The 57,671-nt window shown below is 43.8% G+C and carries 59 protein-coding genes (2 of these 59 running past the window's edge); 45 read left to right on the plus strand and 14 right to left on the minus strand.

Going from position 1 to position 57,671, the window contains the following annotated elements; all coding sequences use genetic code 11:
- From ABLT31_RS17975 to yhbH, 4 genes are all read left to right on the plus strand, one after another.
- Positions 1 to 555, plus strand: the 3' portion of a protein-coding gene (locus ABLT31_RS17975) for an amidase domain-containing protein (protein ID WP_367754094.1). The gene continues 417 nt to the left of window position 1, outside the view; only the last 555 of its 972 coding nucleotides appear in the window; the start codon falls outside the window, past its left edge; its stop codon occupies positions 553 to 555.
- Positions 556 to 623: 68 nt separating this feature from the next.
- On the plus strand, positions 624 to 1,088 hold the full coding sequence (gene trmL, locus ABLT31_RS17980) for a tRNA (uridine(34)/cytosine(34)/5-carboxymethylaminomethyluridine(34)-2'-O)-methyltransferase TrmL (RefSeq protein ID WP_367754097.1): 465 nt from the start codon (positions 624 to 626) through the stop codon (positions 1,086 to 1,088).
- A 434-nt stretch (positions 1,089 to 1,522) separates the two neighbouring features.
- The gene (locus tag ABLT31_RS17985) at positions 1,523 to 3,421 is read left to right on the plus strand and encodes a PrkA family serine protein kinase (RefSeq protein ID WP_367754099.1); all 1,899 of its coding nucleotides are present in this window, start codon (positions 1,523 to 1,525) and stop codon (positions 3,419 to 3,421) included.
- 48 nt (positions 3,422 to 3,469) lie between these two features.
- A complete protein-coding gene (gene yhbH / locus ABLT31_RS17990; RefSeq protein ID WP_367754101.1) occupies positions 3,470 to 4,624 on the plus strand; it encodes a sporulation protein YhbH in 1,155 nt (384 codons plus the stop codon).
- Positions 4,625 to 4,705: 81 nt separating this feature from the next.
- Here yhbH and ABLT31_RS17995 read toward each other — a convergent pair whose 3' ends face one another.
- The gene (locus ABLT31_RS17995) at positions 4,706 to 5,164 is read right to left on the minus strand and encodes a hemerythrin domain-containing protein (protein WP_367754103.1); all 459 of its coding nucleotides are present in this window, start codon (positions 5,162 to 5,164) and stop codon (positions 4,706 to 4,708) included.
- Between the two features lie 188 nt (positions 5,165 to 5,352).
- On the opposite strand from ABLT31_RS17995, the gene ABLT31_RS18000 reads away from it, so the two are divergent.
- Positions 5,353 to 6,789: a SpoVR family protein gene (locus ABLT31_RS18000; RefSeq protein ID WP_367754105.1), complete on the plus strand. Its 1,437-nt coding sequence runs from the start codon at positions 5,353 to 5,355 to the stop codon at positions 6,787 to 6,789.
- A 203-nt stretch (positions 6,790 to 6,992) separates the two neighbouring features.
- On the plus strand, positions 6,993 to 7,577 hold the full coding sequence (locus ABLT31_RS18005; protein WP_367754107.1) for a hypothetical protein: 585 nt from the start codon (positions 6,993 to 6,995) through the stop codon (positions 7,575 to 7,577).
- Here the strand turns inward: ABLT31_RS18005 and ABLT31_RS18010 are convergent.
- From ABLT31_RS18010 to ABLT31_RS18035, 6 genes are read right to left on the minus strand one after another with little or no spacing between them, the layout of a single operon-like run.
- The gene (locus tag ABLT31_RS18010; RefSeq protein ID WP_367754109.1) at positions 7,574 to 8,656 is read right to left on the minus strand and encodes a YheC/YheD family endospore coat-associated protein; all 1,083 of its coding nucleotides are present in this window, start codon (positions 8,654 to 8,656) and stop codon (positions 7,574 to 7,576) included. The genes ABLT31_RS18005 and ABLT31_RS18010 overlap by 4 nt on opposite strands.
- Positions 8,657 to 9,115, minus strand: a complete 459-nt coding sequence (locus ABLT31_RS18015; protein WP_367754111.1) for a GNAT family N-acetyltransferase — start codon at positions 9,113 to 9,115, stop codon at positions 8,657 to 8,659.
- Positions 9,105 to 10,412 carry a YheC/YheD family endospore coat-associated protein gene (locus ABLT31_RS18020; protein ID WP_367754113.1) on the minus strand — a complete coding sequence of 436 codons (1,308 nt, stop codon included), beginning with the start codon at positions 10,410 to 10,412 and terminating at the stop codon, positions 9,105 to 9,107. The genes ABLT31_RS18015 and ABLT31_RS18020 overlap by 11 nt, the downstream gene beginning before the upstream one ends.
- A 16-nt stretch (positions 10,413 to 10,428) precedes the next feature.
- Positions 10,429 to 11,799: a YheC/YheD family endospore coat-associated protein gene (locus ABLT31_RS18025; RefSeq protein ID WP_367754115.1), complete on the minus strand. Its 1,371-nt coding sequence runs from the start codon at positions 11,797 to 11,799 to the stop codon at positions 10,429 to 10,431.
- 15 nt (positions 11,800 to 11,814) lie between these two features.
- Positions 11,815 to 12,903: a YheC/YheD family endospore coat-associated protein gene (locus ABLT31_RS18030; protein WP_367754117.1), complete on the minus strand. Its 1,089-nt coding sequence runs from the start codon at positions 12,901 to 12,903 to the stop codon at positions 11,815 to 11,817.
- Positions 12,904 to 12,912: 9 nt separating this feature from the next.
- A complete protein-coding gene (locus ABLT31_RS18035) occupies positions 12,913 to 14,358 on the minus strand; it encodes a YheC/YheD family endospore coat-associated protein (protein ID WP_367754119.1) in 1,446 nt (481 codons plus the stop codon).
- 125 nt (positions 14,359 to 14,483) lie between these two features.
- On the opposite strand from ABLT31_RS18035, the gene ABLT31_RS18040 reads away from it, so the two are divergent.
- The 7 genes from ABLT31_RS18040 (at position 14,484) to ABLT31_RS18070 (ending at position 21,440) form a co-directional block, all read left to right on the plus strand.
- Positions 14,484 to 15,617, plus strand: coding sequence for a DUF445 domain-containing protein (locus tag ABLT31_RS18040; protein WP_367754121.1), 1,134 nt, complete (start codon positions 14,484 to 14,486; stop codon positions 15,615 to 15,617).
- 99 nt (positions 15,618 to 15,716) lie between these two features.
- Positions 15,717 to 16,409 (plus strand): metal-dependent hydrolase, encoded by a 693-nt coding sequence (locus ABLT31_RS18045; protein WP_367754123.1) that lies wholly within the window; start codon positions 15,717 to 15,719, stop codon positions 16,407 to 16,409.
- A gap of 274 nt (positions 16,410 to 16,683) precedes the next feature.
- A complete protein-coding gene (locus ABLT31_RS18050) occupies positions 16,684 to 17,502 on the plus strand; it encodes a C40 family peptidase (RefSeq protein WP_367754125.1) in 819 nt (272 codons plus the stop codon).
- Between the two features lie 169 nt (positions 17,503 to 17,671).
- Positions 17,672 to 18,928: a M48 family metallopeptidase gene (locus ABLT31_RS18055; protein WP_367754127.1), complete on the plus strand. Its 1,257-nt coding sequence runs from the start codon at positions 17,672 to 17,674 to the stop codon at positions 18,926 to 18,928.
- Between the two features lie 60 nt (positions 18,929 to 18,988).
- Positions 18,989 to 19,633 (plus strand): tRNA (guanosine(46)-N7)-methyltransferase TrmB, encoded by a 645-nt coding sequence (trmB, locus tag ABLT31_RS18060; protein WP_367754129.1) that lies wholly within the window; start codon positions 18,989 to 18,991, stop codon positions 19,631 to 19,633.
- Positions 19,634 to 19,700: 67 nt separating this feature from the next.
- Positions 19,701 to 19,979, plus strand: a complete 279-nt coding sequence (locus ABLT31_RS18065; RefSeq protein WP_367754131.1) for a hypothetical protein — start codon at positions 19,701 to 19,703, stop codon at positions 19,977 to 19,979.
- A gap of 147 nt (positions 19,980 to 20,126) precedes the next feature.
- Positions 20,127 to 21,440 (plus strand): DRTGG domain-containing protein, encoded by a 1,314-nt coding sequence (locus ABLT31_RS18070; RefSeq protein ID WP_367754133.1) that lies wholly within the window; start codon positions 20,127 to 20,129, stop codon positions 21,438 to 21,440.
- 96 nt (positions 21,441 to 21,536) lie between these two features.
- Here ABLT31_RS18070 and ABLT31_RS18075 read toward each other — a convergent pair whose 3' ends face one another.
- From ABLT31_RS18075 to ABLT31_RS18090, 4 genes are all read right to left on the minus strand, one after another.
- Positions 21,537 to 21,818, minus strand: a complete 282-nt coding sequence (locus ABLT31_RS18075; protein ID WP_367754135.1) for a YtpI family protein — start codon at positions 21,816 to 21,818, stop codon at positions 21,537 to 21,539.
- A 178-nt stretch (positions 21,819 to 21,996) separates the two neighbouring features.
- On the minus strand, positions 21,997 to 22,179 hold the full coding sequence (locus ABLT31_RS18080) for a hypothetical protein (RefSeq protein ID WP_367754137.1): 183 nt from the start codon (positions 22,177 to 22,179) through the stop codon (positions 21,997 to 21,999).
- A 101-nt stretch (positions 22,180 to 22,280) separates the two neighbouring features.
- Positions 22,281 to 22,778 carry a hypothetical protein gene (locus ABLT31_RS18085; RefSeq protein WP_367754139.1) on the minus strand — a complete coding sequence of 166 codons (498 nt, stop codon included), beginning with the start codon at positions 22,776 to 22,778 and terminating at the stop codon, positions 22,281 to 22,283.
- Complete coding sequence (locus tag ABLT31_RS18090) at positions 22,775 to 23,098, minus strand: YtrH family sporulation protein (RefSeq protein ID WP_367754141.1); 324 nt, start codon at positions 23,096 to 23,098, stop codon at positions 22,775 to 22,777. The genes ABLT31_RS18085 and ABLT31_RS18090 overlap by 4 nt, the downstream gene beginning before the upstream one ends.
- Positions 23,099 to 23,244: 146 nt before the next feature.
- Between ABLT31_RS18090 and ABLT31_RS18095 the strand changes: the two genes are divergently transcribed.
- The 9 genes from ABLT31_RS18095 to ABLT31_RS18135 all read left to right on the plus strand — a co-directional run bounded on the left by ABLT31_RS18095 (position 23,245) and on the right by ABLT31_RS18135 (position 32,771).
- On the plus strand, positions 23,245 to 26,652 hold the full coding sequence (locus tag ABLT31_RS18095; protein ID WP_367754143.1) for a DNA polymerase III subunit alpha: 3,408 nt from the start codon (positions 23,245 to 23,247) through the stop codon (positions 26,650 to 26,652).
- A gap of 124 nt (positions 26,653 to 26,776) precedes the next feature.
- Positions 26,777 to 28,009, plus strand: coding sequence for an NADP-dependent malic enzyme (ystJ, locus tag ABLT31_RS18100; protein ID WP_367754145.1), 1,233 nt, complete (start codon positions 26,777 to 26,779; stop codon positions 28,007 to 28,009).
- Positions 28,010 to 28,115: 106 nt separating this feature from the next.
- Complete coding sequence (locus ABLT31_RS18105) at positions 28,116 to 28,784, plus strand: FadR/GntR family transcriptional regulator (protein WP_367754147.1); 669 nt, start codon at positions 28,116 to 28,118, stop codon at positions 28,782 to 28,784.
- 36 nt (positions 28,785 to 28,820) lie between these two features.
- Positions 28,821 to 29,006, plus strand: a complete 186-nt coding sequence (locus ABLT31_RS18110) for a glutamate decarboxylase (protein WP_367754149.1) — start codon at positions 28,821 to 28,823, stop codon at positions 29,004 to 29,006.
- Positions 29,007 to 29,061: 55 nt separating this feature from the next.
- A complete protein-coding gene (gene accD / locus ABLT31_RS18115) occupies positions 29,062 to 29,943 on the plus strand; it encodes an acetyl-CoA carboxylase, carboxyltransferase subunit beta (RefSeq protein WP_367754151.1) in 882 nt (293 codons plus the stop codon).
- Positions 29,943 to 30,908, plus strand: coding sequence for an acetyl-CoA carboxylase carboxyl transferase subunit alpha (gene accA, locus ABLT31_RS18120; RefSeq protein WP_367754153.1), 966 nt, complete (start codon positions 29,943 to 29,945; stop codon positions 30,906 to 30,908). The genes accD and accA overlap by 1 nt, the downstream gene beginning before the upstream one ends.
- Positions 30,909 to 30,999: 91 nt before the next feature.
- On the plus strand, positions 31,000 to 31,458 hold the full coding sequence (locus ABLT31_RS18125) for an acyl-CoA thioesterase (RefSeq protein ID WP_367754155.1): 459 nt from the start codon (positions 31,000 to 31,002) through the stop codon (positions 31,456 to 31,458).
- A 68-nt stretch (positions 31,459 to 31,526) separates the two neighbouring features.
- Positions 31,527 to 32,411 carry a DUF421 domain-containing protein gene (locus tag ABLT31_RS18130; RefSeq protein ID WP_367754157.1) on the plus strand — a complete coding sequence of 295 codons (885 nt, stop codon included), beginning with the start codon at positions 31,527 to 31,529 and terminating at the stop codon, positions 32,409 to 32,411.
- Entirely contained in the window at positions 32,412 to 32,771 is a 360-nt protein-coding gene (locus tag ABLT31_RS18135) for a DUF4363 family protein (protein ID WP_367754159.1), read from the plus strand.
- Between the two features lie 32 nt (positions 32,772 to 32,803).
- Here ABLT31_RS18135 and ABLT31_RS18140 read toward each other — a convergent pair whose 3' ends face one another.
- Entirely contained in the window at positions 32,804 to 33,010 is a 207-nt protein-coding gene (locus ABLT31_RS18140; RefSeq protein WP_367754161.1) for a DUF1657 domain-containing protein, read from the minus strand.
- Between the two features lie 126 nt (positions 33,011 to 33,136).
- Here ABLT31_RS18140 and ABLT31_RS18145 point away from each other — a divergent pair, with 126 nt between their 5' ends.
- Positions 33,137 to 33,424: a hypothetical protein gene (locus ABLT31_RS18145; RefSeq protein ID WP_367754163.1), complete on the plus strand. Its 288-nt coding sequence runs from the start codon at positions 33,137 to 33,139 to the stop codon at positions 33,422 to 33,424.
- Positions 33,425 to 33,456: 32 nt separating this feature from the next.
- Here ABLT31_RS18145 and ytvI read toward each other — a convergent pair whose 3' ends face one another.
- Positions 33,457 to 34,587 carry a sporulation integral membrane protein YtvI gene (gene ytvI / locus ABLT31_RS18150; RefSeq protein WP_367754165.1) on the minus strand — a complete coding sequence of 377 codons (1,131 nt, stop codon included), beginning with the start codon at positions 34,585 to 34,587 and terminating at the stop codon, positions 33,457 to 33,459.
- 139 nt (positions 34,588 to 34,726) lie between these two features.
- Between ytvI and ABLT31_RS18155 the strand changes: the two genes are divergently transcribed.
- The 7 genes from ABLT31_RS18155 (at position 34,727) to phoU (ending at position 41,621) form a co-directional block, all read left to right on the plus strand.
- Positions 34,727 to 35,209: a DUF441 domain-containing protein gene (locus tag ABLT31_RS18155; protein WP_367754168.1), complete on the plus strand. Its 483-nt coding sequence runs from the start codon at positions 34,727 to 34,729 to the stop codon at positions 35,207 to 35,209.
- A 179-nt stretch (positions 35,210 to 35,388) separates the two neighbouring features.
- Positions 35,389 to 36,684: an NADP-dependent isocitrate dehydrogenase gene (gene icd, locus ABLT31_RS18160; RefSeq protein ID WP_367754170.1), complete on the plus strand. Its 1,296-nt coding sequence runs from the start codon at positions 35,389 to 35,391 to the stop codon at positions 36,682 to 36,684.
- A 25-nt stretch (positions 36,685 to 36,709) separates the two neighbouring features.
- Positions 36,710 to 37,648: a malate dehydrogenase gene (gene mdh, locus ABLT31_RS18165; protein WP_367754172.1), complete on the plus strand. Its 939-nt coding sequence runs from the start codon at positions 36,710 to 36,712 to the stop codon at positions 37,646 to 37,648.
- A 245-nt stretch (positions 37,649 to 37,893) separates the two neighbouring features.
- The gene (locus ABLT31_RS18170; RefSeq protein ID WP_367754174.1) at positions 37,894 to 38,367 is read left to right on the plus strand and encodes a hypothetical protein; all 474 of its coding nucleotides are present in this window, start codon (positions 37,894 to 37,896) and stop codon (positions 38,365 to 38,367) included.
- Positions 38,368 to 38,383: 16 nt separating this feature from the next.
- Positions 38,384 to 39,082 carry a winged helix-turn-helix domain-containing protein gene (locus ABLT31_RS18175; RefSeq protein ID WP_367754176.1) on the plus strand — a complete coding sequence of 233 codons (699 nt, stop codon included), beginning with the start codon at positions 38,384 to 38,386 and terminating at the stop codon, positions 39,080 to 39,082.
- 1 nt (position 39,083) lies between these two features.
- A complete protein-coding gene (gene pnpS / locus ABLT31_RS18180) occupies positions 39,084 to 40,865 on the plus strand; it encodes a two-component system histidine kinase PnpS (protein WP_367754178.1) in 1,782 nt (593 codons plus the stop codon).
- 99 nt (positions 40,866 to 40,964) lie between these two features.
- Positions 40,965 to 41,621: a phosphate signaling complex protein PhoU gene (gene phoU / locus ABLT31_RS18185; RefSeq protein WP_367754180.1), complete on the plus strand. Its 657-nt coding sequence runs from the start codon at positions 40,965 to 40,967 to the stop codon at positions 41,619 to 41,621.
- Positions 41,622 to 41,814: 193 nt separating this feature from the next.
- Here phoU and ABLT31_RS18190 read toward each other — a convergent pair whose 3' ends face one another.
- Positions 41,815 to 42,642: a prohibitin family protein gene (locus ABLT31_RS18190; RefSeq protein ID WP_367754182.1), complete on the minus strand. Its 828-nt coding sequence runs from the start codon at positions 42,640 to 42,642 to the stop codon at positions 41,815 to 41,817.
- A gap of 191 nt (positions 42,643 to 42,833) precedes the next feature.
- Between ABLT31_RS18190 and polA the strand changes: the two genes are divergently transcribed.
- From polA to mqnC, 15 genes are all read left to right on the plus strand, one after another.
- Positions 42,834 to 45,473 carry a DNA polymerase I gene (gene polA / locus ABLT31_RS18195; RefSeq protein ID WP_367754184.1) on the plus strand — a complete coding sequence of 880 codons (2,640 nt, stop codon included), beginning with the start codon at positions 42,834 to 42,836 and terminating at the stop codon, positions 45,471 to 45,473.
- 11 nt (positions 45,474 to 45,484) lie between these two features.
- Positions 45,485 to 46,327 (plus strand): DNA-formamidopyrimidine glycosylase, encoded by an 843-nt coding sequence (gene mutM, locus ABLT31_RS18200; protein ID WP_367754187.1) that lies wholly within the window; start codon positions 45,485 to 45,487, stop codon positions 46,325 to 46,327.
- A 67-nt stretch (positions 46,328 to 46,394) separates the two neighbouring features.
- Positions 46,395 to 47,072, plus strand: a complete 678-nt coding sequence (gene ytaF, locus ABLT31_RS18205; RefSeq protein WP_367754467.1) for a sporulation membrane protein YtaF — start codon at positions 46,395 to 46,397, stop codon at positions 47,070 to 47,072.
- A 22-nt stretch (positions 47,073 to 47,094) separates the two neighbouring features.
- Positions 47,095 to 47,688 carry a dephospho-CoA kinase gene (coaE, locus tag ABLT31_RS18210; RefSeq protein ID WP_367754189.1) on the plus strand — a complete coding sequence of 198 codons (594 nt, stop codon included), beginning with the start codon at positions 47,095 to 47,097 and terminating at the stop codon, positions 47,686 to 47,688.
- A gap of 5 nt (positions 47,689 to 47,693) precedes the next feature.
- Positions 47,694 to 48,248 carry a lytic transglycosylase domain-containing protein gene (locus ABLT31_RS18215; protein ID WP_367754191.1) on the plus strand — a complete coding sequence of 185 codons (555 nt, stop codon included), beginning with the start codon at positions 47,694 to 47,696 and terminating at the stop codon, positions 48,246 to 48,248.
- 154 nt (positions 48,249 to 48,402) lie between these two features.
- Entirely contained in the window at positions 48,403 to 49,437 is a 1,035-nt protein-coding gene (locus ABLT31_RS18220) for a glyceraldehyde-3-phosphate dehydrogenase (RefSeq protein ID WP_367754193.1), read from the plus strand.
- Positions 49,438 to 49,585: 148 nt separating this feature from the next.
- A complete protein-coding gene (gene speD / locus ABLT31_RS18225) occupies positions 49,586 to 49,981 on the plus strand; it encodes an adenosylmethionine decarboxylase (RefSeq protein WP_367754469.1) in 396 nt (131 codons plus the stop codon).
- A 307-nt stretch (positions 49,982 to 50,288) separates the two neighbouring features.
- Complete coding sequence (gene pstC, locus ABLT31_RS18230; RefSeq protein ID WP_367754471.1) at positions 50,289 to 51,173, plus strand: phosphate ABC transporter permease subunit PstC; 885 nt, start codon at positions 50,289 to 50,291, stop codon at positions 51,171 to 51,173.
- Positions 51,174 to 51,176: 3 nt separating this feature from the next.
- On the plus strand, positions 51,177 to 52,052 hold the full coding sequence (gene pstA / locus ABLT31_RS18235; RefSeq protein WP_367754195.1) for a phosphate ABC transporter permease PstA: 876 nt from the start codon (positions 51,177 to 51,179) through the stop codon (positions 52,050 to 52,052).
- A 13-nt stretch (positions 52,053 to 52,065) separates the two neighbouring features.
- The gene (gene pstB / locus ABLT31_RS18240) at positions 52,066 to 52,833 is read left to right on the plus strand and encodes a phosphate ABC transporter ATP-binding protein PstB (protein ID WP_367754197.1); all 768 of its coding nucleotides are present in this window, start codon (positions 52,066 to 52,068) and stop codon (positions 52,831 to 52,833) included.
- Between the two features lie 195 nt (positions 52,834 to 53,028).
- Positions 53,029 to 54,018, plus strand: coding sequence for a PstS family phosphate ABC transporter substrate-binding protein (locus tag ABLT31_RS18245; protein ID WP_367754199.1), 990 nt, complete (start codon positions 53,029 to 53,031; stop codon positions 54,016 to 54,018).
- A gap of 129 nt (positions 54,019 to 54,147) precedes the next feature.
- Complete coding sequence (nrdR, locus tag ABLT31_RS18250; RefSeq protein ID WP_367754202.1) at positions 54,148 to 54,621, plus strand: transcriptional regulator NrdR; 474 nt, start codon at positions 54,148 to 54,150, stop codon at positions 54,619 to 54,621.
- A gap of 74 nt (positions 54,622 to 54,695) precedes the next feature.
- Positions 54,696 to 56,147 carry a replication initiation and membrane attachment family protein gene (locus ABLT31_RS18255; protein ID WP_367754204.1) on the plus strand — a complete coding sequence of 484 codons (1,452 nt, stop codon included), beginning with the start codon at positions 54,696 to 54,698 and terminating at the stop codon, positions 56,145 to 56,147.
- Positions 56,148 to 56,159: 12 nt separating this feature from the next.
- Positions 56,160 to 57,107: a primosomal protein DnaI gene (gene dnaI / locus ABLT31_RS18260; RefSeq protein WP_367754207.1), complete on the plus strand. Its 948-nt coding sequence runs from the start codon at positions 56,160 to 56,162 to the stop codon at positions 57,105 to 57,107.
- 38 nt (positions 57,108 to 57,145) lie between these two features.
- A protein-coding gene (mqnC, locus tag ABLT31_RS18265) for a cyclic dehypoxanthinyl futalosine synthase (RefSeq protein ID WP_367754209.1) crosses the window boundary here: on the plus strand, positions 57,146 to 57,671 show its 5' portion. 584 nt of this gene lie beyond the right edge of the window; 526 of the gene's 1,110 nt are visible here — the first part of the coding sequence; the start codon lies at positions 57,146 to 57,148; its stop codon lies beyond the right edge, outside the window.

Consider the following 57,671-nt stretch of genomic DNA (forward strand, 5'->3'; position numbering starts at 1 on the left):
GAAGAAGCAAATTTATTGGAGGAAATAGGGGATACCGATTATTCCCAATGGCTGACTGATCGGAAGGAATATAATCGGGCTAAGGTTAAGCGGTACGCTGAACTCTGGTGGAATCGCTACAATCCCGCCTATCCCAAATTTGATGTGGATTGTACAAATTATGTTTCCCAGTGCCTGCACGAAGGCGGTTTAGTCATGGAACAAACAGGGCAGCGGAACAAGGGATGGTGGGTACAAGGAAAAGCCAACTGGAGCTTTAGCTGGTCTGTTGCCCATAGCCTCATGAATTACCTCCTTGGTGTAAATACCAAGTTCCCCGCTAAGGGTAAACTGAAAAGTACGGCGGATGAGTTAATGGTAGGGGACGTGATTTGCTATGACTGGGATGGCAACGGGAATTATCAGCATAATACGGTAGTTGTAGCCAAAGATCCCAATGGCATGCCCCTTGTCAATGCGCATACTGTGAATAGTCGGCACCGGTACTGGGATTATCGGGATTCCCATGCTTGGACCAAAAATACGAAATATAAATTTATTCATATTGCCCAATAAGTATCTAACCGGGGTTAGCCAATCCCGGTTTTTATTGGGTTACTACTTAAAATCGAGGTGAGAGACTTTTGCCTTTCCATATCGTCCTTTATCAACCGGAGATCCCTGCCAATACGGGGAACATCGTAAGAACCTGTTCGGTTACCGGGACACATCTCCATTTGATTCATCCGCTGGGCTTCTCTGTCGATGATAAACAGTTGAAACGAGCAGGATTGGATTATTGGCACGAAGTGCCGATTTTTCACTACGAGTCTTATGAAGACTTTTTGAGTAAAAAGGGACAAGGCCGCTTATTTTTCATTGAAACGACAGGAACCGGATATTATACGGACCGTTCGTATCAGGATGGGGATTACTTCATTTTCGGCAAAGAGACAACCGGTATCCCGACTGAGATCCTTGAGGCGAACAAGGAGCAAGTGATTCGCATCCCCATGAGGGGAGGGGTCAGATCCCTCAATCTTTCCAATACAGCAGCGATCGTGATCTATGAAGCTCTTAGACAAGTTCAATTTCCGGGCTTTGTGTAATATGCAGCATATTTTCAAACATAAAAAAAGAAGAACACCTTCCAAATTTGTCATAAGGAAGGTGTTTTTTTTATAGATTGGACTATAGGTTCCAAGTCTTGTCTTCGTTATGGCCGGCTGTAAGGATTGCGAATAAGAAACAGCCTAGTACAAAAATAGGAAGAAATGTACCCATTGTAATGTCGCCCCCTTTCTTTGCCTATTATGCCCTAAAGGTCATTGAGGTCGTTGATTATGTAGCGAAACATTTCTTGAAATCAACCTTAATTATAGCCAATTCAATATGAAAAAGAAATGGCTATAATGTGAATTCTGATTTTTAAGCATGTCAGAGGGAACAAGCGAATATATATTAGATAAAATTGACTCTTTAGCCTTCATTCGCAATTATCCTACACATTGGTTGATTTTTGATAAAAGGAGAGGAGGCTCCCATGGATATTATTAGAAGATTGAGTGAGTATCGACAAAATGAAAGAAAATTGGCCTGGGAGGGTACTTTTGGCGAGTATTTAGAATTGGTGAGAAAGAATCCGTTGATTGCCCAGACAGCTCACTCAAGGGTATACAACATGATTAAGGACGCTGGAATTGAAGTGGATGAGAGTGGTAGAAAAGAGTATAAATTCTTCACGAAAGAAATGTTTGGACTTGATCGAGCCATCGAGAAGCTCGTTGAAGAATATTTTCATTCTGCCGCTATGCGTTTAGATGTAAGAAAAAGGGTACTTATGCTCATGGGGCCTGTCAGTGGGGGGAAATCGACGATTGTCAGCATGCTGAAGAAGGGGCTAGAGCAATATTCCAAAACCGATCGAGGAGCCGTCTTTGCCATTAAAGGCTGCCCGATGCACCAAGAGCCGCTTTTATTGGTTCCTCACGAGCTGCGTCCGGATATTGAGGAAGAGCTGGGCGTGAAAATTGAGGGAGAATTAAACCCTTACACCCGCATGATGGTGGAAACCGAGTATGGTGGACGCATTGAGGATGTTATTGTACAGCGCATTGTTCTCTCAGAGAAAGATAGGATTGGAATCGGGACATTCAGTCCGTCTGATCCGAAATCGCAAGATATCGCTGACTTAACAGGAAGCATAGACTTCTCTACGATCGCTGAATACGGATCCGAGTCGGACCCCCGGGCCTATCGTTTCGATGGGGAATTAAATAAGGCGAATCGCGGTTTAATGGAATTCCAGGAAATGCTGAAATGCGACGAAAAGTTTCTTTGGAACTTGCTTTCCTTGACTCAAGAAGGGAATTTCAAAGCAGGACGCTTTGCTTTAATTTCTGCTGATGAGCTGATCGTAGCTCATACCAACGAAACGGAATACCGGAACTTTATTAGCAATAAGAAGAACGAGGCGCTCCAATCCAGGATTATTGTGATGAGGCTCCCGTATAATCTGCGAGTTTCGGACGAGGAGAAGATTTATGCCAAGCTGATCAGCCAGAGTGATCTCGGACATGTGCACATTGCGCCTCATGCCTTGCGTACATCTGCTATTTTCTCTATTCTAACCCGCCTTAAGGATTCCAAGAAGGCAGGCATGGATCTTCTAAAGAAAATGAAGCTCTATGATGGAGAAAGCGTGGAAGGGTTCAAAGAAGGCGATATTGAAGAGCTGCGAAATGAGCATTTGGACGAAGGGATGTCGGGTATCGATCCACGCTATGTTATTAACCGAATCTCTAGCGCCCTGATTCGCCGCGATACGGAATGCATTAATGCGCTTGACATATTAAGGGCACTAAAAGAAGGTCTGGATCAGCATGCTTCCATTACGAAAGAAGAACGCGACCGCTACCTGAATTTCATTTCGGTGGGTCGTAAGGAATATGATGAACTGGCTAAGAAAGAAGTGCAAAAGGCCTTTGTCTACTCTTATGAGGAGTCAGCGAAAACGTTGCTGGATAACTATCTAGATAATGTAGAGTCCTATTGCAACCGGACTAAGATGAGAGATCCGGTTACAGGAGAAGAGATGGAAGCTGATGAAAAGCTGATGAGATCCATCGAAGAACAAATCGGCATTTCCGAAAATGCCAAGAAAGCATTCCGTGAAGAAATCCTAATTCGAATCTCTCACTATGCACGCAAAGGAAAGAGGTTTGAATATAATAACCATGAGCGTTTAAGAGAAGCCATCGAGAAAAAACTCTTTGCTGATTTGAAGGATGTGGTCAAGATCACGACTTCATCTAAGACGCCAGACGAGAGCCAACTGAAGAAGATTAATGAGGTAACAAAGAGACTAATTGATGAACACAACTATTGTCCGCATTGCGCCAATGAATTATTAAGATACGTAGGAAGTTTGCTGAATCGCTAAGAGAAAACAACTTCGAGCGAAAGAAGCGGACGCCCAAGGAGGAATCGAATGAAAGAGCCTTTGTATATCGTGTCCCAAGAAGATTGGTCTCTACACCGCAAAGGCTATCAGGATCAGGTAAGACATCAAGAAAAAGTAAAGGAAGCCATTAAGCAAAACCTGCCGGACCTGGTAAGCGAGGAAAGCATTATCATGTCCGATGGCAGGGATGTCGTGAAGATTCCTATCCGTTCTCTTGATGAATACCGCTTCCGCTATAATTACAACAAGAATAAACAGGTCGGGCAGGGGAAAGGGGACTCCAAAGTGGGCGATGTCATCGCCCGCGATGGAGATCCGACTCAAGGAGCAGGCAAGGGGCAAGGTGCGGGTGATCAACCAGGGCAAGATTATTACGAAGCAGAGATTTCCGTTGAAGAACTGGAGGAAATGCTGTTTGCCGAAATGGAATTGCCAAACCTAAAGCAGAAGGACCAGCAGAATATAACCGTAACGGATATTGAATTCAACGACATTCGAAAAAAAGGGCTCATGGGCAATATCGACAAGAAGCGAACGATCCTGGAAGCCATTAAGCGTAGTGCCATGACAGGGAAAGCCCAATTAAAGGGAATCACGAATGATGATTTGCGCTTTAAGACATGGGATGAGGTGAAAAAGCCCAGATCTAACGCATTGGTCATCGCCATGATGGATACGAGCGGAAGTATGGGGATTTTCGAGAAGTACATCGCAAGAAGCTTCTTCTTCTGGATGACACGATTCCTGCGCACAAAGTATGAGAAAGTAGAAATCGTATTTATCGCTCATCACACGGAGGCGAAGGAAGTCACAGAGGAAGCGTTTTTCTCGAAAGGGGAGAGCGGGGGAACGATATGCTCATCTGCCTATAGGAAAGCGCTGGAAATCATCGATACGCGATATCCGCCGTCCCAGTATAATATTTATCCGTTCCATTTCTCGGATGGCGATAACCTGACTTCTGATAATGAACGATGCGTCAAACTGGTGGGAGAGCTCATGAAGCGGTCCAATATGTTTGGATATGGGGAAGTCAATCAATATAATCGCCACTCGACATTGATGTCCGCCTATAAGCATGTGAACGATCCGAAGTTCAAGTACTGTGTTATTCGAGAGAAGGGCGAGGTCTATAAGGCCTTGAAGTCCTTCTTTCAAAAACAGGAAGAAGCTGTTACGTAAAGCGAATTCAATCAGGATGCCAACTCAGCAATGGGTTGGTTTCTTTGTCCTGTAAGAATAGAAAAAAAAAGACACCTATGATCATGATGGCAGGTGTCTCGATTCTTTAGCTGTACGGCTTAGGTGCTTTTTGATGAGGGGGAACAATACTTGCTCCTCTTTAAATATGTGCTCTAGCTGATTGATTAGAATGCATTGGAGCGAGTATTGCAAATTCGGTTGATGTAGTTGTTTTTCCGCTGCCTCCAATTCATGGACAAGGACATCTAATTGTTTCCTAATCTGAGCATGCTCTTCTATTAGAAAGCTAGATATTTCTTGATCATTTGGATAATACATGTCTTTTAACAGGGGGAAAAGAATTTCTTCCTCTTGGTCTACGTGCTCAATGGTCCGTTGGAATAGGTACTGGATTATCTTCTTTAGCTCTGCAAAAGAAGCAGTCTCCATGATTTCCTGTGCAGTATTAGAAAGTTCCTTCAGATCATGGTGCTGCTGGATCAATAGGGATAAATGGTCAATTTTAGTGTTCTCTATCATTTTTAATCCCTCCCTTTAACTTCATTGTAAGACGAAGGAGAAGGACTTAGCTGTGAACAAATTCACAGTCTTCAAATCCCTCTCGTACCGGTATTCTTTCTATAGCAGTCATAAAGGGTAATTTCTATCTCATATACTAGTAAAAAGAAAATTTTAAGATTTCGGCTCTAATAAGGTGAGGTGAAAAAATGACGTCAGAGGAGAAAAAACAGCTAGAAAGGGCGATCGACGAAATAACGGAGATTGCTGTAGGCTTTGGTCTGGATTTCTATCCTATGCGTTACGAGATTTGCCCGGCGGATATTATATATACTTTTGGTGCTTATGGCATGCCCACTCGTTTTTCCCACTGGAGTTTCGGAAAGTCCTTTCATCGGATGAAGCTGCAGTATGATCTGGGATTAAGCAAGATTTATGAGCTAGTCATTAACTCTAACCCTTGTTATGCGTTTTTATTGGATGGAAATTCGCTCATACAAAACAAGCTTATCGTTGCCCATGTTCTGGCCCATTGTGACTTTTTCAAAAACAATATTCGTTTTTCAAATACCAATCGCGACATGGTGGAAAGCATGTCAGCGAGTGCGGAACGAATCCGCCAATACGAAATTCTTTATGGAAAGCAAGAGGTAGAGAGTTTCCTTGATGCCATTCTAGCTATTCAGGAGCATATTGATCCAAGCTTGTTCTCATCCAAATTAAGATGGAGCAGCAACGAGCGCAAATATAGCCAGGAGGCAACAAGAAGATCGCCAAAGGGTCAGTATGATGACCTTTGGGGACTTGATCCCGAAGAACAAGCTAGACGAAAGGCGTTGGAGGAAAGCGAGGTAAAGCCGGTAAAGTTTCCTCCTGAACCGGAAAAGGATCTGCTGCTCTTTATTGAAGGATACGCTTCACACCTGCAGGACTGGCAGAGGGACATTCTGACAATTATGCGCAATGAAATGCTATATTTCTGGCCGCAGCTAGAAACGAAGATTATGAATGAGGGTTGGGCTTCCTATTGGCATCAAAGAATCATAAGGGAAATGGAATTGACAGAATCGGAAACGATTGAGTTTGCCAAACTGAATGCCGGTGTCGTCCAACCATCAACTACAAGCATTAATCCTTACTACCTGGGGTTGAAGATGTTTGAATATATTGAACGGAAGTGGGATAACCCAAGCGCTGAAGACCAGCTCAAGTACGGCCGGGAAAAAGGGCAAGGGCGCAAAAAGATCTTTGAGATTCGGGAATTGGACTCGGATATTTCATTCATTCGCAACTACTTGACGAAGGAGCTTGTGGAAGAGCTTGATATGTATGTTTTCGCCAAGCAAGGGAATGATTGGACCATTACCGATAAAACTTGGGAAACCGTCCGTGATCAGCTGGTCACATCCCGTGTCAATGGGGGCTTTCCCTATATGACGGTAGAGAATGGGGATTATTTAAAGAACGGAGAACTCTATATCAAACATCACTTTGAAGGCATGGAGCTTGATATTAAATATGTAGAAAAAACGCTGCCTTATGTCTATAAGCTTTGGGGGAAAACCGTGCATTTGGAGTCAACGGTGGAAGAACGGCAAGTGCTCTTTAGCCATGACGGGAAGAAAACGCATCGAAGATTCCTATAAGAGAAGCTTCTATAGAAGCTTTATCGGAGATGTAGTATCCATCATTAGTAGAAGCTTCTCATGCCTCCAGGAAAGTTTTGTTCGCTCTAATATATAATCGAACTTTAACTTTCCTTCACGGAAAAAATGGAAAAAAGGAGCCGGTTGACCGAGCTCCTTTTTTCCCTTACGATCAGTATACCTTAGTGTAGAGGGTGTACTGAATGATTGATTGGGATTCCGATTTTAAGCAAATCATGACAAGTCTGTGCCGATCATGTCCAGAAGACTACTTTGCTCCTTATGGCAAAGAGTTGGAACATGTCGGCTGCTGCAGTTATAGTCCGGTCTTTACCTTATTTGAGATTTGGAAAATGATAAAGTCCGGACAGACCGATTTTTTTATCGAGAAGATTTACAATAACCCCTACCGTAGTTTAGGAGACTACGAAATTGTTATTCATGCCCATGTCAATGAAGCCTATAACCGATTCGCAGAAGGAAAACTTCTTTCCAAGATGGAGGAAGAAGATATGAAGCTGAAATTTTCTGTCTGCCAATTTTTCGTCAGGGGCAAGGGCTGTGGCTTAAACCCTCTGTATAAAAACAGTGTTTGCCGCTCGTTCATCTGTTCTGCTGTAGAAGACAAGCTTGATCAAGCATCCAGGCTCCAGCTGAGCCAATGGGCACGCCAGATTCGAACAGAGGCGGAAGGCTTTAATGAACAACATAAGGAGATTCTAAAAAGGAAAGAATGGAACCTGCGAAGCCATTCAACTCAGATTTTGGAGTATCTGGGTAGCATTTAGGAGGCTTTTCTATCAAAGAGGAACCTGGCATATTCAACGGGACGCCGAACGGCTTTCCGATAGGTATCCAAGTCTCCAATTTGATGGAAGATATCTCTTCCAGGTTTATTATTTACCTCGATGATCCAAACCTGACCATCCCGGTCAATGCCGATGTCTATTCCGAGTTCAGTAAGCCTTCCGAATTTATTTTCCAGCACTTGGGCTACGCTGAGGCCAAGCTCTTTGCATTCCTCGTAAATAGAGAGTCGCTTGGATTCTGGAAGATACTTTTGGAGGAAGCGATCGGGATGAACAGCTTTTCCTCCACTATGCAGGTTAGAGGTTGCGCTGTTTTTCGTACCCACTTTCCCGCCTAAGCCGGTCAGCGCCCAATCTCCTTGGGCGTTTTTTTGTACAAGCAGACGAAAGTCGGTAACAAGGCCAGGCTCCCACTCCAGGTTAAGTCCTTGCTGTACGATGTATTTGGTGTCCTTGGTCCAGGCTGCTATGAAGTGGGATAACTGCCCTAGGGAAGTAAAGGATTTCTTTACCTTTCTTCTTAAAGGATCTCGCCCGGAAACCAAGAAGGTTTCCGTCCCATGTCGCTTCACAGCGAGTATTCCTCTTCCTCCGGTTCCGTTCACAGGCTTGATGTAAATGGTCGGATACTTTTTGAATAGGGTTGAAACATCTTTAGTGCTTTCCAGAAATAAGCTTTCCGGCAGCCATTTGGACACATCGGGGTGACTTTGCAAAAAACGATGAAGGTTCCATTTATGGGCGAGACGAGAATTTAGAAAAGGGAGGGAAGTCTGATTCCGAAATTGGACAAATTTCCGAAAGGCTTGAGGCTGCATATTCCGGAATCGGTCATATATGATATCAGGGGGGGGACAGATTTTGGGTGTCCACCCCTTTCCCTTTTTATAGGCTAAAGCGCGAAATTGCCCTGTTTCCAGCTGGTCGTCTGGGGAAAACACGAACACTTCCGTATTTAAGGATTCTGCTTCCTTGGCCAGATGAGTAAAAAAGGCCAGCTCCTCAACGTAATTGCCTCGTCTCCAGGTTAAAATGCCAAGCTTCATTGGATTCGCCATTTACTCCACATCTTCTTTCTTCCAGTTGCCTAAACCAAGCCATAGCGTCGGCTTTCCTGTCGGTCCGGTTACGAGCTTAAACCCAACCATCCCCATAGCAAAGCACATTTTAAGACTAGGAACATTGTCTAAAGCGACTCTTCCATAGGCTTTATCAATCCGCTTCATCAATTCCTCGATTAAAGTAACCCCTGTTTGGCGTTGGCGGTAATCCTGATGGACAGCGACATAGGACTCTTGGCGTCCGTAGTCGGAAACGGCGATGAGACCTGTGAGCTTTTTATCCTCGATGCAAACCAAAATGACGTTGCCAGGGTGCAGCACCTCTGCTTCGTTCAGTCCCTCCAGCCATCTTATCCCTTGCTTGGTGATGCGTTTGTCGCCATGGGACTTAAGGAATCGAATGAGACGCTGGCGTACCTTAGGGAGTGATTCCGGCGTAATTTGCTTAATTAGCACGGTGAACCTCTCCTTTTGGAGTAAAGTTAGATAAGTATTGGGCGTACTGGATAATGCGCTCAAGTGAGGTTTTTCGGATATGGGGCTCATCAAACTTCATCGGCTTTGCGTTGGCTTCAAAGAACCAAAGACTTCCGTCCTTTGTCAGTCCCAGATCCATCGAGAACTCGCCCAAGGTCGGGTAGGTCTCTTCTAAGGAAGCGGCAATCTCCAGTGTCGTTTTCTTTAATCGATTCATAAAAGCGGTATAGTCCGCTTCGCTCATCAGTTTTCTCAGGACGACATCCGGAGAGGCGATAGATCCGCCTCTAGGAACATGGGTTGTAATGCTGTTCTTTCCTGCTACCCGAATCCCTGCCCCGGATGGCCTCCAAGTCCCCGTTCCGTCTTTCTGGACCAGTACGCGGATATCGAATGGTCGCCCTTGGTAGGTTAAAAGAGGGATTCCTTCCTGAACAACATAGCCTGTTGAAATTTTTGTTTTCAATTCGTTCCATAATGAGGCTGCATCTTGAAACCGCTTGGCTACCACTCTCGTTTCTCCAGGGATTTTTAGCGTGTAGTTCCCATCAGAGATTTCTAATCTCATAATTCCTTTTCCCGCTTTTCCTGCAATGGGCTTTAAATAAAGCAAAGAGTGTTTGTGAAGCATCGAGGAAAATTCCCTGAAGGAAACTAGTTTTTGCGATTCCGGAATGTACTTGGATACACGGGGGTTTTGGCTAAGATCTTCATATAAGCTCCATTTATTAAAAAATTGGCTGTTATACAGATGGAGATGAGGAATGGCCTGCAGTCTTTTTAAAGCTAACTGCACTTCATCTTTCATTTCATCTTCCCGGTAAGGAATACGATTATATACGACATTCGGCAAGGGGAGCCCTGAAATCTGCGTCCAGCCCAGCTTCCCATCATATAAAAAGGCTCCAGTCGTCCGCTTATTCCAATTGATGTCTTCGATGGTAAAGACATAGACGAAGGCTCCTAGCTGCCTTGCTGTATGGATGATGTCAATATAATTCTTCTTATTTCCTTTAAAATCAGATCCTCGCCTTACGGTGAGGATGCCGAGCAACGGACCGATCGAAAGGGATCCTTGCCGTTGTGCGATGCAAACCCTCGAGGCGATAACGCCGGTTGGGGGAATAGAGGAAAGGGTAACAGGAATTTGTTTTTTCTCGGCTCCGAACTCAACTGAAATTTCTCTGTTCCCTAAGCGTTCGGAATTGGCCACATGGAGCGTCCACTGATGACTGGAAGGTCGGAAGGAAAGAATCGGGAGTTTGACTGTCGTCATGAATAAACGCTCCTTTCTACTGGAAATTGGCTAGATAACGACTATAGTCGACTATGAGCCGTATTGATTTTTTATCCGCTTCCTTAAAGCTATTATGTTTGAAGATCGATCGGCCAGGGCGGGAGTTAGCCTCAAACATCCAAATATGACCACGCTCATCGATGCCGATATCAAACCCGAGCTCGCCGATGTGCTGATTGACTCTGGATTCAATGGCTTGAGCGAGCTGAACAGCGGTGTCTCTAAGCTTTTTTTCTACCGCTGGACCTTGGTTTTGGAATACATGCTGGATGAGATCCTCGCCTGCTACAACTGTGCCCCCTGTTCGAACGTGAGTGGTGACACTTCCTTGCCCTGCTATTTTGGCTGCAATGGCAGCAATGACCCATTGGTTTTCTCGATTTTTATGCACATGCACGCGAAAATCAAGAGGACGACCATTAAATTTAATCAAGGGTATACCCTGCTGAACGAGGTAAGTGTTTAATCGGGTTTTAGGAATATGGGCTTGCAGAAGGGAAGAGAGGGTGCGGTATCTTCGCAGTACATTTTGCGAGTTATTATGGTAGCTTAAGAAATATCCCGCGCCAGGCCGATAGACGATCTTCATGATGCCTAGGCCTAAACTTCCGGCAACCGGTTTAAGATAAACCATGCGATGACTTTGAAGCATTTGCTGAATTTTTGCCGATGTGGGAGCTACATAGGTTTCAGGAATATGTTGGCTGGCAAAGCCATGATCCTGCAGCTGCTGGTGGATGGACCATTTATTAAAAAACGTTGGATTGAACATTTTGGCATCAGTCAGGTGTTCCAGCTTGCTTTTAAAGCTTTGGACAGTTGTAGATTTTTCGGAATATCGATCGGGGATGCGATTGTATACAACATCTGGAAGAGGTACGATGGCCTGGCGCCAAACGGTTCCTCCAGGGCTTTCCTGCAAGAACATCCCGCGCACGGTTTTATTTTCCCAGTTCACATCGGACGGAGTGAATAAGTAATAATACAAGGCTTCACCACGCTGGGCGGACAGAAGATGCTTAAAGAAGTAGGCACGTTTGCTGACAAGCTGATTATTGGAAATGGAAATTCCTGTGCTTAGGATGCCGACAACGGGCCCCAGGCGCAACGTATCTCCCTCTACTTTGACATGCAGCTGACCGCTGAAGGGAACAACGAGATCTCTTCTGATGACTGGAGGGATCCAGATATCGTTCGTTCCCCTTCTAGCCTTAAATAATCTAGTCAAGATTTTTTTCTGTCCTAACTGAACATAGATTTGATTTCTGTTGTCTATTCCCAATTGCCTGCACAGATCGTGGGATATCACGATCCCATTATATTTATTCGTCTGCAGGAACTGGATCTGTACTCTTTTAGACTCCATCTCTTACCCTCCTATTTAAAATCGCATGAGATATTTGGCATAATATAGCGGACATAGTTGAGATTTTAGGACGGCTTCCTGATCTTGAAGCTGCTCAAAAATCTGCCTCCCTGGCTTGGAATTAACCTCGATGAGCCATATGTTATGGTCATTGTCGATGCCGATGTCGATGCCTAATTCCACAAGCGGTCCGTGGTGCTGTTCAAGATATTTAGGAAGTGCGCTTTCCAGAACGGCCATATGGGACTTTATTTTTTCTGCTTCTTTAAGGGTGTAGTTTTGCTGCAAGAAGCCCTCAAAAGAAAAAGCTCTTCCCCCTCCATGCAAATTAGAGGTAATACTTTTTCCGGAGCCCATTCGAATCGCTTTTCCCGTGGTTGCCCATTGTCCCGAACCGTCTTTTTGAACGAGCAGCCGCACATCAAAGGGTATCCCTTGTTGGGTCGTTAAGGTCAGATAAGGCTGGATAAGGTATTTCCATCTTTTTTTGCTTGATCTGAAAAAGGCTGCAAAGGATTGGAATGAAGTGAAATTCTTTTGAAAGGGTACGTTGTCCGTGCTGCGGCCCTCTACTAGAATCGAGCGATTCGATTGGGTAGCTTTAATGACTCCAATGCCAAGGGATCCGTTCTTCGGTTTTAAAATAATCGAAGGGTATCGCTGAAGCCACAACTGGATTTGGTTCAGGTTTTCAACTTGTTCAGTTGGCGGAAGGTAAGAGGCTAAAGTCGGATGCTTGCTCACTAACTCATACATTTGCCATTTCCCTTTGAGTCCAAGCCCCAAAAAACGGACGCCTTTTGAGTTGACAAGCCGAGCGATGTAAGGTTTGTAAATTCGGTTATATTTCGTCCCCAAATAGAAACAGCGATCATAAATAAACTTTGGTATGGGCGCCGTTACGGACTTCCACTGATTGTTCTGATCGAGAGAAAAGCCTTTAACGGTTCGAGTCTCGAATTGTAATCCGGTAGGGTGAAAAACGATGACGGGAATCCCTATTTGTTTCCCTGTTTCAATGAGTCTCCGGAAAAACTCTCGCTCCGGAAAGGGGGGATTGCCAGGTATGTGCACGGTCATAATGCCTAAAGCGGAATTCTCCATGCAATCTTGTCACCTTTTCTTTTGCCGCAGTGGTTTTCTTGCTGCAACTTGCATAATACCACCTGGACCTCGATAGGATGGTTTGCTTGATTCGTAAAGATAGAGTGCATAATCAAAAAGCTTCTTTACAGAAGGTCTTGTTTTATTCTGTTCGGATAAAACCTGGTCATCATTTTTGGAGGGCTTCGCATTTATTTCCAGAAGCCAAACCTTCCCATGGGTATCTACGGCAAGATCAATGCCCAGTTCAGCGAAGTGCCCCTCCATGGAGGACTCTAAGCTTTCTGAGAGTGTGGTGGAAATTTTCTTAAGCTGCTTCGTACTTGGCCGAGGGCCGTTCCAGGGGGAGGCCGCTTGCAGAGCTTTGGCTACAGGCATGATGGTGCCTCCGCGCGCGAGATTAGAAACGATAGACTGGTCTTGGCCGATCCTGCCGACAATGGAGGTGACGGCCCATTTACCGGTTTGGTCCCTTTGCACAAGAGAGCGAAAATCAAGAGGGTTTCCATTGACTTTGACCAATCTAAGCCCTTGCTGGACGAGATAAGGAATTCTTCTAGAGACTTTGGGAGCGATGGATTGGTATAGGTCACTAAGCTTTGAAAACTCTTTTCTGACGCTCCCGCTCATTGTAGAATATTGACAGGTAAAACGGTTGCCGTTGCGAGAGATGCGGTAAATCCCTTTTCCCAGACTCCCATTGGTTGGTTTGAGATAAACTTGCGGAAATCTCTCCACGGCATCCTTTACTGTCGCAAAGCCTTTTAGCATATGGGTTGAAGGTAAATAGGGCGAGGCTTCTTTGATGTTACTCAAGGCTTCATGAACCTGCCATTTATTGAGGAAATGCTCATTAAAGAAGGTAATGCCTTTTTTCTTTAGCCCTTTGATCCAATCTTGTGTTTCTGTGCGATTTTCATCCCTGCGTGATGCTAGGCGATTGTAGATGATATCGGGATAAGGCAGGGTTCTTTGAATCCACTTGCCGTTTTCCCATCTCCATCCTTTAGCGGTCAGATTTTCATGATCCAGGTCTTTTAGTGTAAAGATATAGGCAAGAATACCTTTGGCTTTGGCCCCTTGAACAAGCTCCTTGCAAAAGGAGGAAGCTGATCCGAAGATTCCTTCAGGCGTTTTGATTAAGGTTGTAATGAGAACACCAAAAACAGGACCAAGAACAAGTCTTCGATGCTTGCTGTCATAGCGGATATTCAGTTGGATCCCATCGGGGATGTGGAGATGATCACCTAAATCTTTTCGCATGCGGACCAGGGAGGCAGTGCTAGTGAAGGTCTGGACAATACAGCTTACTGTCTTTTGTCCCAGTTGAAGAATAATGGGGGAACGCAAAGGGATCTGCAGGGCTTGCTGGATCTTAGGACTAAGAAGCAAGTGAGTCCCAGAAGGGAAGTCCGACTTTTCGTCTAGCTGTATTCCGGCGCAAATGTGTGACATGCATATTCCCCTTCCCAATAGGCTTTCAATTACTGTATAGTATGAGGGCATTCACCCCTTGGTGAAAATAGTGGGCATCAGCACAGTCGGTCTAAGAAGAAGCAGAAAGAGAGGAGTGGTTGACTATGGTGTCATGGCCGATATTACTTGTTTTACAGATGGGAATAGGCGCCCTGATTGGAGGGGTGACAAACGAACTGGCTATACGTATGCTCTTTAGGCCATATAAAGCGATTTATATTGGGAAATGGAGAGTTCCTTTTACGCCCGGGCTTATCCCCAAGAGGCATGATGAGCTGGCGCAGCAGATGGGAAAACTGGTAGAGAATTTTCTCATTACGCCTGAAGGGGTCCGCTCCATGCTGCGAAAAGGCCAATTCGATGCAGAGCTTCAGAAATGGCTTATGGCTAAAATAAAGGAATGGGCTAGTTCAGAGGACACCCTGCAGGAGGTATTGACGAAGTGGGGAATGCCCTTAACGGAAGAGCTAGGCGGGAAAGTGAAGAATCAGCTCGTCTATTATTTGACCCAAAGAGTGACCCAGACAAGCTATTTAACACTGGATGAGCTTCTTTCCGATGAAGTAAAGGAGGGGTTGGAAGGGAAAATCGATGATGTCGTGCCTCTTCTATTGGAAAGAATCTCTCGGTACCTGAGTTCCAAGGAAGGAGAAGCTATGATCCGTCAGATGCTTTCCCAGCTCGTCGGAGGGCTAGGGATGTTTGGAGGACTGGCTTCCATGCTATTGTCTGATGAAAAGGTCATATCTAAAGTCAGTTCTTCCCTGGAATCGGCCTTGCGGAGTGAAGGTCTTCAGGAAAAGCTGGGTACTATTCTGAAACAAGAGTTTAAGGGTCTATATAACAAGCAAGTCGGAGAATTGATTCAGTGGGTAGGACGTGAAAAAGTGGAAAAAGCGATTCAATTTTTGGTTGATCGGATCATAAGCGTTGAGAAGATCGGCGGATTGAAGCTACAAGCGTTACTTCAGCCTATTCTGCCTTACATAATAGAAGCAGTGCCATCTCTAGTCGGAACGGTTTTATCTTGGATCGAGAGCAACTTGGAGGAAGGGCTGCGAAAGGTTAATCTGACGCAGATTGCAGCCGCTCAGGTGGAGGCCTTCCCGGTAAACAAGCTGGAAGAGATGATTATCAGCATTACGGGCAAGGAGCTGAAGATGATCACCGTATTGGGTGCTATCCTTGGAGGTTTAATAGGAGCCACACAGGCCATATTAGTTTTGCTCTTAGGATAGGGAATTGGAAGGTTGTTTTATTTTTGGTATGATTAGGTTGGCAAAAAGTGGTACCCCCAATTGACAAGTTAACCAACCTAATCTGAAGGAGGAATTTATATGGAAATTCTTTATCATGGTCATTCAACCGTCCAGATTACGCATAACGGGAAATCGATTATTATTGACCCATTTATCACCAATAACCCGCTCGCTAAAACAAAGGCGGCGGATGTGAAAGTAGACTATATCCTATTGACGCATGGACACAGCGATCATATGGATGACGCACTGACCATTGCGAAAAATAACGATGCAACCATTGTGGCTACCCATGAACTGGCTACTTACTTTTCCTGGCAAGGCGTAAAGGTCCATGGGATGAATACAGGGGGAGCCTGGCAATTTGATTTCGGCAAAGTGAAGCTTACTCAGGCGTTTCATAGCTCAGGGCTGACCTTCGCTGATGAGCAGAAGATTATTTATGCCGGAATGCCTTGCGGACTCATCGTAACCATTGATGGAACTGTGATTTATCACGCGGGAGATACGGCGCTGTTTGGGGATATGAAGATGATCGGAGAGTTAAATTCTATCGATTTGGCTTTTCTGCCGATAGGCGATAACTTTACGATGGGTCCCGAGGATGCATTGGTTGCAGCAGAATGGATTCAAGCGAAAAAGGTAGTGCCCATCCATTTTAATACTTTTGGGCTGATCGAACAGGACGGACAGGCTTTTGTAGAGAAGCTGAAGGGGAAAGGCCTGGATGGAGTCGTGCTAGAACCGGGTCAAACTTTTTCGTTAATTTGACACATTCCTGTAACACGCCTGTAATATTGATTAGGTAAGATATAAATACGATGAAAACCCCCTTAATAATGAAGCAGTGGCCAGAAGGCCACTCATTTTTTTGGACATCCTCCGACAGGATTCACCTTTTATTCACAAAATGCGAAAAAGTTCGGTAAATAAATTGCCAAAAGCTGTCCAATCTGTCGAAAACAAGTTATACTAGAAAAGTGAGTCTGATAGGTTAGTAGATTTTATGAAAAATATCGGAACTGGATGACATGGTGGTGGCCTAATGAAGAAAAGACTAGCCGGGTTCCTGCTAGCTGCGTTGTTTTTCGCTTCTTCTGCATCAGCTGAAGATCACGTCGTTGAAGCAGGAGATACGTTATATCGCATCGCAGCTCAGTATGGAACAAGCATTGACAAGCTTAAAGAAGTGAATGGACTTCGGTCTGACTTACTTAGCATTAATCAGAAGCTAGTGATACCTGAAGCAGGGGAATCAAGTGCTAAAGCCAAGAAAATAGCCTACATAAATGCCGATCATTTAAATGTCAGGGAACAAGAAAAGCTAGATTCAAAGGTACTGGTCGTCCTGGAGCGGGGGGCAAAGGTAGAAGTCGCCGAGACGAATGCCAAGTGGACCAAGGTAAGGTCCGGTGACCAAGTAGGATATGTTGCCACTGAAAATATTTCCGGGAATCCTGAGGAATCTTCCCGTGGCCTTGAGATGCTCCTTTCTAGAGTGAAAACGCTTGCGGTTGGATTGGCTGGAACTCCGTACCGCACTGGCGGAACAACGCCAAAGGGTTTTGATTGCAGCGGCTTTACTCGTTATGTTATGGGACAAATGGGAGTGAAGCTTCCCAGATCATCAGGAGAGCAGTTTTCAGCAGGTGCCAAAGTAGATCGGAAAAACCTCCGCGTGGGCGATCTTTTATTTTTTGATACCTTGAAGAAAGGCAGAATCTCTCATGTTGGAATTTATATAGGGAACAATAAGATAATTCACTCGGCTACGCGAAAGGTTGAAGTGAGTGATCTGAACTGGTATTTCAACCACTATAAATATTATGGGGCAAAGCGAGTCCTTACCGTTGCAAAAAATTAAACATCTATGGGGGTGTCCCAAAAGCATAGCTTTTTGGAACATCCTCTTTTTTGCGTATAAAAAAACAAGAAATGTGGGCTGAACAGCATCATAGAATTTAAATATCATGTGCTTGAAATGGAGTAATCTTGACAAAAATGAAGGGAGAAGGCGTAAGGGAGGAGAGCAAGTGCGAAGATTTTATGTGATATTCACCGTGATTCTTTGTTTATATGGACTGTTAATAGGGTGGTACCTATTGCATACTCCGAGTTCCTTACCAGCGGAGTGGATAGGAGGTCCCTCTGACCCAGCGACATTTATGAATAAAGAGCAAATGGAACAGTCTATTTCTTATTCCAGGATAAAGAATATTGTTTTCTTTATAGGAGGACCTTTGGAATGGGGAATCTACCTCTTAATCCTTGGGTTAGGACTTACAGCTGCTTACAAGAAATGGGCGGAAAAGATTAAAGGAAGTTTCTTCCAAGTGGTCATCTTTGCCTTTTTGTTAAGTTTAACGACAAGCCTGTTTCATTTTCCCCAAGATTACTTTATGTTCGAGCTGAGGCATGAATACGGCATGACCAACGAGCCTTTTTCCAGCTGGATGGCAGATAAGCTCAAGTCATTCGGCCTCTCGGTGATCTTGATGAGTCCGGTTGTTTGGATTCTTTATCAAATTGTGCGAAAAAGCCCCCGTCGATGGTGGTTGTGGTGTTGGATTGCCTCGATCCCAATCGCTTTGTTTTTTATGTATGTTCAGCCGATTGTGCTGGACCCCATTTTCCATGAATTTTCGCCTCTGAAGGACGAGCGGTTAAAAGAGGATATCTTAAAATTGGCTGAGCAAGCAGATGTGCCCGTGGACCAGGTTTATGAGGTGGACATGTCTAAAAAGACGAATTCGCTGAATGCCTATGTCAACGGTATAGGTGATAATACGAGGATTGTCTTATGGGATACTACTCTTCAAAAGCTGAAACAGGATGAAATATTATTCATTATGGCCCATGAAATTGGCCACTATGTTCTCCATCATATGATTTGGCTGCTTATTGGAACTATATTTATGATCCTAGCGGCGCTCTATGTTATTTATCTCCTCTTGGAGTGGAGCATTAGGCGGTTTGGACAAAGCTGGGGGATCGATAGGGTAGGGGATATCGCCTCGTTGCCTCTTTTTCTACTTTTGCTATCCATTTTATCCTTCCTATCCATGCCCGTTCAAAATGCTGTTTCAAGACAATATGAACATGCAGCGGATGTATATGCAATGGAAATGATGAAGGATCCGGATGCTGCGGTCCGAACGTTTCAACGATTGGCAGTAGAGGGTTTGTCAGAGGTCAATCCGCCTCCTTTAGTAAAGTATTTTCTCTATGGGCACCCTACTTTGCATGAGCGGATTTTGTTCGTAAAAGATTATGGACAGGCGAAAAGATAAAAACGTATACTGAATCGAATAGGATAAGCAGAATGTCAGAGAGATAGGAGTCATATTAAAATGAGATTGCGCAAGAAGCCTTGGGTAAAAGAGGAAATTGTGAGCTATGAAAGATTAGTTGTTCTAGATCCACAGGCGCAGTGTGGGAAATGGAGCAGTTGGTTTGGCAATAACCATCCTATCCATGTCGAATTGGGGACAGGAAAAGGGAATTTTATTACCACGCTTGCCGAGCAAAATCCTTCTGTGAATTACATCGGTGTGGAAGTACGAGAAGAAGTATTGATTTCCGCTGTTCGAAAAGCTGCCAAAAAAGGGTTAACGAATATTGCTTTTCTTTGGCTCAACATAACGAAGCTAGAAGAGGTCTTTGCTGAAGGAGAAGTGGAAAGGTTCTTTTTGAATTTCAGCGATCCTTGGCCCAAAACCCGCCATGCTAAAAGGCGTCTCACACATAGAGACTTCCTTAACCGCTATAAAAGAATCCTTCAAAAAGGAAATGAAATTCATTTGAAAACGGATAACGAGAAGCTGTTTGAGTTTTCCTTGAATGAAATGAGTGACAGTGGCCTTCGTTTAAAGAACATCACCTTTGATTTGCATAATAGTGCATTTGAAGAAGCCAAATCGGTCATGACGGAATATGAGCAAAAGTTTGTGAACCTGGGGATGAAAATTTACCGGGTGGAAGCTGTGGTTCAGTAAAAGGCATTTCTTGTCCCTTTCTTTCATATATTTCTATGGATAATATGGGGGATAGGAAGGTGAGAAGTTGAAAAAATTTCGCGCCCTAAGCTGTCTTGTGTTTGCTTTATGCCTCGTATTCTACGCGGTTCCTCGTTTGCCGATTCAGGGCCAATCGGAACTCGCGACGAATTTTAGTTTCGTTTGGCTGGCGTTTGCTATGCTGGTCGTCGGCAGCAACCTGTTTTATGTCCTTGGACCGGAACGCCAAAGATCAGCCCAATCACCAGGGCGGTTAGCGGAACACCAGCCATTCGCCAAACGAGCTTCAACACGGCATAAAAAGCGCAGTACTAATGTTCGTTAAGAAGAAGGGGCCTTTGTCTAGGGACAAAGGCTTCTTTTTTATGTTCAGGTTGTTATTGTTATACTAACTCGCTATAATGAGAATACAACAGATTAGTACAGTGTAGAGACGGTATAAGAGTAATTATTTAAATACAGGTGGTACACAATGGCGACAAAACATGAACAAATACTAAAACACATTGAGAGCCTCGAGGTCGGATCGAAGATTTCTGTTCGTCAGGTGGCAAAAGATCTCGATGTGAGTGAAGGAACAGCCTACCGGGCGATTAAGGATGCCGAAGTCCAAGGACTTGTGAGTACCATTGAACGTGTCGGAACGGTAAGGATTGAAAAGAAGCAGAAAAAGAACATTGAGAAACTCACCTTTGCTGAGGTTGTAAATATTGTTGATGGGCATGTTTTAGGGGGAAGGGAAGGTTTACATAAAACCCTGAACAAGTTTGTCATTGGCGCCATGAAGTTAGAAGCGATGATGCGGTATGTGGAACCTAGCAGCTTGTTGATTATAGGAAACCGGTATCAAGCGCACAAGCTGTCCTTGCAATATGGAGCGGCAGTTCTGATTACAGGGGGATTTGACACGAGTGAAGATGTCAAGCAGCTTGCGGATGAGCTGCAATTGCCGATTATTTCAAGCAGCTATGATACCTTTACAGTGGCCGCACTGATCAACCGTGCCATCTATGACAGGCTTATCAAGAAGGAAATCGTCATGGTGGAGGACATCCTGACACCGATGGACGCGACGTACTATTTATATACCAATAGTAAGGTGAAAGACTGGCACGCCTTATCGCAAGAAGTGGGTCATGGACGTTTTCCGGTTGTCGACGAGCAGCTTAAGCTGCATGGAGTTGTGACTACCAAGGATGTCATGGGACACGATGACGAGGCGGCCATCGATAAGCTCATGACGAAAAATCCACTAACAGCGATGCCGAGAGTTTCGGTTGCTTCGGCCGCTCATATGATGGTTTGGGAAGGGATCGAACTGTTGCCGGTTGTAGACAATCACAAGAAGCTTTTGGGAGTTATCAGCCGGCAGGATGTCTTGAAGGCAATGCAGTCTATCCAGAAGCAGCCGCAAATTGGAGAGACATTCGCAGACCAGATTATTTCGCGATTTGAAGAAGAAAAGCTGGACGGCGGAAATATTGTCTTCCGCGGAGAAGTAACGCCTCAAATGACCAATCATCTGGGGACGATTTCGAGTGGCGTCTTGACTACCATTGTCTCGGAATCAGGGAGCAGAGCGCTAAGACAGCACCGAAAAGGCGATATGGTACCAGAAAATATCACGGTTTATTTTCTTAAGCCGGTACAGATTGAGAGCGCCATTGAAATCAGGCCTCGCGTCATGGAGATCAGCCGGAAGTTCGGAAAGGTTGAGGTGGAGGTCTTCCATCAGGGGATGCTTGTGGCAAAAGCAATGATGACAACGCAAGTGGTTGAGCGATAAAAAGCAGGAAGGGGGGGGAGCTCCTTCCTGCTTTTTTCTACGGAATAAGAAAGTATAAACTTCTTCGAGTTAGCCTCCTTATTTCGCATAAATTCCCTACCTTTCCACCATTCCCTTATAATAACGGTAATTCTTCAAACCCATAATAAAGTTTACTCCCCCTAGAAAAAGCAATAGGGTCGCAATGATGACACGGGTCTTCGTTAAATCAGGGAACAGGAGCTGGTTGGCAGAGAACAGAATTAACGTAACCCCCATAAAGATATTCATCAAAGCCTGGCCTATTTTCCGGCCAAGAGGCTGCTTTACCATGCGGTATTGGAAGCCAAATACGATGGTCAAAAAAAGTGCTGCGATAGTGAAGCCAGTTAAAATCATGTGGTTTGTTCCTTTCGTAGCAGATTAATACGCTGTTTATTATACAACAAAAATTCCCTAACTTTACATCAAGGGGTAAACTCTCAAATTTGATAAAATCAATTTTATCAAATTTGACCCGAAGGGTTGATGTAAAGTTAGGGAAAAAGCCCGGCTTTTCATGCCGGACTAGAACAGTCTATTCTTTTATCGGGATAAACCTGTTTCCAAAAGGGGTTTTGTCTATGTGGACGCGAAGATGGTGATCTCTGATATATCTCTCGATGAACTCAGTGACCTGGGTTGTTTCCGCGAAGGTGGAAAAGCCGTTTTTCAGCCTTTCACATTTGGCTCGAGCCATTTCCCGTTGATTGATGATCATTTTGATCAGCCTCCTTCAATAAGTTTTCTTGTCTTTTATTTTACACTATATTTTAGAATCTTTCGACATGATTGGTGCAGATGTCACCATATTTTCAAATTTTAAGGGGTTGGCTGTTCCAGTTTGGCAATGAGATACAAATGCACCGTTTGGTAGATGGTCATGTTCCTTAGTTCGACTTTTACGGTGCGGTCTCCCAGTTTGTACGTACGTTCCTTGAAATGCTGCCACACAAGTAAGTGCAAGTCATCGACACTCTCCAGAGATTTTCCTTCCAAAAACTTCATTTCTCTTCCAATGCGTTTCTGCAGTTCTAACTCGATAAACTTATCTTCTGGCTTGGGATCTTCGAGATGAATCTCTATGTTTTCTACTGTAAGCTTTTTTGTGTTCCGGCTGTTATTTTGCTCTTCATATTTTTTAACCTGATCTTCAAAGTGTTGACTCTGGTTTTCTAAAGCTTTCAATTCTAAATGAAGTCTATCCAGTTCTTTGCCGTAAAACAATAGAAAGATAAGAGCACCCAGCACCATGCCAAGGCAGAAAATCATTTCATATCGAATCCACTGCTTATAGGTTTGTCGGCTAGGAATTCTCATCCTTCGATCTTCCCTAGCCATTTAATAAGAATAAATCCGCTATAAGCTCCGGCAAAGGCACTGATGATGAGGATAATCTGCTTTATAATGTCAGATACCTCTCCATTGTTAAAAACCCGTTCAATTTGCATGAATGAGTCGAACGTTCCCCCGAGTGCTCCGACAAGCCCCCAGATCTTCAGTTTTTCAGAGAGTGCCATCATGTTGCTCAAAGGGGGCTGCCTGACCAAAAATGACCCCATGGCTCCCATTAAAGACCCGCCTACTACGATTCCGAAGGCAATGAAGAAATGGAGGATGACGTTGGCTAAAAGAGTCAAGGATAACCACTTCCTTTTCAGTATCCATATATTTTTATGGACAAGTAAGGCGGAATATGATCATTCTTTCGAAGAAAGGCTCCACAGGAGAACCATCGGATATTGATGTATAATAGATAAAAGCCTGAGGAGAAAGGAGAGAGACTATGGAGCGTTTTGTACATTTGCGGGTCCATAGCGAATTCAGCCTATTAGAAGGCGCGTGCAGAATCGAAGGGCTTGTGAAACAGGCGAAGGATCTGGGGATGGATGCCTTAGCCATTACGGATTACGGAACGATGTATGGTACGATACCATTTTATAAAGCATGCTTGCGCCATGGAGTGAAGCCTCTGATTGGAGTGACGATGGATGTTATCCAAGGGGATTTGGCTGATCGTGTGCGGGATGAAAGCCGCCATTCCCTCGTTTTGATAGCAGAAAACGATAAGGGCTATAAAAATCTGCTTAAGCTCGTAACGGAGGCCAGCCTTCAGACGTCCTATGGAAAGCCAAGGGTCAATAAGTCTCTGCTCAGAACTTTCGCAGAGGGCCTAATCGCCTTTTGCTCTGGGATGTCCGGTGAAATCCAGCAGCTGCTCCAAGAACGGAATTTTAACGCGGCTGTGGACGTGGCGAAGGAATATGAGGGCATCTTCGGATCAGGAAGCTTTTTTCTGGAACTTCAAGACCATGGTCTAGAGGACCAGCGCTTGCTTAATCAACGCATTCTTCAATGCAGCAGGGATACAGGGGTTCCGCTTATTGTGACCAACAGCGTCCACTACCTTGATCGGAAGGATGCTTTGAATCATGATATTTTGCTTTGCATCGGAACCGGGAAGCACTTGAGCGATTCCAACCGGTCAAGGTTTCCGAATGATCAGTTTTACCTAAAAAGCCAAGAGGAAATGATCAAGCTTTTTCCCTATGCTAGGGAGGCCGTTCGGAATACGATCTCGATAGCAGAGCGCTGTGAAGTCAACATTCCATTCGGCCAGTATATTCTTCCTCAGTTTCCCCTCCCGGAGGGGGAGACTTCGGAAAGGTTTCTTCGAAGGCTTTGCGAGGAAGGGCTTGAAATGCGCTATGGAAACCCCTCCCAGGAAGCGAAGGAGAGATTGGCGTATGAGCTTTCTGTTATTGAAAGAATGGGATTTTCCGATTATTTTTTGATCGTTTGGGATTTTATGAGGTTTGCTCATCAACAAAAGATAGTAACAGGGCCGGGACGGGGATCTGCCGCTGGAAGTCTTGTTGCCTACACCCTCCGTATTACAAATGTGGATCCTCTTAAATATCAGCTGCTCTTCGAACGATTCCTTAATCCGGAGCGGATCAGTATGCCGGATATCGATATAGACTTTGAAGTGGAGCGGCGGGGGGAAGTTATTGACTACGTCTCCAAGAAATATGGCAAAGAGTATGTCGCACAGATCATCACTTTCGGGACAATGGCGGCACGAGCGGCAATTCGGGATGTAGGGCGGGTCATGAACTACCCTGCTCATGTCGTGGATCAAACCGCCAAGCTTATTTCACAAGGAATGACGCTTGACGAAGCAGTGAATTCCATACCTGAGCTAAAAAAGGCGCATGAGGAAAGTGAAGAGGTGGAAAAGCTCATCCGCTTTGCGAAAGGGATTGAAGGGCTTCCCCGCCATGCGAGTACCCATGCGGCCGGCATAGTGATTTCCAAGGCTCCGCTAACCGATTATGTTCCATTGCAGCAAGGAAATGAGGGGCACTCCTTAACGCAATTTTCCATGGAGCATCTAGAAGAAATCGGTTTGCTGAAAATGGATTTCCTGGGATTAAGAAACCTGACGATTATCGAACTTGCATTGTCGTTGATAAGGCAGAACCAAAACGTTGTGAGTTTTCGCTTGGAAGACATGCCCCATGATGATGAGAAAACTTTCAGTATGCTGACACACGGAGACACCACAGGCATTTTTCAGCTGGAGTCTTCGGGTATGCGAAATGTACTGCGTGAGGTGAGGCCATCAAGCTTAGAGGATATTATAGCCATCCTTGCTTTGTACCGCCCAGGTCCTATGGAAATCATTCCGGACTTTGCAGCAGCTAAAAATGGGCGAAAGCAAGTAAGCTATCTTCATGATGATCTGCGTCCTATCCTTCAGGATACGTATGGTTTTATCCTGTATCAAGAGCAAATTATGCAGATCGCTTCTCAAATGGCCGGATACACGCTGGGTCAAGCAGATGTATTGCGTCGGGCGGTCTCCAAAAAAAAGCGGGAAGTACTTGAGGAACAAAGGGAGCAGTTTGTCTCAGGGTGCATACAGAAGGGGTATCCGGAAAAAACGGGACAGGAGTTATACGATCTCATCGTTCGATTTGCTGATTATGGATTTAACCGCAGCCACAGCGCGGCATATAGCCTGATCGCTTATCAGATGGCTTATCTGAAAGCCAATTATCCTCGGGAATTTCTTACAGCATTATTGAGCCTTTCTATAGGCAATGCGGCGAAAGTAGCGGAATATGTAGACGAATGCAGGAAAAGGTCTATCCCGGTTATGCTTCCGGATATTAATCATAGTTCAGCATTATTTTCCATCCGCGATAATGGAATTTTATTTGGACTTTCCGCCATCAAAAATGTGGGGATGCATGCCGTTCAAATCATTCTAGAAGAAAGAAAGAGACGTGGAAATTTCAGAAGTCTTTCCGATTTCTGCAGGCGAGTGGATTCTAGGGTTTGCAACCGAAGGGTGCTGGAAGCTCTTATTCAAAGCGGGGCATTTGATCCATTGGCAGGACATCGGGCACAGAAGCTATCCATATTGGATGTAGTGTTGGAAAAAGCCCAAGGTTGGAGGAAAGATCATGCTGATGGTCAAGTCAGCTTGTTTTCTGAAGGCACACAAGAAGAGGAAGTTCGATTCCCAGAGATCCCGCCTTTTACGAAGAAAGAGTGCTTAGATCTTGAGAAAGAGCTGTTGGGGCTTTTTGTATCCGGGCATCCGTTGGATGAATATAATCCGATTCTCAATCGCAAGGAGGTCACTCCTCTTCATCGGCTTGATCAGTTCCATAATCAGACGGTTATGGTGGCAGGCATGATTGCAGAGTCCAGAGTGATTACGACTCGCAAGGGGGTTCCGATGGCTTTTGCCATGCTGGAGGATAAAGTCTCGCAGCTAGAGCTGGTTGTTTTTCCAGCTGCTTATGAGAAGGAACCATCTCTATGGAAAAAGAATAAAAAAGTTGTTGTTCAAGGCAAAGTAGAGAAGCAAGACGAAAGCACTAAACTCATTGCCAACAAGGTATGGGACATGGATTCCCTGCTGCTAAACGCTCAGAAGAAAGAAGAGGCCCTTTTTATTAAGGTTACGGAAGAGCTGGAAAGATCAAGCAAGCTATTGGACATTCAGAAGGTGTTGCTGAAATATGCAGGAACTTCAGTTGTCTATTTATATTATGAAAAGAGTAAGGAAACCAAGAAGTTGCAGGATAAATATCATGTAACAATCCATTCGCAGCTGGTTACTGACTTGGAAAATCTCGCGGGGACGGGATCTGTAATTGTCAAAGAGTGGAAAAGTTAAAGTTCTTGCCATATTCGCTCGGAAATTATCGATTAATTTTGCGTTTACTTGGGCATAACTTCTGCTATAATTATGTAAAAGAAATGAGTGGTCAGACCACTTCGTTGAAGGAGAGGGTTTATCCGTGTCGACACTACGTGAGGCAGCATTGCAAATGCATAAAGAAAACCAAGGCAAGCTAGCAGTTTTTTCTAAAGTTGCGGTGAGAAATGCCCAAGATCTTAGTCTTGCCTATTCCCCTGGGGTTGCAGAGCCTTGTAAGGAAATTTTTAACGATGAAGGCAAGGTGTATGATTACACCATGAAAGGAAACCTTGTAGCTGTAGTTTCGGACGGAACGGCAGTATTGGGATTGGGGAATATTGGTCCTGAAGCGGCTATGCCAGTGATGGAAGGGAAGGCGGTATTATTCAAATCCTTTGCAGGCGTGGATGCTTTCCCTTTATGCTTGTCTTCATCGGAAGTGGACAAGGTCGTTGAAACGGTTAAAATGCTTGCTCCGACATTCGGGGGTGTCAACCTGGAGGATATTGCAGCTCCCCAGTGTTTTGAAATTGAAGAACGGCTAAAGAAAGAGTGTGATATTCCTGTCTTTCATGATGACCAGCATGGGACAGCCATCGTTACGGCTGCAGGATTAATCAATGCCTTGAAGCTTGTAGACAAGAGCATGGAAGAAATTCAAGTGGTGGTAAACGGTGCAGGGGCAGCGGGGATTGCCATTATCAAATTGCTATTAAGCCTAGGTGTCAAGGATGTTCTTCTCTGTGACACGAAAGGGATTATTTATGACGGGCGTCCGTTTGGCATGAACCCAGTTAAAGATCTGATGGCTAAGTTAACCAACATCTCGAAGCGGGAGGGGACGCTCGCTGATGCCATGCAGGGGGCAGATGTGTTTATTGGGGTGTCTGTAAAGGGAGCCGTTACGAAAGAAATGGTGCAATCGATGAACAGGGATCCGATTATTTTTGCCATGGCTAATCCAGATCCGGAGATTATGCCGATAGAGGCAAGAGAAGCAGGGGCTCGCGTGGTTGGAACCGGAAGATCCGATTTTCCGAATCAGGTGAACAATGTCTTGGCTTTCCCTGGGATTTTCCGTGGGGCACTGGATGTCCGGGCTGCACAGATCAATGAAGCCATGAAGGTAGCTGCCGTATATGCGATTGCAGACCTCGTGTCAGCAGCGGAGTTAAATGAGGAGCATGTGATTCCCAACCCGTTTGATCCAAGGGTTGCTGCCCATGTTGCGGCAGCGGTTGCGCAGGCCGCTATGGATAGCGGAGTGGCAAGAGTCAATGTTGACCCTCAGGCTATTAAAGAAAGAACGTTAAAGCTTGCTTCGATAAAATAAAAGGTCCAGAAGAGAGGGAATCATTCATGATTTCCTTCTTTTTCCGTATAGGAATGTAAGAATTTCTTTACCATAATTGTAATCCAGATGGAAGTGAGGTGTCCCTATGCTAATTGGCCCTTCTACAGGTGATAAGGTCTATCATGGAATTTTACTGGAATTGAACCGAATTGTAGAAGAAGACAATCTTCGCCCCGGTGATAAGCTCCCATCAGAAAGAGAGCTGTCAGAACGGCTGAAGGTGGGAAGATCGTCGGTTCGGGAAGCACTTAGGGCGCTGGAGCTGTTAGGGCTGATTACAACCCGCAGGGGTGAGGGGACTTTCATAGAGCATTACCGGCATAATAAACTGTTTGATATATTAGGTTATTATTTGCTGCGCGATCGAAAGGCTACCAAAGACTTAACAGAGATGCGGATTATCCTTGAGCTGGATGCTGTTCGCTTGGCCTGTGACCGTGCGTCCGAAAAGTATATTGAAATCATGGAGAAATCGATCTCGGATGCACTGGCAAAAATGCGTCGCGGTCAATCGCCTGTGGAAGAGGATTTTGAATTTCATCGTGCGATTGCTAGGGCCAGCAGGAATTCTGTTTTGCAGCGCATTTGGATTCCTATAGTAGAATACAGTAAAACCATACGGGAGGTTTCCCTTACCAGTGAGGCTGCATTCGAACTTATGATAGAACAGCACAGAGGAATACTTGAATCCATCCGGAAGCGAAATCCGGACGAAGCTGAAAAGAGGATGAGAGAGCATTTAACCCATGGTTAGAATGGCGAGATGGACGATTTGGATAGGAGGCCCAAGATGTGGACAGTGATTTATATAGCGCCTAACGCAAAAATGGCGGAGAGAATACAAGATAGGCTGACTGCTGAAGGGTTTTTGGTCAAAATCAGACAGGCATCGGTATCTAAGCATTTCGAAGTCCTTGTTCCAGAGACCGAACTGGATGAAATTCAAGAGATCCTCAGCTCTATTCTTCACCAATAACGGAAAAGGCAAGAAAACAGCGGACTTTTGTTCGTTTTGATAAGAGGTGTATGTATTGTTAAAAGATATTTTTTATAAGAGAAGAAAATATGCAACGATTTCCAGCCCAGTGACCGCGGAACAGCCATCTCCTGCAGACAAGAAAGAAATACCTGAGGGGATCATGGTGAAGTGCAATGAGTGTGGAGCCATTTCTTACACGAAGGAATTGGAAAAAAATCTAAAAGTGTGCTCTTCGTGTGGTCACCACTTTGCGATGAATTCCTTTGAACGCGTCCATGCCACGTTGGATGAGGGCCATTTCTTTGAGTACGACAGTGATATGATTTCCGTAGACCCGCTTTCTTTTCCGGATTACTTGGAGAAAGTGGAGAAAGACATGGAAAAGACCAATCTCAACGAAGCGATTTTAACCGGGGAAGGTACCATTATGGGCCATCCTGTGGTAATTGGTGTCATGGATTCCCGCTTCCGCATGGGGAGCATGGGATCGGTTGTTGGAGAAAAGGTCTTTCGGGCGATTGAGAAAGCGATGGAAAAGAAATATCCTTTTATCCTGTTTTCCGCATCAGGTGGAGCGCGTATGCAGGAAGGGGTCCTCAGCCTCATGCAAATGGCCAAAACAAGTGCAGGTTTGGCTAAGCTGCATGATCAAGGCGGGTTGTTTATCTCCATCATGACAAACCCGACTACAGGTGGAGTATCAGCAAGCTTTGCAAGTCTTGGCGATTATAATTTAGCGGAGCCGGGTGCTCTCATTGGATTTGCCGGACGCCGGATCATCGAGCAAACGATTCGCCAGGAGCTGCCGAAGGATTTCCAAACCGCAGAGTTCCTGCTTCAGCACGGACAACTGGATCAGGTTGTCCATCGAAAAGATATGAGAAGCGTATTGGGGAAAATTCTTGATATTCACACCGTAAGGGGGACGATTTAATGCCAGGAGAATTGCAGTTTGAAAAGCCCCTTGTGGAGTTGCAAAATAAGATTGCTGAGCTTCGTAAGTTTACGGAGGAAAAAGGAATTGATTTTACCGACGAAATCGTGAAGCTGGAAGAAAAGGCCAAGCAGCTTCAAAAGGATATTTACGGCAACTTGACTCCCTGGCAGAGGGTTCAGATTGCCCGCCACCCGGAAAGGCCGACGACCCTGGATTATATTAAGCATATATGCACGGATTTTCTAGAATTGCATGGGGATCGCGTTTTCGGGGATGATCCGGCTATCGTTGGCGGAATTGCTAAACTTGACGGTCAACCGATTACTATCATTGGCCATCAGAAGGGGAAGGATACCAAGGATAACATTGCTCGGAACTTTGGCATGCCTCATCCGGAAGGTTATCGGAAAGCCCTGCGGCTGATGCACCAGGCTGATAAGTTTAAGCGCCCGATCATCTGCCTAATCAATACGCCTGGGGCTTATCCAGGTATCGCTGCAGAAGAGCGGGGCCAAAGTGAAGCGATTGCTCGGAATTTGAAGGAAATGGCGGGGCTCTCCGTTCCTATTATCTGTATCGTGACGGGGGAAGGAGGCAGCGGAGGTGCTCTAGCTCTAGGGGTGGGCAACCGTATCCTGATGCTTGAGAATTCCTTTTACTCCGTGATCTCGCCAGAAGGGGCAGCAGCCTTGCTTTGGAAGGACTCCAGCTTAGCTCAGAGAGCAGCAGAACATATGAAAATTACAGCGAAAGACTTGAAAGATTTAGGGATGATTGACGCTATTATCCCAGAGCCCTTTGGCGGAGCGCATAAAGATCTCTCCAGGCAGGCCCAATTGATGAAAGAAGCTTTGCTTGTTCATCTGAAAGAATTAAAAGGCTTGTCCGCTGATGAATTAAAGAATGATCGGTATGCCAAGTTTGCAGCGATGGGCCAATTTTCAACGCTAATTAGCCAATAGTTTAACGAATGATCAAGCCCAATCCATGAGAATGGGCTTGTTTACTGTTAAAGAAGCTCTAAGGGTGGCCTGGCTACCCTAAAATGCTTCAATGAAGTTTTTAAAAATTGAAAAGGAGCGTGGGGATGTGCCTAGAAGAGTAGAGTCAAAGCTAAGGGTGCGATATCAGGAAACGGATCAAATGAAGGTGGTTTATCATGCGAACTATCTCGTATGGTTTGAGATTGGCAGAACAGATTTTATAAGGGAACTCGGAATATCTTATTCCAATCTCGAACAAATGGGATTATTGCTGCCAGTCTTGGATGTGCAATGCAAGTACATACAATCCGCAAAATATGAAGATGAATTAACCGTTGAAACCACGGTAAGCGAGGTGAAGGGCGCGCGACTAACATTCCAATATCAAGTAATCCGTCAGAAGGATGGCCAGCTATTGGCTAAGGGAATGACTCAGCACGTCTTTGCTACACCTGATCTTAAGCCCATTAACTTAAGATCCAAAATGCCTGAGCTTTATCGCATGCTAATGGAAAGCATGGAATCGTAGGGGAAGTCTCACAGAGGGGCTTCCTCTTTTTTTGTGGAAAGTTTTAAGGCGAGAGGGGAAATATAGTAATGGAAGGTGAGACGATGTCCATTACAAGCTTAGTTCTTATGCGTTCAATAGTAGCCTTTATTGTACTTTTTATTTTTACAAGGCTAATAGGTAAACAGCAACTGTCCCAGCTGACTGTCTTTGAATATCTGGTGGGAATAACCATTGGCTCGATTGCTTCTGCTATGTCCATTGAACTAGAGATTCAATCCATGAATGGGGTTATTGGGATGGCCGTTTGGGCACTCATCCCCATTGGGTTGGCTTTGCTCGGATTAAAAAGTCCGTTGATGAGAAAGTATATCGAGGGTGAACCACGGGTGCTTATACGAAACGGTCGGATCGTGGATCATAACCTGAGAAGGGAAAGAATTGATTTAGACCAGTTGCTCATGTTGCTGCGGCAGAAGAGTATTTTTGCTGTAGCTGATGTGGAATTTGCAATTCTGGAAGTCAATGGACAGCTAAGTGTGATGCCTAAATCGAATAAGAGACCCTTAACGGCAAGCGATATCCATCTGCCTGTGAGTAGCGAGCCGAATTCTATCACCTTGATTAAGGATGGGGTAATCAACACGGAGGCATTAATGGAAGCGGGGATGGACAAGGCCTGGCTTACTGGTAAGCTAAGGGAACAGGGAATAAAGGATGAAAAAGAAGTGTTCCTGGCGCAACTAGAAAGTAGTGGCCGCTTTTATGCGGATCGGAAAGATGAATGGCGAGAAAATTTAAATCCGGGACACGAGGCTGTATTAAGTCGCTTTTATCAACTGCATGCTGATTTAAGTCAATTCAGCTATCAAACAGAGAGTGAAAAGGCTAAGAAGGAATATCAAAAGATGAAAAAACAAATGGAGAAAATGATTCGTCAACTGGAAAATTACGTGTCAAAAGTCAAAGATTAGGTGATTAACTTGAAGCGACTTCTTATTTTTCTTGTTCTGTTTGGATTATTGTCAGCTTGCCAAAATCCTTTTAAAGCACCTTTCAATGAACAGCAGAATATCTCGCAGTGGATAAGAAAGGCAGAAACACAAATCTCCTTGGGAAATTGGAAAGAGGCCACGCAGATGTCTAAGCAGTTGACCGAGGGGTGGGGATCCATACGAAAACGAATTAGCCTTAACGCCAGTTCTGGAGATTTGACCGAGATGGATATGTCCATTGCACAACTCGCTGTACTTGTTAAGCAGGAGGAAAAGACATTGGCCCTGGTTGAAGTAGAAAGATTAAAACAGCTTTGGAAGAGTATTGCAAGTATGTGAGGAGGGGGCAAATTAGCCCCCTAGAGGTTGTTTTATTGCTGCTTATATTGAGGCTCTTGCTGTTCAACATAGCTTGCCCTAGCTTTTAAGCTGCTTACGATACTCTCCATAGACTGGGCTAGCTGTCCATACATTTGTTTAGCTTCCTGATCATTGGTTTCAAGGGCAAAAGAGGTCAGATTTGCTTTAACCCCTTCAGCACTGGCTAGGGTCTGTTGGATTTTGGTACCTACAGTCATATTCGAACTCACCTCTTTGTGTTTTATCGTTAATAATGTACACGGTTCAGCGTATTTTAGTAATGGCAGAAACCAGCAAAATAGACTCATCCCTTGTTATGCAAACTAAGCTTATGGAGGTGAGTCATGATGTTCACAATACGCAAACGTTGGAAAAGCCTTTGCTTCTGCCTCCTTGCAGCAAGCAGTCTAACTGCCTGCGGCTACGCCGATGGTGGGGCAAATACGAACAGGTATAACGGACCCACAACATTAGATCATGAGCCAATCCCTGCGGATGGCTACCAAAATCAGTACTACACCAATCAGCGATACCCAACCCTTGGCATAAACGGGTATAACGAACCATATCCGGAAATGGATAACATTAATGACAGCCCCTACCTAAAGGCTCAACAAATGAGGCAACAATAAAAAAAGGAGTCTGGATTATTCCAGGCTCCTTCTTAAGTTACCGTTTCTCCTTTAATAAACTTCCAAATGTCTTCAAACACACGTGCATTAATCAGGGCATTCAGGATAACGACAGTGACAGGACCTAGAATTAATCCAGCGACGCCCAATAGCTTCAACCCAACGAAGAGGGAGATCAGCGTGATCAAAGGATCTAATCCTATATTTTCTGCCACAATTTTTGGCTCCATAATCTGGCGTTGAATAATGACCACTCCATAGAGAATCGATAAGCCAATAACAAGGCTGAAATTTCCTTTAATAAATAAATAGACAATCCAAGGGACGAATACAAATCCCGTGCCCAAAAGTGGGAGCAAATCCAGGATTCCTGTAATAATGCCAATTGTAAAGGCATATTCGACCCTTAAAATAATCAATCCAATAACCACAATAAACCCAGTAATGCTAACTAACGTAACCTGAGCCTTAATAAATCCGAATAAAGCTTTTTTTAAATCGCTAAAAACGATGGCAAGCCTTGCCTTGAAAAGTTGCGGTAACCAAGCTGAGATTCTTTCCTTAAAACAATAAAAGTCTTTGCTGATAAAGAAGGCTGCAAGCAAGGAAATAACAAGGACCGTTGCAGCGTTAGGCAGGGAAGTGAGGAAGTTCTGAAGGCCATTAAGTAAGCTATTCACCAGATAAGTTCCCGCACCAGCAATCTTAGTTAAGCCCAACCCGATATTTTCTCCGATTTTAGCTTTGTAGCTTTCATCTAACGAACTATAATAAAATTGGAGATTATCGTAAAAATTAGTAATAATCTCTTGAGTTATAAACTTATTTATATAGTCTGTTGCCTCCTGAATATAAACCGGCATTAGCGCGATCAAGTGTGTAATTTCTATAACCAACTGAGTAATAAATAAAGTGAAAGATCCAATAACAATAACGATGAGAAGGGACAATACAATAGCGACAGCAGCCCATCGCGGAAGCCTCGTCCTTCGCTCCAATGCGTTGACCGGACGGTTGATTAAGATCGCTATAATGAGTCCAATAATAAAAGGGTATATTAGGGGTATGGCAAAATTTAATATCCAAACTGCCGCTAATATTGAGAAAGCAACGATGGCTAAACGAATGATTTGGAAAACGCTTGTTTTCCAGTTGTATTCCATATCATGCCCCCCTATCTAATATCCATTTTGTCCAAAAATGGAAAATTGAAGTCTTTCCAATCATTCTATTATTAGGTTATGATAAAAAAGGCTAAAAAAGCAATATTTGGTTACCGCAAACAATAGAAAGGGGGAGAGGATGAGCATGCAGGCCATTCAGCCCTATCTCCTTCTCATAGTATTATTAGTGATTGGAATCATTGGAAAGAATCAATCCATTGTAATTGCAGCAGCTGTCCTTATTGCGATAAAGCTGTTTCATTTGGATAAAATGGTTTTTCCTACTGTCCAAAAGAATGGAATCAACTGGGGAGTCACCATTCTGATGATCGCTGTGCTGATACCCATAGCTACAGGGGCGATTGGCTTTCAGGAACTCTGGCAATCGCTTTCATCGCCAGCAGGGATTATTGCCCTATTTGCAGGAATTTTAGCGGCTATTATTCCGATACCCGGGATTTCCCTTTTAAAGGATAACCCGACCGTTACGACTGCTATTGTAGCTGGAACGATTCTTGCTGTGTCGCTGTTTAAAGGAATACCTGTAGGACCCCTAATTGCAGCTGGTCTTGCCGCTTTTTTTATTCAAGGTATGAACCTTTTTAGTCAATTTTTCAGATAGTCATTCACAAAAGTGGCGAATTATTCTATAATTATAGAGGGCTTGAAACTAAGTTTTACCCTATGAAACTGAAACTGCATTTCTTTACTTCCGCAAAAGCCATCGTGTTCGAGTCTTTCGTCTCGTCCACCATGCTTTGATATGCATTAACGAGTATACATAATTTAGGAGGGGTAAACATGTCACTATTCCAACGCTATGAGATGCCCACAAGTGGAGAGAAAATCACGGTAGAAAACGGGAAACTAAATGTTCCTAACAATCCCATCATTCCTTTTATCGAAGGGGATGGTACGGGTCCAGATATTTGGAACGCTTCCGTTCGCGTCCTTGACGCAGCTGTTGAGAAGGCTTATAACGGCGAGAAAAAAATCGCTTGGTATGAAGTGTTTGCTGGTGAGAAGGCATTTAATAATTATGGTGAATGGTTGCCTCAAGATACCTTGACTGCAATCACAGAATATTTGGTTGCTATTAAAGGACCATTAACGACTCCTGTTGGAGGCGGAATCCGCTCCATTAACGTGGCGCTTCGCCAAGAATTGGATCTATATGCTTGCGTTCGTCCTGTTCAGTACTTTGAAGGTGTGCCATCTCCTGTAAAGCATCCTGAGCTGACAGACATGGTAATCTTCCGTGAAAATACTGAAGATATCTATGCCGGTATCGAATGGGCTGAAGGATCTGAGGAAGTAAAAAAGGTTCTTGCTTTCTTGCAAAATGAAATGGGCGTAAAGAAAATCCGTTTTCCTGAAACTTCCGGTATCGGAGTTAAGCCGGTTTCGAAAGAAGGGACTAGCCGCCTTGTTCGTGCAGCTATCCAATATGCTATCGATAACAATCGCAAGAGCGTAACCCTTGTTCACAAAGGTAACATCATGAAGTTTACGGAAGGTGCATTTAAGAACTGGGGCTATGAAGTAGCTGAAGCTGAGTTCGGCGATAAGGTATTTACTTGGGCACAATACGATCGCATTAAGGATGAGCAAGGTACAGAGGCTGCAAATAAGGCTCAATCCGATGCGGAAGCAGCTGGTAAGCTAATCGTGAAGGATGTTATCGCTGATGCTTTCTTGCAGCAAATTCTTACTCGTCCTGCGGAATATGATGTTGTAGCTACCTTAAACTTAAACGGTGACTATATTTCCGATGCACTTGCTGCACAAGTAGGCGGAATTGGCATTGCTCCTGGTGCCAATGTAAACTATGTGTCCGGACACGCGATCTTTGAAGCGACTCATGGTACAGCACCAAAATATGCTGGCTTAGACAAAGTGAATCCGTCTTCTGTTATCCTTTCGGGTGAAATGATGCTTCGCCACCTAGGCTGGACAGAAGCTGCTGATCTGATCATCAATTCCATTGAGAAGACCATTGAAAGCAAGCGAGTCACTTATGATTTCGCTCGTTTGATGGAAGGTGCTACAGAGTTGAAGGCTTCCGAATTCGGGGATGAATTAATTAAAAATATGTAATTCAATTGATTGGAGGGAACTGAAAATGGCTTTTAAACGTAGAAAAGTTGCGGTTATTGGTGCTGGTTTTACAGGGGCGACTACGGCTTTGATGTTAGCTCAAAAAGAACTAGGGGATGTTGTGCTTGTAGACATTCCACAGCTTGAGAACCCAACAAAGGGTAAGGCGCTTGATATGCTGGAAGCTAGCCCGGTTCAAGGTTTTGATTCCAACATCATCGGTACTTCCAGCTATGAAGATATCCAAGATGCAGATATGGTTATCATTACGGCAGGTATTGCCCGTAAGCCAGGCATGAGCCGCGATGACTTAGTTAACACAAACGCCGGCATCATGAAGTCTGTTGCCGAAAACGTAGCGAAATATGCTCCAAACAGCTATATCATCGTATTGAGCAACCCAGTTGACGCAATGACATATGTTTGCTATAAGACAACAGGATTCCCTAAAAACCGTGTAATTGGGCAGTCTGGTGTGTTAGATACTGCACGTTTTAACACTTTCGTATCCCAAGAGCTAAACGTTTCTGTTGAAGATGTTTCCGGTTTCGTTCTAGGTGGACATGGCGATGACATGGTACCGCTTGTGCGTTACTCCTATGCTGGAGGAATTCCTCTAGAAAAATTAATTCCAGCTGACCGCTTAGAGGCGATCGTTGAACGCACGCGTAAAGGCGGCGGTGAAATCGTCAACCTTCTAGGAAACGGAAGTGCATACTACGCTCCTGCCGCTTCCCTTGTACAAATGGCTGAAGCTATCCTAAAAGATAAGAAACGCATCTTGCCATCTGTTGCTTACTTGGAAGGCGAATATGGATATAATGATCTTTACCTTGGCGTACCGACTGTTCTAGGTGGAGACGGTATCGAAAAAGTTCTAGAATTGGAATTGACCGAACAAGAAAAGGCAGCTCTTGATAAGTCTGCTGACTCTGTTAGAAATGTAATGTCCATTTTAAGATAATAGTAGCAATCAAGCTAAAAAGCCCAGGAGAGATTCCTGGGCTTTTATCTTTACTGTTTAAGAAAGTTTAAGTTCACTAAAAGTGCTAAAGTGAACAAACTTTCTTAAACGCATAAAAAGCTTCCTCTAAAGGTGGTCTGGCTACCCTGAAATGCTTCAACGAAGCTTTTTTTACAATAGGTTAACATTTAATTTACAAAGGGTATGATATCATAAAAGGGTAGCTGGAAGGATTGGAGGTAACCATGATTAAGAGGCATTTGCATATTTTGGTGCTGATGGTGTTATTCTTGCTCTCAGGATGCAGCTTCTTGCAAGCCTCTCCCGAGGAGATCGAGCAATATAAGCAAGAGTTTATTGCGATGGTAGATGAAGCTGCGAAGGAAGCAGAAAATGGACAAAAGGTTTTAGCTGAGGTTCGGCAGAAGGTAGAAGAAGAGGGCGTAAAGAAAACGAAAGCCCAAAATACCATATTGAATGGCGTTTCGATTAGCGAGGCGATTAAAGAGGATGCTATAAAAGCACAAATACCGGAAGAGATGGAACCGGTTAGAGAAAAGCTTATCGCATCTTTAGATAAACGTATTGAAGCCTATGATCACTTATTTAAGTACTATGATTTTTTAGATGATCAATTTCGAGTGACAGGTGATGCCTTGCTCGAAGAATCCTTGCAGATGTTTAATGAAGTGTTAGAAGACATTGAACAATTCAGATAACAGGAGAAAACTAAAAATGGAAAAAATCTTAGTCATCGAAGATGAGTTATCCATTTCAACTTTGTTGAAATTCAACTTGGAAAAGGCGGGGTATTCCGTAATTACTTCACATGATGGTATAGAAGGACTTGAATTGGCAAGAACGGAGTTCCCTGATCTAATTCTTTTAGATCTTATGCTGCCAGGTATGGATGGAATGGAAGTATGCAAAAGCCTGAGAATGGAGAAAAATACAACGCCCATTCTTATGTTAACAGCAAAAGATGAAGAGTTAGATAAAATCCTTGGTTTAGAACTAGGCGCTGACGATTACATGACCAAGCCTTTTAGTCCGCGCGAAGTCGTGGCAAGGGTAAGAGCCATCCTAAGAAGAACGAAACAAGCCGCAGTGCCTGCTGCAGAACAGCAGGAAGAACAAGTTGTCAGTCTAGGACCTTTAGAAATCTACCCGGAAAAATATGAAGCCACCCTCAATAATCAAAAACTTGAACTGACGCCAAAGGAGTTTGAACTTTTATTATACTTGGCTAAAAATCAAGGACGTGTCATGACAAGAGATCAGTTGTTAAATGCTGTATGGAACTATGATTATGTTGGAGATTCTCGGATTGTAGACGTGCATATTTCCCACTTGCGGGAGAAAATTGAAGAGGATACAAAGCAACCCAAGCATATCAAGACAGTACGCGGCTTAGGCTATAAATTCGAGGCGTAACATGCAAACCTTCAGTTTTCGCTTGAATTCAATCATTATTTCCATGATGGCCTTGATTCTTTTTCTTGTAGGTTTTTACGTTGCTGGCCTTATGGAAAAAGTATACATTGAAACTTTATCAGATCGGCTATCAAGAGAAGCTACCATTATATCCGCATCCATTCGGTCACAGAAGGAATTTTCAGATTTCTCTTCTGCAGAATTGCAAACCTTGGTGAACCGTTTTGCGGATGCAAGCAATGCAAGAATTACCATTATGGATACAAAAGGGAAAGTATTATCCGATTCAGAGGTTAGTGCAGATCAAATGGATAACCACTTGAATCGCCCTGAAGTCAGAGATGCCATGAACAGCGGGAGCGGGCTCGCAGTTAGGTACAGTGACACTTTGAATACAGATATGATTTATATTGCCCATGTCATGGGTTACTCCGAAGGGAACACGCAAGGAATCGTACGACTTTCTTTGCCCATTGTGAAGATTAATGATTTCATTCATAACCTATGGTTGAGCTTAGCATTCGGGATGGGAGCTGCTCTGATTTTAACGGTTATTGTCAGTCTTTTGGTATCCAGGTATATAACGAGTCCGATTGTGGAAATTACTTCGGTTGCCAGGAAAATTACCCAGAAGAAATATGAAAGCCGCGTCCGCACCAAGGGTGCGGGTGAAGTCGGACAGCTGGCTAGCGCGCTCAACTTCATGGCCTCCAGTCTGGAGTCTCAAATGAAAGAGATTAAGGAAAATGAGGAAAAGCTGTTTGGCGTTTTGAATAATATGGTAAGCGGGGTCATCCTGATCGGGGAATCGAGGCGAATTCTATTAGTCAATTCCGCTATTGAGGGTTTTCTTGGGTATACGGAAAAATCGTGGGTAGGAAAACTGCATATTGAAGCTGGCCTAAACTTTGGATTAAGTCAGCTTATTGACCGATGTTTTGCCACGGGAGAAAAGATTCGGGATGAGGTTCATATTTACTATCCTCATGAAAAGGTAGTGGATGCTAATTTAGCCCCTTATACAACCGATAATGGCGAAGTAAAAGGGGTTGTGGTGGTTCTGCATGATATCACTGCGATTCGAAGACTAGAAAAAATGAGAAGCGAGTTTGTTGCTAATGTTTCTCATGAGCTAAAGACTCCCATTACATCCATCAAAGGATTTGCTGAAACACTGCTGGATGGAGCGATGGAGGATAAAGATATCCTTAAGCAATTTCTTGGTATCATTCATATGGAAAGCGAGAGGCTCCATCGATTGATCAATGATATTCTTGATCTTTCGAAAATCGAACAAAAACGGCTTCCGCTTCAAATGGAAGAAGTGGATCTCGCTGATTTATTAACAATGATCAACCAAAATCTCCAAGAAAAGATAACCGCTAAGCGAATTCATGTACAAATGCCTAAAATTAAGCACTTAATAGTGGAAGGCGACCGGGATCGTTTACAGCAAATAATCATTAATTTATTTGATAATGCGATTACTTACACTCCTGACGATGGTACCATTCTTTTCAACATTGAAGATTTTAAAGATTCGATTCAGCTTTCTGTAATAGATAACGGCATCGGTATACCGGAAAGTGAAATTCACCGGATTTTTGAACGGTTTTACCGGGTAGATAAAGGGAGGGCGAGAAACTCCGGCGGAACAGGTCTTGGTTTAGCTATCGTAAAGCATCTTGTAGAATCCCATCATGGTAAAATTACGGTATCAAGCCAAGAGGGAAAAGGCACTAATTTTACGCTTTGTCTACCAAAAAAGCAAACCTTAATATAAAACCAATACTGTGTTAATGTCTCCTCAACAATTTTCTTATAATATGTTGCCTATGGCAAAGATTTTGGCGATTTCTTATGACCGAGGGGATGACGAGGAGTGAGAAGGCAATCTTTTGATCAGCATCTTGAGCGTTTGCATAGAACTCTTTTATCTATGGCAGCACTAGTGGAAGAGAGCATATTCATATCCGTCAAATCATTGGTGGATAAAAATGATATCCTTGCAAGACATGTTATTAAACAAGATGAAGTGATAAACTCACTAGAACTTGAAATCGAAACAGGGTGCTTTCGCACAATAGCTTTACAACAGCCAGTAGGCTCGGATTTAAGAAGGATTGGGACGATGTTGAAGATTTCAGCTGACCTGGAGAGAATGGGCGACTATGCGGCAAGTATCTCTAAAACGGCTATTCGTCTGAAGGGTGAGAAGTTCGTTAAGCCTCTTATCGATATCCCGGAAATGGCAAAGATAGTGAAGGAAATGGTGCGTGATTCATTAAACGCTTATATTTCAGGGAATCAAGAGGAAGCCATTAGGATTGCTCAGCGGGATGATGAAGTAGATAAGTTTTACACCATTATTTTTGATGATCTCATCACTGTTATGAAAAAAGATCCCATCAATATTCATCAAGGAAGTCATCTTTTGCTCGTAGCTCAATACCTAGAGCGCATCGCAGATCATGTGACGAATATTTGTGAATGGATCCTTTATATGAAGACGGGAGAGATTAGGGCGTTAAATCTATAGAATAAGACGAAAGGTATTGCGACCCTAAAGGGTTGTAATGCCTTTTGTGATGAATCATCAGTTATTATGTCTAGAGCCCATGCTGATTCGACAGTTTCCTGGGAAATTTTCATATTTGGCTCAGATCTTGCTGAAATTTAGGTTAAAAAATAGCAGCCTGATTGGCTGCTATTGGTTTCTAACTATGTTGCCTCTATTGTCCTACATTAATAAAAGGCGTTGCTCCCCCTGTTACATTTGGCATCTTCCCATCCCATTTTTTGATGGCTTCTAATTGGGCTTCAATCTGACGCAATTGAATAAGTTCTGGAGTAACTTCTTGTTTCTGCAATCTTAGAGCTTCTGCTTGGGCTTGAGCTCGAGTAATTTCTTGTTCTTTTTCAATCTTAATTCGTTCTAAGTCCAATTTGGATTTGAGCGCTTGCTGCTCAGCGATCTGTTTGGCCTCAATGGCACGATTATAGTCTTCTGAAAATTTGAATTCGGTAATATTAATTTCATCCAATAGCATATTGTAGACCCCAAGCTTATTGGACAATACTTCTTTCACTTTCGTACTGACCTCGGAACGTTTAGAAATCAGTTCTTCAGCAGTATATTGCGCGGTAACCGCTTTTAATGCTTCCCCGATCGCGGGGTCTACAATGCGATTTTGATATTCTAGACCTACTCTTTGATAAAGGGAATTTACTCCTTCAGGGCTCAAGTGATAGTTGACGGCTACCGTAGTGGAAACGGTTTGCATGTCTCGGGAGGCAGAGACCTGCGCAGACTCCGTTTTTTGAACACGCACTTCAATCGGAACAACGGTTTGGATAAAAGGAATTTTAAAGTGCAAACCTTCTTCTAAAACTTTCGGCTGAACAGCTCCCAATTGGAGAACAACCCCCCGATGACCTGCTTCAACGATCGTAAAGGATTGGAATCCAAGAAGAACTAAAAGAGCTAAAATAACAATACCTGTGATTCCCTTGGACAAATTTTGCGGGTTAGGGTATTGAACCACATTTTTATCATCCATTTATCTAATCCCCTTTCATCATCATTTTTTATACATGACTATATACGGAGCGTCTGGGCAATAAGTTTCATTTTTTCTTCATCTTTTTATAGCTGTTCGGAAGGGAAATGATGGACCAGGAGCAGGCTTTTGCTAGCTTGACTCCGCTATGTTAAGATGAGGAAATGGAACAATGCTGGGGGGAATCTTAGTTGGAAAAGAAATTGGTTGTCATCGATGGGAATAGTATCGCCAATCGGGCATTCTACGCGCTGCCTCCTTTAAGCAATGCGAAGGGCATGCATACGAATGCCGTATACGGGTTTACGACTATGCTGTTAAGAGTTCTTGAAGAACAAAAGCCAACTCATCTGCTTGTTGCTTTTGATGCCGGTAAAGTGGTATTTCGCCACCAAGAATACCAAGAGTATAAAGGCGGAAGACAAAAGACACCAGGCGAACTTTCTGAACAATTTCCATATATGAAAGAACTTCTTGATGCTTTTGGTATCGTCCGCTATGAACTAGAAGGGTATGAAGCAGACGATATTATCGGAACGCTTACGAAGCAAGCCGATGAAGCAGGGATCCCTTCAGTTGTAGTGACGGGGGATAAAGATATGCTGCAGCTCGTTTCTGAACATATACATGTGGCGCTGACAAGAAAAGGCATCAGTGAAGTAGAGTGGTTTACGCCGGAAAGCATAAAAGAGAAGTATGGTTTAGCCCCGATTCAAATCATTGACTTAAAAGGCTTAATGGGCGATGCATCAGATAATATCCCTGGTATTCCAGGAGTAGGAGAAAAAACGGCATTAAAATTATTGCATGAATTTGGAACGGTTGAAAACGTATTAGATAATGCGGAATCGGTATCAGGAAAGAAATTAAAAGAAAAAATCCTGGAGCACCAGGAAGACGCCCGCAAAAGCAAGGAATTGGCGACGATATTAAGAAGCGCTCCTCTCGAAATTGATTTGCATACAACGGAGTATACGGACTTTGATTCGAAGAAGGTACTTGAAGTATTCAAAAAGTTTGAATTCAAATCCTTAATTGAACGGTTAGATGCGGAAGAAACCGTAGGGATTGCAGAGGAGGAATTCGAGTATACTCTTGTAAGCCCAGAAAATATGGAGTCCTTTGAACCGCATTTAAAGGAGATTTGTGCGCTGCATATAGAACTAGATGGCGAGAATTATCACAGAAGCGCAATTGTAGGGATGGGCGTTACAGGTAAAGGGGAAAGCTTTTATGTTTCGGCTTTGATGATGGAACAATGGCCTGCTCTTCTAGATTGGCTGCAAGGGGATAGTCCAAAGGTTATTCATGATGTTAAAAGGGCAATGGTTTCCCTTAAGTGGCATGGGCTTGACCTGCGTGGAGTCGAATTTGACCTCAAGCTTGCCTCCTATTTGCTTAACCCATCCGAGACGGATTTTAGCTTAAGTGAGGTAGCTCGCCGATCAACGGGGATGTCCCTTCCTCCAGACGATCTGATCTTCAAAAAGACATCGGGTAAAAAGGCCACGCTATCTGCTGAGGAGGAAGCCGAGCTCATTTCGCGCAGGTCTTTAGCCGTACAGAGAAGCTGGGAGAAACTGCGTGATAAGATTGAAGAAAATCAAATGAGCTCTTTATTCTATAGCCTGGAATTACCCTTATCCCTTGTTCTTTCGGAAATGGAGCTGACGGGGATCACGGTAGATAAAGAGAAGCTTGCCGCTATGGGCAAAGAGCTGGACAGGCAGCTTCAGCAATTGACCCAGGAGATACACCTTCTTGCCGGAGAGGAGTTTAACATCAATTCTCCTAAGCAGTTAGGGGATATCCTTTTCGATAAGCTGCAGCTTCCGGTCATCAAAAAGACCAAGACGGGATATTCCACCAATGCCGATGTCTTGGAAAAGCTGCAGGACCGGCATGAGATTATTCCAAAAATTCTTCACTTCCGCCAATTGGGTAAATTATATTCTACTTATATTGAAGGGCTGATGAAGGAAGTGAATCCGAAAACCGGAAAAATTCATACCTCCTATAATCAAGCCACAACAGCTACGGGCAGATTGAGCAGTACCGAACCGAACCTGCAGAATATTCCCATCCGATTGGAAGAGGGAAAAAGGATTCGTCAGGCTTTCATTCCATCAGAACAAGACTGGGTCATATTAGCTGCGGACTATTCGCAAATTGAGTTGCGTGTATTGGCCCACATCGCCGACGATGAAAACCTAAAAGAGGCGTTTTTGCAAGGAGCGGACATTCACACGAAAACGGCGATGGATGTGTTTGCCGTATCCAGGGAGGAAGTCACTTCCGATATGAGAAGGCAGGCGAAGGCCGTCAATTTTGGCATTGTGTACGGAATCAGCGATTACGGATTATCCCAGAATTTGAATATTACGCGTAAAGAAGCCGCATCCTTTATTGAAAGGTATTTTGAAGTGTTTACTGGGGTTAAACAGTATATGGAGGATATTGTCTTAAAAGCAAGGAAGGACGGCTTTGTGACTACCCTCTTAAACCGCAGGCGTTTTCTTCCTGAAATTAACCATAGCAACTTTAATTTAAGGAGCTTTGCTGAACGAACGGCTATGAATACCCCTATTCAAGGAACCGCTGCCGATATCATCAAGCTAGCTATGGTGAAAATGGGTTCCGTATTGAAGGAGAAAGGGCTAAAAAGCAGGATGCTATTGCAAGTTCACGATGAATTGGTATTTGAGGTGCCAAAGGAAGAACTGGAACAGATGAGAGCGTTGGTGCCAGAAGTGATGGAGCAAGCGATGGAGCTGAGCGTTCCGCTAGAAGCGGATGTTAGCGATGGGGAAACATGGTATGATGCCAAATAGGAGGGACTAAGATGCCTGAGCTTCCAGAGGTGGAGACGGTTCGACGGACATTAAAGACATTGGTGTCTGGAAAGAAGATCCGTAACGTCAGCGTATTCTTGCCGCGAATAATCCGTAAGCCACAAGAGATTTTGGAGTTTTCATTGCTGCTGGAAGGACAGGTCATTGAGGATGTGCTCCGCAGAGGCAAATTCCTAAAAATCGTCATGCAGGATATTGTACTGGTCTCGCATTTGCGGATGGAAGGCAGGTATGGTTTGTATGATCATGAAGAACCTATAGAAAAGCATACCCATGTCATCTTTCATTTTACAGACGGCACAGAACTGCGTTATCGGGATGTTCGCCAATTTGGAACTATGGAAATATGGCCGAGGGGAGAAGAAGAGGCCCACCCGCCATTGAGCAAACTAGGTCCGGAACCTTTAGATCCTGGGTTCACTTTAGATCTTTTCAAGAGAATACTCAAAGGAAAAAAGACGAAAATTAAGCCCCTGCTGCTTAATCAGGAATTTATGGTAGGGCTTGGGAATATCTATGTGGATGAAGCCCTTTATGAAGCCAAGATTCATCCGGAAACCGAAGCTGACCAGCTGTCACCCCGGAAAATTCCGGAGCTCTATCGCGCAATCAGGGAAACCTTAGCCCAAGCGGTTGAGCAAGGGGGAAGCTCCATCAAATCCTATGTTAATGGACAAGGGGAAATGGGGATGTTCCAGCAGCAGTTGAAAGCTTATGGGCGAAACGGTTCCCCTTGTCTTCGCTGCGGGAAGGAATTATTAAAAATCGTAGTCGGTGGCCGAGGAACACATTATTGTCCTAGGTGCCAGAAACGACCAAAAAAAGATTCATAGGCACAGCCTATCTTCTTTTCCATATCATGGTTATATACAGCTATGATGAAGGAGGGAAGACGTGCAAATGGAGTATTTATCCCTATTTGCTTTGGCTTTTGCAGTGAGTCTGGATAGTTTTGGAGTAGGGATTAGTTATGGCTTGCGAAAAATAAAGATCCCCATTTTTTCCATATTCATTATCACAGGCTGTTCAGCGGTTTTGGTGTTGCTTTCCATGCAGCTTGGAAAATGGCTGTCGGGATTTATTAGCATGGAAACCGCGAACATTATAGGGGCCATCATTTTAATCGGTATTGGATGCTGGGCGATTTTTAACTTGTACCATAATCGGGAAACCAGTCAATCAGAGATCCCTTTGAGTTCAGCCGCTTCAGAAGAGGCAATGGAAACAACGGAGCCGTTGCCCGTCTTGAAAATTGAGATTAAAACGCTAGGCTTAGTCATTCATATTCTGAAGAAGCCAACAGCGGCCGACGTTGACCGTTCCGGCACTATCACCGGAGCAGAAGCCGCCTTATTAGGGGTAGCCTTATCTTTGGATGGTTTCGGAGCAGGGATAGGGGCGGCACTAATGGGTTATTCGCCATGGCTGACAGCTTTGCTCTTTTCCGTCTTATGTACCATATTCATCTTAATTGGATTAAGGTTGGGGTTTCTTTACTCCAATATCCAATGGGTCAAGCGGATGTCCTTTATCCCAGGAGTGATTTTAATAATATTTGGTCTATCAAAAATATGGTAACGCAATGAAAGGACAGATTTTCATGATCGTGGGATTAACGGGTGGAATTGCATGCGGGAAGAGCACCGTCGCAAAGATGTTTGCACAATTAGGGTGTGTGATTATAGATGCAGATCAAGTAGCTCGAGAAGTGGTAGAGCCTGGGGAAAAAGGTCATGAGGCGATTATTCATCGCTTCGGACCTCAGATCCTTCATGAAAATGGGGAGCTGAATCGAAAGGCCCTAGGAGACATTGTATTTAAGGATAAAAATGCCCTTGCTGATTTAAATGCTATTCTTCACCCCCTTATTCGGACAAGAATGAACGAAAAAAAAGAAGAGGCAAAACAAATTCATCCCCCTTTAATCATCATGGATATACCGCTGCTCTTTGAATCCGAACAGAAGCACACCGTTGAGGCCGTTATTGTTGTTTATGTTCCTCCTGCAGAACAATTAAAAAGGTTAATGGAGAGGGATCAACTGACGGCTGAGGACGCGCAAAGACGGATTGACTCGCAGTTGCCTATAGAGGATAAAAAGAAATGGGCTGATTTTATCATCGATAACAGCGGGTCTCTAGAAAAAACAAGGGAACAGGTTGAATCGTTATTTTTTAAATTAGCCAAGGAATAGGAATTATGGAATTAAAATTAAACCGTAAGTTTACCTTGATAGTCCTTCTGCTTGTCTTGTTTTATTTATTGAACAGTCCGCTTTTTTGGAAGGCAATATATCCTATTCACTATGAGGAACTGGTGGATGCTGCAACGGAAAAACACGACGTAGATCCTTATTTGGTTTATGCGATCATTCAAATAGAAAGCAACTTTAAGCATCAGCGCATATCCAACAAAGGGGCAACAGGGCTTATGCAAATTATGCCGGAAACGGCGACTTGGGTCATTGAGCAGGCCCGAATGCCAAAGGACTATATTCAACGTTTGGACGACCCTGAAGTAAATATTCAGATTGGTTCATGGTATATTGCTTTTCTAGAGAAAAAGTTTCATCGAAATCATTATGCTGTCATTGCTTCTTACAATGCTGGACCGGGAAACGTTGAGAGGTGGCTTCGTGAAGATTACTGGGATGGAACCTATCAGAACATAAGTCACATTCCTTTTGGGGAAACTAGACACTATGTTCAACGCGTTTTATATTTTTATGGAAAGTATAGGGATGTATATCAATAGGGCTGCTTAAAAATTAAGTAAGCCTTTTTCTTTGTGTACTAGCCTGAAAATTCTAAATTATATTATTTTGTATTAACCGATTGAAAAATGTGTCATACTTATTATAATAAATAAGAGAAATAGTGTGTGATAAATGTGGAAGGGGAACTGATTTATGATTACGAAAATAGGGATAAATGGATTTGGACGAATTGGCAGGATGGTGTTTCGCAAGGCCATCTCTGACCCTAATATTGAAGTAGTGGCGATTAACGCCAGTTACCCTGCAGAAACCCTAGCCCATCTTATAAAGTATGACACAATTCATGGAACGATTTCGGATCAAATTGAAGTAAAAGATAATGCTATCATTGTGAACGGAAAAGAAACTAAACTATTAAGCGATAGAGATCCAAGCCATCTCCCTTGGGGTGAACTTGGTGTAGAAGTTGTAGTGGAAGCTACTGGTAAATTCATAGACAAAGAAGGTGCAAGCAAGCACATCGCTGCTGGCGCGAAAAAAGTTGTCATTACAGCACCAGGGAAAAATGAAGATATTACGATCGTAATGGGTGTCAATGAGAACGATTTTGACTATAATGCGCATACAATCGTGTCGAATGCTTCATGCACAACGAACTGTTTGGCTCCAGTAGCAAAAGTATTGGATGAAGCCTTTGAGATTGAGTATGGCATGATGACGACAGTCCATTCTTATACCAATGACCAAAAAAACCTAGATAACCCTCATAAAGATTTGAGAAGAGCCCGTGCTTGCGCGCAAGCCATTATACCGACTTCTACAGGTGCAGCAAAGGCTGTCGGTAAAGTTCTTCCTCATCTGCAAGGAAAGCTCAATGGTCTAGCGCTACGGGTGCCGACTCCCAATGTATCCATTGTGGATCTTGTTGTTAACGTGAAGAAGTCCGTGACCCTTGATGAAGTCAATCGGGTGCTAAAAGAGGCAGCAGAAGGCTCCATGAGCAAATACATTGAATATACAGAAGCGCCTTTAGTATCCAGTGATTTTAATGGCAACGAGCACTCCTCTATTGTTGATGGGCTATCCACCATGGTGATGAATGACAAGCAGATTAAAGTATTGATCTGGTACGATAATGAGTGGGGTTACTCTTGTCGTGTGTTAGATCTAGTGAAGCATGTATCCCAAGCTGTGAATGAAAAGAAAAAGCAACAAGTGACTGTATAATACACGTAAAAGCTGTCGATTTGGCGTATATAGCCAATTGGACAGCTTTTTTGTTTGGGTGAGATCACTGAATGAAATCCACAAAGTAGGAGACGATAAGATCAAGGTCAAAGGGGGGATACTCATGAATCAAGAAGAGCATTATTCCATGGAGACGCTAGGAAGACACGTCATCGCGGAGTTATGGGGATGTAATCCGAATATGTTAGATAACCTGGAAATGACTGAAAAAGTGATGGTGGACGCCGCACTTGAAGCAGGAGCGGATATCCGAGAAGTTACTTTTCATAAATTCAACCCTCAGGGGATTAGCGGTGTTGTTGTCATCTCCGAATCCCATTTAACGATCCACACCTTTCCTGAACATGGCTATGCCAGTGTAGATGTTTATACGTGTGGGGAGACAATTGACCCGAATGTTGCCGCACAGGCCATTGCAGAGTATCTGGAGGCCAAAACGATAGACAGCATGGAAATTCCGCGTGGACAAGGTCCATTGCCTAAGCTAGTGAGTGCACCTTCCAAAGAATTAACGCGCGTATAGAAGCAAGGAATCGCCTTGTTGGTCAAGGCGGTTCCTTATTTGAATCAATGTCGAAAAAAACAAGTACCTGTCGAAAATCTTAACATAAAATTTACAATGCCTTAAAGTTAATTCAATAATCCTTCTATAGAATGGTTTATTGAGTGTCCGATACATACATCATAGATTTTACTAGGTCGTTTAATTAAAAGGAGGAAACTACGTGTTAGAATTGGCGAGGACTAAGGAAGCCTCAGTGTCAGACGAGGATAAGACTAAAGTCTCTGGGTCCCAAGCTTCGGAACGTACTTCTGATCGCACTTCGAACATGAAAAAGAAGCCGCCCATCAGTGAAAGGATTGTACCGGCTTTGTTATTCTTGTGCGCGTTGGTATCCGTGCTTACTACGATAGGAATTATATTCACTTTATTATTTGAAACCATTAACTTCTTTAAAATAGTCAGCATTGTTGAGTTTTTTACAGGGCTAGAGTGGGCTCCTTTATTCAGGCCGCAACACTTTGGCATTCTTCCTTTAATTTCAGGAACCTTATTAATTACGCTCATCGCAAGCTTGGTTGCCGTGCCCATTGGTTTGGCCAGTGCCATATATTTGAGCGAATATGCACCGGATAAAGTAAGACGTATAGTAAAACCTGTTCTAGAGATTCTTGCTGGTATTCCTACAATTGTTTATGGATTTTTTGCCCTTACTCTGGTTACCCCGTTCATTCGATTTTTCCTGCCAGAAACTGACTTCTTCAATGCTTTGAGTGCGGGAATCGTTGTAGGTATTATGATCATTCCTATGGTAGCTTCTCTCAGTGAAGATGCCATGACCGCTGTACCCCGAGCTTTGCGCGAAGGTGCCTTGGCATTAGGTGCTACTAAGCTCGAAACTTCTCTCAAAGTGGTTGTTCCAGCTGCTTTGTCGGGAATCGTAGCTTCGGTTGTCCTGTCCTTGTCTAGAGCTATTGGAGAAACGATGATCGTAACTTTAGCGGCAGGTGCTACACCAAAGATGGCACTCAATCCACTGGAAAGTATACAAACGATGACAGCTTATATTGTCCAGATCAGCCATGGTGACGCGCCGTTTGGGTCTGTGGAATATTTATCGCTTTATGCAGTTGGGGCTACCTTGTTTGTAATGACGCTTATCATGAACTTGCTTGCCCAGTTTATCTCTCGTAAATACAGAGAGGAGTATTAAACCATGAAAGCTACCTTTACTGAGAACAAACAAATAGCGGCAAGAAAACGCAAAGATAAAAGCTATAAGGCATTATTCACGGCAGCTACCATGTTTGGGGTTATCGTGTTAGTGATATTGATTTCTGATGTTTTGATGGACGGAGCGGGAGCGATCAACTCCACCTTTTTGAATAGTTTCCCATCTCGATTTGCTGAAAAGGCTGGAATAAAAGCAGCATTATTCGGAACGCTGTGGGTGATTGGGCTAACGGCGCCGATGGCTTTTATACTTGGAGTAGGGACAGCCTTATATTTGGAAGAGTATGCAAAGAAAAATTGGATAACAAGATTCATCCAAATGAATATCTCAAACTTGGCCGGGGTTCCATCGATTGTTTACGGTTTGCTAGGATTGACCATTTTCGTCCGGATGTTTGCTTTGGAAAGAAGTGTGTTTGCTGGGGCGTTGACCATGACGCTGCTGATTTTGCCGGTTATCATAGTCGCTTCCCAAGAGGCGCTTCGCAGTGTGCCAGATTCATTGCGCCATGCATCCTTTGCCTTGGGGGCTACGAAATGGCAGACCATTGTTCGTGTCATCCTGCCTTCCGCTTTGCCAGGAGTCATCACTGGGAACATTCTTGCCCTTTCTCGTGCCGTGGGGGAAACGGCTCCTTTGGTTGTAGTGGGAGCAGCAGCGTTTATTGCATTTACACCACAAAGTGTCATGGATCCCTTCACTGTCTTGCCAATTCAAATCTATAACTGGGTTTCAAGACCACAAGAAGCTTTTCATACATTAGCAGCCGGTGGCATCATAGTATTGTTGGTGGTTTTGTTAACGATGAATGCTATAGCAGTTCTTATACGAAATAAGTTCCAGAAAAAGATGGATTAGCAGGAGGATTCAAATGATAGCAACAAACCAGTTTGCATTCAATATCGAAAACCTGAATTTGTGGTATGGAGAGGATCATGCCCTGAAAAACATTAATATGGATATAAAGAAAAACGAAGTAACGGCTATCATTGGTCCATCAGGCTGCGGAAAGTCAACCCTTCTTAAAACCCTTAATCGCATGGTCGATCTAGTTCCCAGTGTTCGGGTCGAAGGAAAGATCAATTACCAAGGGATCAATATCTATGATCGCGACATTAACCTTGAACAACTTCGGACAACGGTAGGAATGGTTTTTCAGAAGCCGAATCCCTTTCCAAAATCGATCTATGAAAATGTCATTTTTGGGCAAAGAATTCATGGAAATAATAAAAAGTCTGAACTTGATGAAATTGTAGAAAGAAGCTTGAAAAGCGTTGCTTTATGGGATGAAGTAAAAGATCGTGTGCACGAACCTGCCAGCGGCCTGTCTGGCGGCCAGCAACAGAGGCTGTGCATTGCCCGGTGTATTGCAGTAGAACCGGATGTCATTCTAATGGACGAACCGACTTCAGCACTTGATCCTATTTCTACGATGAAGATTGAAGAGCTTCTGCATGATTTAAAGCAAAAGTTTAGCATTGTCATTGTCACTCACAATATGCAGCAAGCCGCTCGTTCCTCCGATAAGACGGCTTTTATGTTAACGGGAGAGCTCGTGGAGTTTGAAGATACGGATAAGCTATTTACTAATCCTTCGGATAAGAGAACTGAGGATTATGTAATGGGGCGTTTTGGATAAAACACAAAAAAGCAGAAGTGCATCTGGGGATGTATCTTCTGCTTTTTTAGTTAAAGAAACAAGGGGGGAAGATAATATGCGACCTTAACATTTTCTTAACGTTTTTCACATAATCCCTCAATAAAAAGTTGTTAATATAAATCTTGTGAGGGAAAGATAGAAAAAACTACTTAAAAAAAGTGGAGGGTATACATCGTGAAACTTCTAAAAAAATCAGGATTCTTAATGTCATCATTATTACTGGCTGTAACCGTTATGACTGGATGCGGTGGAACTCAACAACCAGGTGCTGCTGAACAGCCTGCAACAGACAAGCCTGCAGAACAACCGGCTGCAGACAGCAAGCTTAGCGGCACAGTACTAATAGATGGCTCTTCTACCGTATTCCCCATTACTGAAGCGGTAGCGGAAGAGTTTCAAGCCGCTAATCCAGATGTCCGTGTAACTGTTGGGGTTTCCGGAACGAGTGGCGGATTTAAGAAATTTATTCCAGGGGAGACAGATATCAATGATGCTTCCCGTAAAATTAAGGATAAAGAAGTAGAAGAAATTAAAGCTAAAGGATTTGAAGCAATCGAGCTTCCTGTAGCATTTGACGGTATCACTGTAGTTGTAAACCCGCAAAATGATTTCGTTGACTATTTGACTGTTGAAGAGTTGAATAAAATTTGGGCGCCTGAAAGCAATGTGAAGACTTGGGCGGAAGTACGTGAAGGATGGCCTGCTGAAGAAATCAAATTATATGGACCAGGAACAGATTCCGGTACATTCGGATACTTTACTGAAACAGTAAACGGCGAAGAGGGAGCCAGCCGCTCTGACTATACGGCTTCTGAGGACGACAACGTGCTTGTGCAAGGAGTAACTGGTGATAAGAACGCTCTTGGATACTTTGGTTTTGCTTACTATGCTGAAAATCAAGATAAAATGAAGGCTGTACCTATAAAGGAAACTGCAGATGCACCAGCAGTTGAACCAACAATGGAAACCATCAATAATGGATCTTACAAGCCGTTGTCCCGTTACCTTTATATCTATGCTAGCAGCAAGGCACTAGCTGAAAAGCCTGAAGTAAAAGCTTTCACTCAATATTATCTTGATAATGCTGCAGCTATGTCTGAGGCAGTAGGATACATTCCGCTTCCTGCTGATCAATATGAAGCTGCGAAAAAATTGATTCAATAATAAAACGAAAAGCCCGACTTCGGTTGGGCTTTTTTTCATACTGGGGAGAGGAAGAACATAAGCCTTTCTTTTTTTGTTTCCGTTTATGTTAAAATAACACTAAGGATAAACAATTAGGGAGTGATAGTCATGCGTTGTCCGCTGTGTCAGCATAACGGGACTCGCGTGTTGGATTCGAGGCCGGTGAATGAAGGCAAGTCCATTCGTCGAAGACGAGAATGTGAAGCATGCAGTCACCGCTTTACGACCTTTGAAACGGTAGAAGAGACACCGTTGCTAGTTGTGAAAAAGGATGGAGCACGGGAAGAATTCAGCAGAGAAAAGATATTGAGAGGAATTGTCAGAGCCTGTGAAAAGCGGCCAGTCCCTTTGGATACGCTGGAAAAGATCGTAGATAAAATTGGACAGGAGTTAAGAGGATCAGGAAAAGTGGAGATACCAAGCCAAGAGATTGGCGAATGGGTGATGAAGGCTCTTTACGAGGTGGATGAGGTGGCCTATGTTCGTTTCGCTTCGGTGTACCGTCAGTTTAAAGATATCAACGTATTTATTAAAGAATTGGAAGAGCTTCTAAGCTATAACAAGAGTAAACCCCTTCCTTGAAATTATTTCGTATAGGTGAATCGGTGAGCCAATGATATAATGAGGAGATCATGTGATAAGGGAGTTTTCGATCAATGGCGTTTGCTTGGAAGGAAATTGTTCCTGGTGACATATACTCAATTAATACGACCGGCGAGATGAGTTCATTTGAGTTGGGGACTATTACGCAGCTTTACCAACCTTTGATCGGGCCGCACTCCGTTAGCTTGTATATAACCTTATACCATGAGTGGATATTGCAGGCTAAAGAATCACCTTGGAGTAGTCATAGGGGCCTGATGAGTTTAATGGGACTATCCCTTAATCAGATCCTAAAGGCTAGGGAATGCCTAGAAGCTGTGGGTTTGCTCCGAACTCTTAAAGTGGAGGACGAGCAAGGGAACCGAAATTATGAATATATTTTGCAGCCCCCGATGAGTCCCTCTGCATTTTTTGGAGATGACATGCTAAGCATTATCCTTCTTAATCGAGTGGGTAAAGTGAAGTATGAGCATTTAAGAAAAAGGCTGGTTGGACCTCCCCGCCATGAAGGGGTTAAGGGAATCAGAAGTGAAATCACGAAGAGCTTTGATGAGGTCTTCCATAGTATATCTTCATCCGAAATTCGGATTATTCCTGGATCTGAGACCGAGCAATTCCTTCACCAGATGGAGTCAAGCTATCCGGTGCCGGATGCTGACAGGGTAGAGCCCCGCCGGCAAATTCATTATAATCAGGTAGAGCCTGATTTTGCGTTTCTGGAGGCGTCTTTGCCGAAGTCTGTCCAACATAGGAAATTTAGCAAAGAGCAAAGAGAAATTCTAAAGGAATTAGTATTCTACTACCAGTTGCATGACATGCAACTTTCTTATTTTCTCCAGGATCCTTTTATCTATACAGACGATAATGAAATAGATGCAGAACGCTTGAGAAAGCTGGCTAAGGAATGGTATACCTCGAATCATAACGGGCAACTGCCTGAGGTACAATCCAAGCCATTGAAACCTTCAGGCAGTGAAGCAGCCCATCCTGCTTTAACCTCGAAGCCAACGATCGAAGATGAGCATCGAGAAGCGCTGGCCCGGTTGTCTCCCATCTCTTTATTGGAGCAGTATCAAGGGGGAGGGAAGGTATCGCCTGCTGACATGAAAATTGTCGATGAGCTGGCCCGAAACTACCAGCTTCAGCCAGGTGTAATTAATGTTTTGCTGGAATACGTGATGCTTACAAACAACAAGCAGTTGCCTCCGGCTCTGATTTATAAAATTGCGACTCACTGGAAAAGGCTTCGGATTCAAACGGTAGACCAGGCACTAGAACAGGCGAAGCAGCTTTACCAAGACTTGAAACCAAGAAGCCCTAAGCAGGATACGCGGGCTTTCAATGCTTCAGGCTCAAGACGAACGACGCCGAATGCCAAGAAGGATGATTTGCCTGAGTGGGTTGTTAGGCAAATAAAGGAGACCCCTAAGCATTCAGAAGAACTGGATGAAGAGCAGAAAAAGCAAGCCCGTGATTTATTGAAGGCTTTAGGAGAAATAGATTAAGGGAGGGTTAAGATGGAATCGATAAAACAAACCCTGTCGAGTATGAAATGGAAACAGCCATTTGGTCTGCCTTCCCTAGATGAGCTGAAGGAAAGTATAATAAATCATCCTCTCGTGATGGAGTTCTGCCAGGATCACCCAGAAGTGACAATGGATATGCTGGAGCGTTCCATGGTAAAGCTTGACCAAGCGATACAGGAACAAGGGCATTGCCAACGCTGTACAGAATTGAATGGCTGCCCTAATCTGATTAAAGGTCATCGGGCTATATTGACGAAAACAGCATCCTACATTGAAACTGTCCATACCCCTTGTTCGAAGTGGAACCATTATTTAGAGCAAAGACGCAGAGAGAACTTAATTAAATCCCATTATATACCAAAGGATGTGCTGGCTGCCAGTTTTCAGCACTTTGTTCAAGATCCTCAAAGATTTGAAGCTTTCCGCGGGCTTATGGAATTTTGCCTTAAAGTGGAGCCGGGAAGCAAAGAGCGAAAGATGAAGGGGATTTATCTCTATGGTCCGTTAGGTGTCGGTAAAAGTTATCTTTTGGCCGCTACAGCAAGGAAATTATCCAGTCGGGGGATTTCATCGCTTATGGTCTATACGCCCGATTTCTTCAGGGAGATTAAGGATTCTTTTCAGGACCATTCTCTGCAGAATAAGCTTGACGCTTTGAAGAAGGTTCCTGTTCTTATTTTAGATGATATTGGAGCGGAGTCTTTATCCCCTTGGGCTAGAGATGAGGTGTTGGGGGCCATCCTGCAATACCGGATTTCGGAAAACCTGCCGACGCTTTATTCCTCCAACTACGATTATGCCATGCTGGAAGAACACTTGTCCCATTCGGCAAAAGGGGGCATTGAGACCATGAAGGCGAAGAGAATTATGGAAAGAATTATTCACTATACAGATGCTTATCTCGTGGATGGCTTAAACCGTCGCATGCATCAGGAGTGAGATATCATAAAGATAAGCAATTTCAAGGAGGGACCGCAATGTCTATTGACCATATTCTGGACCGGGCACTTCAAGGAGAACGCTTAACGCTAGAAGACGGCATTCTTCTGTATGAGAGTTCTGAGTTAGAGAAGATAGGAAACGCTGCGAACGAAATCGTGAAAAAGTGGCATCCGGAGCCGATCACTACGTTTGTAATTGGCCGAAATATCAATTACACGAATGTCTGTGATACGTATTGCCGCTTTTGCGCATTCTATCGCCCCCCCGGACATGAAGAAGGCTATGTGCTATCAGATGAGGAGATTCTGCAAAAGATCCAGGAAACGGTAGATGTTCAAGGAACGGAGATCCTAATGCAAGGCGGGACGCATCCTGGCCTTAAGCTGGATTATTATACTCAGCTGCTTCGCAAAATTAAGGAGAGATTTCCCCAGATCCAGATGCATTCCCTATCAGTAGCTGAGATTGTGCGAATTGCTGAGGTTTCCAATTTGCCTGTTGAAACGGTTCTGCAAGAGCTTCATGCTGCCGGTCTTGATTCCTTGCCTGGAGCGGGTGCTG

Source organism: Ammoniphilus soli (assembly GCF_040813775.1).

Coding starts and splice junctions, on each gene's coding strand:
- ABLT31_RS18215 (WP_367754191.1), top strand. CDS start 47,694: ATGGAATTAAAATTAAACCGTAAGTTTACCTTGATAGTCCTTCTGCTT.
- ABLT31_RS18080 (WP_367754137.1), bottom strand. CDS start 22,179: ATGATCATCAATCAACGGGAAATGGCTCGAGCCAAATGTGAAAGGCTG.
- ABLT31_RS18170 (WP_367754174.1), top strand. CDS start 37,894: ATGATTAAGAGGCATTTGCATATTTTGGTGCTGATGGTGTTATTCTTG.
- ABLT31_RS18020 (WP_367754113.1), bottom strand. CDS start 10,412: ATGACGACAGTCAAACTCCCGATTCTTTCCTTCCGACCTTCCAGTCAT.
- ABLT31_RS18000 (WP_367754105.1), top strand. CDS start 5,353: ATGACGTCAGAGGAGAAAAAACAGCTAGAAAGGGCGATCGACGAAATA.
- pnpS (WP_367754178.1), top strand. CDS start 39,084: ATGCAAACCTTCAGTTTTCGCTTGAATTCAATCATTATTTCCATGATG.
- dnaI (WP_367754207.1), top strand. CDS start 56,160: ATGGAATCGATAAAACAAACCCTGTCGAGTATGAAATGGAAACAGCCA.
- mutM (WP_367754187.1), top strand. CDS start 45,485: ATGCCTGAGCTTCCAGAGGTGGAGACGGTTCGACGGACATTAAAGACA.
- ABLT31_RS18050 (WP_367754125.1), top strand. CDS start 16,684: ATGAAGAAAAGACTAGCCGGGTTCCTGCTAGCTGCGTTGTTTTTCGCT.
- ABLT31_RS18075 (WP_367754135.1), bottom strand. CDS start 21,818: ATGATTTTAACTGGCTTCACTATCGCAGCACTTTTTTTGACCATCGTA.
- ABLT31_RS18040 (WP_367754121.1), top strand. CDS start 14,484: ATGGTGTCATGGCCGATATTACTTGTTTTACAGATGGGAATAGGCGCC.
- ABLT31_RS18155 (WP_367754168.1), top strand. CDS start 34,727: ATGAGCATGCAGGCCATTCAGCCCTATCTCCTTCTCATAGTATTATTA.
- icd (WP_367754170.1), top strand. CDS start 35,389: ATGTCACTATTCCAACGCTATGAGATGCCCACAAGTGGAGAGAAAATC.
- coaE (WP_367754189.1), top strand. CDS start 47,095: ATGATCGTGGGATTAACGGGTGGAATTGCATGCGGGAAGAGCACCGTC.
- ABLT31_RS18175 (WP_367754176.1), top strand. CDS start 38,384: ATGGAAAAAATCTTAGTCATCGAAGATGAGTTATCCATTTCAACTTTG.
- ABLT31_RS18025 (WP_367754115.1), bottom strand. CDS start 11,799: ATGGAGTCTAAAAGAGTACAGATCCAGTTCCTGCAGACGAATAAATAT.
- ABLT31_RS18005 (WP_367754107.1), top strand. CDS start 6,993: ATGATTGATTGGGATTCCGATTTTAAGCAAATCATGACAAGTCTGTGC.
- ABLT31_RS18255 (WP_367754204.1), top strand. CDS start 54,696: ATGGCGTTTGCTTGGAAGGAAATTGTTCCTGGTGACATATACTCAATT.
- ABLT31_RS18085 (WP_367754139.1), bottom strand. CDS start 22,778: ATGAGAATTCCTAGCCGACAAACCTATAAGCAGTGGATTCGATATGAA.
- ABLT31_RS18190 (WP_367754182.1), bottom strand. CDS start 42,642: ATGGATGATAAAAATGTGGTTCAATACCCTAACCCGCAAAATTTGTCC.
- ABLT31_RS18045 (WP_367754123.1), top strand. CDS start 15,717: ATGGAAATTCTTTATCATGGTCATTCAACCGTCCAGATTACGCATAAC.
- pstB (WP_367754197.1), top strand. CDS start 52,066: ATGATAGCAACAAACCAGTTTGCATTCAATATCGAAAACCTGAATTTG.
- ABLT31_RS18145 (WP_367754163.1), top strand. CDS start 33,137: ATGATGTTCACAATACGCAAACGTTGGAAAAGCCTTTGCTTCTGCCTC.
- nrdR (WP_367754202.1), top strand. CDS start 54,148: ATGCGTTGTCCGCTGTGTCAGCATAACGGGACTCGCGTGTTGGATTCG.
- ABLT31_RS18125 (WP_367754155.1), top strand. CDS start 31,000: ATGAAGTTTTTAAAAATTGAAAAGGAGCGTGGGGATGTGCCTAGAAGA.
- pstC (WP_367754471.1), top strand. CDS start 50,289: ATGAAAAAGAAGCCGCCCATCAGTGAAAGGATTGTACCGGCTTTGTTA.
- ABLT31_RS18010 (WP_367754109.1), bottom strand. CDS start 8,656: ATGGCGAATCCAATGAAGCTTGGCATTTTAACCTGGAGACGAGGCAAT.
- ABLT31_RS18095 (WP_367754143.1), top strand. CDS start 23,245: ATGGAGCGTTTTGTACATTTGCGGGTCCATAGCGAATTCAGCCTATTA.
- ABLT31_RS18030 (WP_367754117.1), bottom strand. CDS start 12,903: ATGGAGAATTCCGCTTTAGGCATTATGACCGTGCACATACCTGGCAAT.
- trmB (WP_367754129.1), top strand. CDS start 18,989: ATGAGATTGCGCAAGAAGCCTTGGGTAAAAGAGGAAATTGTGAGCTAT.
- mdh (WP_367754172.1), top strand. CDS start 36,710: ATGGCTTTTAAACGTAGAAAAGTTGCGGTTATTGGTGCTGGTTTTACA.
- ABLT31_RS18130 (WP_367754157.1), top strand. CDS start 31,527: ATGGAAGGTGAGACGATGTCCATTACAAGCTTAGTTCTTATGCGTTCA.
- ABLT31_RS18140 (WP_367754161.1), bottom strand. CDS start 33,010: ATGACTGTAGGTACCAAAATCCAACAGACCCTAGCCAGTGCTGAAGGG.
- ABLT31_RS18035 (WP_367754119.1), bottom strand. CDS start 14,358: ATGTCACACATTTGCGCCGGAATACAGCTAGACGAAAAGTCGGACTTC.
- ytaF (WP_367754467.1), top strand. CDS start 46,395: ATGGAGTATTTATCCCTATTTGCTTTGGCTTTTGCAGTGAGTCTGGAT.
- accA (WP_367754153.1), top strand. CDS start 29,943: ATGCCAGGAGAATTGCAGTTTGAAAAGCCCCTTGTGGAGTTGCAAAAT.
- ABLT31_RS17985 (WP_367754099.1), top strand. CDS start 1,523: ATGGATATTATTAGAAGATTGAGTGAGTATCGACAAAATGAAAGAAAA.
- ABLT31_RS18220 (WP_367754193.1), top strand. CDS start 48,403: ATGATTACGAAAATAGGGATAAATGGATTTGGACGAATTGGCAGGATG.
- speD (WP_367754469.1), top strand. CDS start 49,586: ATGGAGACGCTAGGAAGACACGTCATCGCGGAGTTATGGGGATGTAAT.
- pstA (WP_367754195.1), top strand. CDS start 51,177: ATGAAAGCTACCTTTACTGAGAACAAACAAATAGCGGCAAGAAAACGC.
- ABLT31_RS18110 (WP_367754149.1), top strand. CDS start 28,821: ATGTGGACAGTGATTTATATAGCGCCTAACGCAAAAATGGCGGAGAGA.
- ABLT31_RS17995 (WP_367754103.1), bottom strand. CDS start 5,164: ATGATAGAGAACACTAAAATTGACCATTTATCCCTATTGATCCAGCAG.
- ABLT31_RS18105 (WP_367754147.1), top strand. CDS start 28,116: ATGCTAATTGGCCCTTCTACAGGTGATAAGGTCTATCATGGAATTTTA.
- ytvI (WP_367754165.1), bottom strand. CDS start 34,587: ATGGAATACAACTGGAAAACAAGCGTTTTCCAAATCATTCGTTTAGCC.
- yhbH (WP_367754101.1), top strand. CDS start 3,470: ATGAAAGAGCCTTTGTATATCGTGTCCCAAGAAGATTGGTCTCTACAC.
- ABLT31_RS18070 (WP_367754133.1), top strand. CDS start 20,127: ATGGCGACAAAACATGAACAAATACTAAAACACATTGAGAGCCTCGAG.